The 53,497-nt window shown below is 61.6% G+C and carries 62 protein-coding genes, 1 tRNA gene and 2 pseudogenes (2 of these 65 running past the window's edge); 25 read left to right on the top strand and 40 right to left on the bottom strand.

Annotation, left to right across the window (positions count from 1 at the left end):
• From ACFOJ9_RS13140 to ACFOJ9_RS13105, 8 genes are all read left to right on the top strand, one after another.
• Positions 1-1,413, top strand: partial view of an undecaprenyl-phosphate glucose phosphotransferase gene (locus tag ACFOJ9_RS13140; RefSeq protein WP_378979264.1) — the 3' portion only. It extends 123 nt beyond the left edge of the window; the window shows 1,413 of its 1,536 coding nt (coding positions 124-1,536); its start codon lies off the left edge, out of view; its stop codon occupies positions 1,411-1,413.
• Complete coding sequence (locus ACFOJ9_RS13135; RefSeq protein WP_378979263.1) at positions 1,410-2,678, top strand: O-antigen ligase family protein; 1,269 nt, start codon at positions 1,410-1,412, stop codon at positions 2,676-2,678. The genes ACFOJ9_RS13140 and ACFOJ9_RS13135 overlap by 4 nt, the downstream gene beginning before the upstream one ends.
• A gap of 56 nt (positions 2,679-2,734) precedes the next feature.
• Positions 2,735-2,811: transfer RNA gene (locus tag ACFOJ9_RS13130), tRNA-Pro, on the top strand.
• A gap of 450 nt (positions 2,812-3,261) precedes the next feature.
• The gene (locus ACFOJ9_RS13125; RefSeq protein WP_378979262.1) at positions 3,262-4,029 is read left to right on the top strand and encodes a hypothetical protein; all 768 of its coding nucleotides are present in this window, start codon (positions 3,262-3,264) and stop codon (positions 4,027-4,029) included.
• 33 nt (positions 4,030-4,062) lie between these two features.
• Complete coding sequence (locus tag ACFOJ9_RS13120; protein WP_378979261.1) at positions 4,063-4,863, top strand: DUF2460 domain-containing protein; 801 nt, start codon at positions 4,063-4,065, stop codon at positions 4,861-4,863.
• Positions 4,847-5,359, top strand: a complete 513-nt coding sequence (locus ACFOJ9_RS13115) for a LamG domain-containing protein (protein ID WP_378979260.1) — start codon at positions 4,847-4,849, stop codon at positions 5,357-5,359. The genes ACFOJ9_RS13120 and ACFOJ9_RS13115 overlap by 17 nt, the downstream gene beginning before the upstream one ends.
• A gap of 292 nt (positions 5,360-5,651) precedes the next feature.
• Positions 5,652-5,873, top strand: a complete 222-nt coding sequence (locus ACFOJ9_RS13110) for a hypothetical protein (protein WP_378979259.1) — start codon at positions 5,652-5,654, stop codon at positions 5,871-5,873.
• Positions 5,874-5,919: 46 nt separating this feature from the next.
• Positions 5,920-6,084, top strand: coding sequence for a hypothetical protein (locus tag ACFOJ9_RS13105; RefSeq protein WP_378979258.1), 165 nt, complete (start codon positions 5,920-5,922; stop codon positions 6,082-6,084).
• A gap of 732 nt (positions 6,085-6,816) precedes the next feature.
• On the opposite strand, the gene ACFOJ9_RS13100 is transcribed toward ACFOJ9_RS13105, so the two are convergent.
• Entirely contained in the window at positions 6,817-7,119 is a 303-nt protein-coding gene (locus tag ACFOJ9_RS13100) for a DUF680 domain-containing protein (RefSeq protein ID WP_378979257.1), read from the bottom strand.
• A 704-nt stretch (positions 7,120-7,823) separates the two neighbouring features.
• Positions 7,824-7,951, bottom strand: a pseudogene (locus tag ACFOJ9_RS13095) (BA14K family protein); the annotation flags it as partial.
• Here ACFOJ9_RS13095 and ACFOJ9_RS13090 point away from each other — a divergent pair.
• Both ACFOJ9_RS13090 and ACFOJ9_RS13085 read left to right on the top strand, forming a co-directional pair.
• Complete coding sequence (locus tag ACFOJ9_RS13090; RefSeq protein WP_378979256.1) at positions 7,925-8,083, top strand: hypothetical protein; 159 nt, start codon at positions 7,925-7,927, stop codon at positions 8,081-8,083. The pseudogene ACFOJ9_RS13095 and the gene ACFOJ9_RS13090 sit on opposite strands and share 27 nt — an antisense overlap.
• Positions 8,084-8,513: 430 nt before the next feature.
• Entirely contained in the window at positions 8,514-9,359 is an 846-nt protein-coding gene (locus ACFOJ9_RS13085; protein WP_378979255.1) for a hypothetical protein, read from the top strand.
• Between the two features lie 1,075 nt (positions 9,360-10,434).
• On the opposite strand, the gene ACFOJ9_RS13080 is transcribed toward ACFOJ9_RS13085, so the two are convergent.
• Both ACFOJ9_RS13080 and ACFOJ9_RS13075 read right to left on the bottom strand, forming a co-directional pair.
• Complete coding sequence (locus ACFOJ9_RS13080; protein ID WP_378979254.1) at positions 10,435-10,896, bottom strand: YbaK/EbsC family protein; 462 nt, start codon at positions 10,894-10,896, stop codon at positions 10,435-10,437.
• 183 nt (positions 10,897-11,079) lie between these two features.
• Positions 11,080-11,499, bottom strand: coding sequence for a helix-turn-helix domain-containing protein (locus tag ACFOJ9_RS13075; RefSeq protein ID WP_378979253.1), 420 nt, complete (start codon positions 11,497-11,499; stop codon positions 11,080-11,082).
• 134 nt (positions 11,500-11,633) lie between these two features.
• Here ACFOJ9_RS13075 and ACFOJ9_RS13070 point away from each other — a divergent pair, with 134 nt between their 5' ends.
• Together ACFOJ9_RS13070 and ACFOJ9_RS13065 are read left to right on the top strand one after the other, a co-directional pair.
• A complete protein-coding gene (locus ACFOJ9_RS13070; protein ID WP_378979252.1) occupies positions 11,634-12,248 on the top strand; it encodes a hypothetical protein in 615 nt (204 codons plus the stop codon).
• A gap of 200 nt (positions 12,249-12,448) precedes the next feature.
• Positions 12,449-12,625, top strand: a complete 177-nt coding sequence (locus tag ACFOJ9_RS13065; RefSeq protein ID WP_378979251.1) for a hypothetical protein — start codon at positions 12,449-12,451, stop codon at positions 12,623-12,625.
• Positions 12,626-12,838: 213 nt separating this feature from the next.
• Here ACFOJ9_RS13065 and ACFOJ9_RS13060 read toward each other — a convergent pair whose 3' ends face one another.
• The 7 genes from ACFOJ9_RS13060 to ACFOJ9_RS13030 form a co-directional block, all read right to left on the bottom strand.
• Positions 12,839-13,141: a hypothetical protein gene (locus ACFOJ9_RS13060; RefSeq protein WP_378979250.1), complete on the bottom strand. Its 303-nt coding sequence runs from the start codon at positions 13,139-13,141 to the stop codon at positions 12,839-12,841.
• Between the two features lie 92 nt (positions 13,142-13,233).
• Positions 13,234-13,773: a MerR family transcriptional regulator gene (locus tag ACFOJ9_RS13055; RefSeq protein ID WP_027038390.1), complete on the bottom strand. Its 540-nt coding sequence runs from the start codon at positions 13,771-13,773 to the stop codon at positions 13,234-13,236.
• Positions 13,774-13,899: 126 nt separating this feature from the next.
• Positions 13,900-14,223 (bottom strand): integration host factor subunit alpha, encoded by a 324-nt coding sequence (locus tag ACFOJ9_RS13050; RefSeq protein ID WP_013532231.1) that lies wholly within the window; start codon positions 14,221-14,223, stop codon positions 13,900-13,902.
• A 103-nt stretch (positions 14,224-14,326) separates the two neighbouring features.
• Positions 14,327-15,298, bottom strand: coding sequence for a beta-ketoacyl-ACP synthase III (locus ACFOJ9_RS13045; RefSeq protein WP_378979249.1), 972 nt, complete (start codon positions 15,296-15,298; stop codon positions 14,327-14,329).
• Between the two features lie 9 nt (positions 15,299-15,307).
• A complete protein-coding gene (gene plsX / locus ACFOJ9_RS13040) occupies positions 15,308-16,378 on the bottom strand; it encodes a phosphate acyltransferase PlsX (RefSeq protein WP_378979248.1) in 1,071 nt (356 codons plus the stop codon).
• Between the two features lie 113 nt (positions 16,379-16,491).
• Entirely contained in the window at positions 16,492-17,040 is a 549-nt protein-coding gene (locus ACFOJ9_RS13035) for a YceD family protein (protein WP_378979247.1), read from the bottom strand.
• Positions 17,037-17,585, bottom strand: coding sequence for a ubiquinol-cytochrome C chaperone family protein (locus ACFOJ9_RS13030; RefSeq protein ID WP_378987754.1), 549 nt, complete (start codon positions 17,583-17,585; stop codon positions 17,037-17,039). The genes ACFOJ9_RS13035 and ACFOJ9_RS13030 overlap by 4 nt, the downstream gene beginning before the upstream one ends.
• Before the next feature lie 114 nt (positions 17,586-17,699).
• Here ACFOJ9_RS13030 and ACFOJ9_RS13025 point away from each other — a divergent pair, with 114 nt between their 5' ends.
• Complete coding sequence (locus ACFOJ9_RS13025) at positions 17,700-18,215, top strand: outer membrane protein assembly factor BamE (protein ID WP_378979246.1); 516 nt, start codon at positions 17,700-17,702, stop codon at positions 18,213-18,215.
• A gap of 246 nt (positions 18,216-18,461) precedes the next feature.
• Here the strand turns inward: ACFOJ9_RS13025 and ACFOJ9_RS13020 are convergent, their stop codons facing one another.
• From ACFOJ9_RS13020 to ACFOJ9_RS12925, 20 genes and pseudogenes are all read right to left on the bottom strand, one after another.
• Positions 18,462-20,603: a sodium-translocating pyrophosphatase gene (locus ACFOJ9_RS13020; RefSeq protein ID WP_378979245.1), complete on the bottom strand. Its 2,142-nt coding sequence runs from the start codon at positions 20,601-20,603 to the stop codon at positions 18,462-18,464.
• A gap of 238 nt (positions 20,604-20,841) precedes the next feature.
• Positions 20,842-21,591 (bottom strand): ABC transporter permease, encoded by a 750-nt coding sequence (locus ACFOJ9_RS13015; RefSeq protein ID WP_378979244.1) that lies wholly within the window; start codon positions 21,589-21,591, stop codon positions 20,842-20,844.
• Complete coding sequence (locus tag ACFOJ9_RS13010) at positions 21,588-22,526, bottom strand: ABC transporter ATP-binding protein (protein WP_378979243.1); 939 nt, start codon at positions 22,524-22,526, stop codon at positions 21,588-21,590. The genes ACFOJ9_RS13015 and ACFOJ9_RS13010 overlap by 4 nt, the downstream gene beginning before the upstream one ends.
• The gene (locus ACFOJ9_RS13005) at positions 22,523-23,686 is read right to left on the bottom strand and encodes an ABC transporter permease (RefSeq protein ID WP_378979242.1); all 1,164 of its coding nucleotides are present in this window, start codon (positions 23,684-23,686) and stop codon (positions 22,523-22,525) included. The genes ACFOJ9_RS13010 and ACFOJ9_RS13005 overlap by 4 nt, the downstream gene beginning before the upstream one ends.
• A 329-nt stretch (positions 23,687-24,015) precedes the next feature.
• A complete protein-coding gene (gene osmF / locus ACFOJ9_RS13000) occupies positions 24,016-24,927 on the bottom strand; it encodes a glycine betaine ABC transporter substrate-binding protein OsmF (protein WP_378979241.1) in 912 nt (303 codons plus the stop codon).
• Between the two features lie 178 nt (positions 24,928-25,105).
• The gene (locus ACFOJ9_RS12995; RefSeq protein WP_378979240.1) at positions 25,106-26,323 is read right to left on the bottom strand and encodes an MFS transporter; all 1,218 of its coding nucleotides are present in this window, start codon (positions 26,321-26,323) and stop codon (positions 25,106-25,108) included.
• Positions 26,320-26,820 (bottom strand): transcription antitermination factor NusB, encoded by a 501-nt coding sequence (gene nusB, locus ACFOJ9_RS12990; RefSeq protein WP_378979239.1) that lies wholly within the window; start codon positions 26,818-26,820, stop codon positions 26,320-26,322. Before nusB ends, ACFOJ9_RS12995 begins: the two co-directional genes overlap by 4 nt.
• The gene (gene ribH, locus ACFOJ9_RS12985) at positions 26,817-27,311 is read right to left on the bottom strand and encodes a 6,7-dimethyl-8-ribityllumazine synthase (protein ID WP_378979238.1); all 495 of its coding nucleotides are present in this window, start codon (positions 27,309-27,311) and stop codon (positions 26,817-26,819) included. Before ribH ends, nusB begins: the two co-directional genes overlap by 4 nt.
• Before the next feature lie 81 nt (positions 27,312-27,392).
• The gene (locus tag ACFOJ9_RS12980) at positions 27,393-27,668 is read right to left on the bottom strand and encodes a type II toxin-antitoxin system RelE/ParE family toxin (RefSeq protein ID WP_378979237.1); all 276 of its coding nucleotides are present in this window, start codon (positions 27,666-27,668) and stop codon (positions 27,393-27,395) included.
• Positions 27,668-27,928, bottom strand: a complete 261-nt coding sequence (locus ACFOJ9_RS12975; protein WP_128308812.1) for a CopG family ribbon-helix-helix protein — start codon at positions 27,926-27,928, stop codon at positions 27,668-27,670. The genes ACFOJ9_RS12980 and ACFOJ9_RS12975 overlap by 1 nt, the downstream gene beginning before the upstream one ends.
• Positions 27,929-27,998: 70 nt before the next feature.
• Positions 27,999-28,616, bottom strand: a complete 618-nt coding sequence (locus ACFOJ9_RS12970; protein ID WP_378979236.1) for a riboflavin synthase — start codon at positions 28,614-28,616, stop codon at positions 27,999-28,001.
• 11 nt (positions 28,617-28,627) lie between these two features.
• Positions 28,628-29,743: a bifunctional diaminohydroxyphosphoribosylaminopyrimidine deaminase/5-amino-6-(5-phosphoribosylamino)uracil reductase RibD gene (gene ribD / locus ACFOJ9_RS12965; RefSeq protein WP_378979235.1), complete on the bottom strand. Its 1,116-nt coding sequence runs from the start codon at positions 29,741-29,743 to the stop codon at positions 28,628-28,630.
• Between the two features lie 2 nt (positions 29,744-29,745).
• Positions 29,746-30,225, bottom strand: a complete 480-nt coding sequence (nrdR, locus tag ACFOJ9_RS12960) for a transcriptional regulator NrdR (protein ID WP_056594062.1) — start codon at positions 30,223-30,225, stop codon at positions 29,746-29,748.
• Positions 30,226-30,374: 149 nt separating this feature from the next.
• Positions 30,375-30,989: a hypothetical protein gene (locus ACFOJ9_RS12955; protein ID WP_378987751.1), complete on the bottom strand. Its 615-nt coding sequence runs from the start codon at positions 30,987-30,989 to the stop codon at positions 30,375-30,377.
• 81 nt (positions 30,990-31,070) lie between these two features.
• The gene (gene glyA, locus ACFOJ9_RS12950) at positions 31,071-32,384 is read right to left on the bottom strand and encodes a serine hydroxymethyltransferase (protein WP_378979234.1); all 1,314 of its coding nucleotides are present in this window, start codon (positions 32,382-32,384) and stop codon (positions 31,071-31,073) included.
• Positions 32,385-32,914: 530 nt separating this feature from the next.
• Positions 32,915-33,205 (bottom strand): annotated as a pseudogene (locus ACFOJ9_RS12945) (transposase domain-containing protein); the annotation flags it as partial.
• Positions 33,206-33,336: 131 nt separating this feature from the next.
• Positions 33,337-34,590: a L,D-transpeptidase family protein gene (locus tag ACFOJ9_RS12940; protein ID WP_378979233.1), complete on the bottom strand. Its 1,254-nt coding sequence runs from the start codon at positions 34,588-34,590 to the stop codon at positions 33,337-33,339.
• 441 nt (positions 34,591-35,031) lie between these two features.
• Positions 35,032-35,547, bottom strand: coding sequence for a transcriptional regulator LdtR (gene ldtR, locus ACFOJ9_RS12935; RefSeq protein ID WP_008875359.1), 516 nt, complete (start codon positions 35,545-35,547; stop codon positions 35,032-35,034).
• A gap of 238 nt (positions 35,548-35,785) precedes the next feature.
• A complete protein-coding gene (locus tag ACFOJ9_RS12930; protein ID WP_378979232.1) occupies positions 35,786-36,208 on the bottom strand; it encodes a DUF6163 family protein in 423 nt (140 codons plus the stop codon).
• Positions 36,205-37,248, bottom strand: coding sequence for an enoyl-CoA hydratase/isomerase family protein (locus ACFOJ9_RS12925; protein ID WP_378979231.1), 1,044 nt, complete (start codon positions 37,246-37,248; stop codon positions 36,205-36,207). The genes ACFOJ9_RS12930 and ACFOJ9_RS12925 overlap by 4 nt, the downstream gene beginning before the upstream one ends.
• Positions 37,249-37,466: 218 nt before the next feature.
• Between ACFOJ9_RS12925 and ACFOJ9_RS12920 the strand changes: the two genes are divergently transcribed.
• The 6 genes from ACFOJ9_RS12920 (at position 37,467) to ACFOJ9_RS12895 (ending at position 41,422) form a co-directional block, all read left to right on the top strand.
• Complete coding sequence (locus ACFOJ9_RS12920) at positions 37,467-37,958, top strand: pyridoxamine 5'-phosphate oxidase family protein (protein ID WP_378987748.1); 492 nt, start codon at positions 37,467-37,469, stop codon at positions 37,956-37,958.
• A gap of 3 nt (positions 37,959-37,961) precedes the next feature.
• Entirely contained in the window at positions 37,962-38,792 is an 831-nt protein-coding gene (locus ACFOJ9_RS12915) for a DUF2066 domain-containing protein (protein WP_378979230.1), read from the top strand.
• Between the two features lie 86 nt (positions 38,793-38,878).
• Entirely contained in the window at positions 38,879-39,916 is a 1,038-nt protein-coding gene (gene hemB, locus ACFOJ9_RS12910) for a porphobilinogen synthase (protein ID WP_378979229.1), read from the top strand.
• 40 nt (positions 39,917-39,956) lie between these two features.
• A complete protein-coding gene (locus ACFOJ9_RS12905) occupies positions 39,957-40,253 on the top strand; it encodes a nucleotidyltransferase family protein (RefSeq protein WP_378979228.1) in 297 nt (98 codons plus the stop codon).
• Positions 40,253-40,603, top strand: a complete 351-nt coding sequence (locus ACFOJ9_RS12900; RefSeq protein ID WP_378979227.1) for a HepT-like ribonuclease domain-containing protein — start codon at positions 40,253-40,255, stop codon at positions 40,601-40,603. The genes ACFOJ9_RS12905 and ACFOJ9_RS12900 overlap by 1 nt, the downstream gene beginning before the upstream one ends.
• 171 nt (positions 40,604-40,774) lie before the next feature.
• Positions 40,775-41,422 carry a dihydrofolate reductase family protein gene (locus ACFOJ9_RS12895; protein ID WP_378979226.1) on the top strand — a complete coding sequence of 216 codons (648 nt, stop codon included), beginning with the start codon at positions 40,775-40,777 and terminating at the stop codon, positions 41,420-41,422.
• A gap of 37 nt (positions 41,423-41,459) precedes the next feature.
• Here the strand turns inward: ACFOJ9_RS12895 and ppk2 are convergent, their stop codons facing one another.
• The gene (gene ppk2, locus ACFOJ9_RS12890) at positions 41,460-42,380 is read right to left on the bottom strand and encodes a polyphosphate kinase 2 (RefSeq protein WP_378979225.1); all 921 of its coding nucleotides are present in this window, start codon (positions 42,378-42,380) and stop codon (positions 41,460-41,462) included.
• Between the two features lie 283 nt (positions 42,381-42,663).
• On the opposite strand from ppk2, the gene ACFOJ9_RS12885 reads away from it, so the two are divergent.
• Entirely contained in the window at positions 42,664-43,707 is a 1,044-nt protein-coding gene (locus ACFOJ9_RS12885; RefSeq protein WP_378979224.1) for an aldo/keto reductase, read from the top strand.
• Positions 43,708-43,725: 18 nt separating this feature from the next.
• Here ACFOJ9_RS12885 and ACFOJ9_RS12880 read toward each other — a convergent pair whose 3' ends face one another.
• Positions 43,726-44,697, bottom strand: a complete 972-nt coding sequence (locus ACFOJ9_RS12880) for a glycosyl transferase family 90 (RefSeq protein WP_378979223.1) — start codon at positions 44,695-44,697, stop codon at positions 43,726-43,728.
• Positions 44,698-44,892: 195 nt separating this feature from the next.
• Here ACFOJ9_RS12880 and ACFOJ9_RS12875 point away from each other — a divergent pair, with 195 nt between their 5' ends.
• Positions 44,893-45,045, top strand: a complete 153-nt coding sequence (locus tag ACFOJ9_RS12875) for a hypothetical protein (RefSeq protein WP_095085720.1) — start codon at positions 44,893-44,895, stop codon at positions 45,043-45,045.
• Positions 45,046-45,112: 67 nt separating this feature from the next.
• Here ACFOJ9_RS12875 and ACFOJ9_RS12870 read toward each other — a convergent pair whose 3' ends face one another.
• Together ACFOJ9_RS12870 and ACFOJ9_RS12865 are read right to left on the bottom strand one after the other, a co-directional pair.
• Positions 45,113-45,307 carry a DUF982 domain-containing protein gene (locus tag ACFOJ9_RS12870; RefSeq protein ID WP_378979222.1) on the bottom strand — a complete coding sequence of 65 codons (195 nt, stop codon included), beginning with the start codon at positions 45,305-45,307 and terminating at the stop codon, positions 45,113-45,115.
• 167 nt (positions 45,308-45,474) lie between these two features.
• Positions 45,475-46,140, bottom strand: coding sequence for a GntR family transcriptional regulator (locus ACFOJ9_RS12865; RefSeq protein ID WP_378979221.1), 666 nt, complete (start codon positions 46,138-46,140; stop codon positions 45,475-45,477).
• Between the two features lie 182 nt (positions 46,141-46,322).
• Between ACFOJ9_RS12865 and ACFOJ9_RS12860 the strand changes: the two genes are divergently transcribed.
• Entirely contained in the window at positions 46,323-47,582 is a 1,260-nt protein-coding gene (locus tag ACFOJ9_RS12860; RefSeq protein ID WP_378979220.1) for a multidrug efflux MFS transporter, read from the top strand.
• A gap of 41 nt (positions 47,583-47,623) precedes the next feature.
• Positions 47,624-47,998 (top strand): DUF423 domain-containing protein, encoded by a 375-nt coding sequence (locus ACFOJ9_RS12855; RefSeq protein ID WP_378979219.1) that lies wholly within the window; start codon positions 47,624-47,626, stop codon positions 47,996-47,998.
• Between the two features lie 60 nt (positions 47,999-48,058).
• Here the strand turns inward: ACFOJ9_RS12855 and ACFOJ9_RS12850 are convergent, their stop codons facing one another.
• On the bottom strand, positions 48,059-48,208 hold the full coding sequence (locus ACFOJ9_RS12850) for a hypothetical protein (protein ID WP_378979218.1): 150 nt from the start codon (positions 48,206-48,208) through the stop codon (positions 48,059-48,061).
• 69 nt (positions 48,209-48,277) lie between these two features.
• Positions 48,278-48,421, bottom strand: coding sequence for a hypothetical protein (locus ACFOJ9_RS12845; RefSeq protein ID WP_378979217.1), 144 nt, complete (start codon positions 48,419-48,421; stop codon positions 48,278-48,280).
• 152 nt (positions 48,422-48,573) lie between these two features.
• On the opposite strand from ACFOJ9_RS12845, the gene ACFOJ9_RS12840 reads away from it, so the two are divergent.
• Complete coding sequence (locus tag ACFOJ9_RS12840) at positions 48,574-49,665, top strand: LacI family DNA-binding transcriptional regulator (RefSeq protein ID WP_378979216.1); 1,092 nt, start codon at positions 48,574-48,576, stop codon at positions 49,663-49,665.
• Between the two features lie 4 nt (positions 49,666-49,669).
• On the opposite strand, the gene ACFOJ9_RS12835 is transcribed toward ACFOJ9_RS12840, so the two are convergent.
• A complete protein-coding gene (locus tag ACFOJ9_RS12835; protein ID WP_378979215.1) occupies positions 49,670-50,914 on the bottom strand; it encodes an OpgC family protein in 1,245 nt (414 codons plus the stop codon).
• 203 nt (positions 50,915-51,117) lie between these two features.
• Between ACFOJ9_RS12835 and ACFOJ9_RS12830 the strand changes: the two genes are divergently transcribed.
• Positions 51,118-51,807 (top strand): alpha/beta hydrolase, encoded by a 690-nt coding sequence (locus tag ACFOJ9_RS12830; protein WP_378979214.1) that lies wholly within the window; start codon positions 51,118-51,120, stop codon positions 51,805-51,807.
• A 287-nt stretch (positions 51,808-52,094) separates the two neighbouring features.
• Here the strand turns inward: ACFOJ9_RS12830 and ACFOJ9_RS12825 are convergent, their stop codons facing one another.
• Together ACFOJ9_RS12825 and sthA are read right to left on the bottom strand one after the other, a co-directional pair.
• On the bottom strand, positions 52,095-52,451 hold the full coding sequence (locus ACFOJ9_RS12825) for a hypothetical protein (RefSeq protein ID WP_378979213.1): 357 nt from the start codon (positions 52,449-52,451) through the stop codon (positions 52,095-52,097).
• A gap of 69 nt (positions 52,452-52,520) precedes the next feature.
• A protein-coding gene (gene sthA / locus ACFOJ9_RS12820) for a Si-specific NAD(P)(+) transhydrogenase (protein WP_378979212.1) crosses the window boundary here: on the bottom strand, positions 52,521-53,497 show its 3' portion. Its footprint extends 412 nt past the window's final position; only the last 977 of its 1,389 coding nucleotides appear in the window; its start codon lies beyond the right edge, outside the window; the stop codon is at positions 52,521-52,523.

Here is a 53,497-nt window from a genome sequence, read left to right as displayed (position 1 = left end):
AGGCGCGATACCATGTCGCCGATCATGGTCAGCGGCGTCCTGCGCATGGTCGAATTCGGCTTGCTGTTCCTGTCCGGGCTCGCCGTCTATTTCCACTATGTCGGGTTCTTCAATTATCTCGCCTGGCAGTATCCGGTGACGATCGCCGCCGCATCGTTCCTTGCCGTGGTGCTGCTCGACGTTACCGACTGCTATCAGATCGTCGCCCTGATGCGGCCGATCGCCAATTTCGGCCGCGTCCTGCTGGTCTGGGCCGGCACTTTCGCCCTCATGGCGCTGACAGCGTTCGTCATGAAGATGTCGGAAGACTATTCACGCCTTTTGCTCGGCAGCTGGTTCGTCATCGGCTTCGTTCTCATCTTCGGCCTCAGGCTGGTGATGTCGAAGCTGATCCGGGCCTGGGCGCGCGATGGCCGCATGGAGCGGCGCGCCGTCATCGTCGGCGGCGGCAAGGCGGCGGAAATCCTGATCCGTTCGGTCGAAAAGCAGCCTTACAACGACATCCGCATCTGCGGCATCTTCGACGATCGCGGCGACAAGCGCTCGCCGCCGATCGTCGCCGGCTACCCCAAGCTCGGCACCATTTCGGAACTGATCGAGTTCGCCCGCATCGCCCGCATCGACATGCTGATCGTATCGCTGCCGCTGACCGCCGAATCGCGCGTGCTGCAGTTGCTGAAGAAATTGTGGGTGCTGCCGGTCGACATCCGGCTGTCGGCGCATTCCAACGCGCTGCAGTTTCGCCCGCGCGCCTATTCCTACATCGGCGCGGTGCCGATGCTCGACATCTTCGACAAGCCGATCAACGATTGGGATTCGGTCGCCAAGCGCGCTTTCGATATCATCTTCAGTCTCATCGGCATCGTCGTGTTCTCGCCGGTGATGCTGGCGACCGCCATCGCCATCAAGCTCGACAGCAACGGTCCGGTGCTGTTTCACCAGAAGCGGCACGGTTTTAACAACGAGATCATCGAGGTCTACAAGTTCCGTTCGATGTATACGGACAAGGCCGACCCGACCGCCAAGCAGACGGTGACCAAGAACGATCCGCGCGTCACCCGCGTCGGCCGCTTCATCCGCAAGACCTCGATCGACGAACTGCCGCAGTTCTTCAACTCGCTGTTGGGTTCGCTGTCGCTGGTCGGCCCGCGCCCGCATGCCATCGCCGCGCAGTCGCACAACCTGCTCTACAACGAAGTGGTCGACGGCTATTTCGCGCGCCACAAGGTCAAGCCCGGCGTCACCGGCTGGGCACAGATCAATGGCTGGCGCGGCGAGATGGACACCAACGAGAAGATCCGCATGCGGACGGAGTATGATCTCTACTACATCGAGAACTGGTCGCTGCTGTTCGACTTGCGGATCCTGTTCCTGACGCCGCTCCGGCTGCTCAACACGGAAAACGCCTATTGAGCGCGATCGCCCATGACGTGCCGCAGGCTGCGGTCAACGCCAAGCTGATCGCGCTGATTTCCTCGGGCGCGGTTTTCCTCGGCATTCTGCTGTCGGGCTTCGTCATCAGCGAGCCGGCGCCCTACGAGCTATACATGGCCGGGCTGATCGCCATCTGGGCGCTTTTCGGCTTGAGGATTTCCCGCGCGGCAACGCCGCTGCTGGTGCTGCTGGTGACGATGAACATTGGCGGCATGATCTCCATGACGCAGATGGCGGACCTCGCCAACACGCCGCTCTATCTCGCCGTGTCGCTGTTTCTCGCCTTCAGCGCGGTGTTCTTCGCATCGATCACCGCCGTACAGCCGAACCTCTACCGACTGATCTTCATTGGCTACGTGGTTTCTGCCGTGGCAACCGCGCTGCTTGGCATTGCAGGCTATTTCCACGCCTTTCCGGGCGCGGAGATGTTCACCAAGTATGACCGCGCCGCCGGCGCCTTCCAGGACCCGAACGTGTTCGGGCCTTTCCTGGTGCTGCCCGGCATCTATCTGCTCTATCTGCTCCTGACCGGACCGGTCACGCGCATGCCGCTGCTGGCGGTGCCGCTGCTGATCATCACCGCCGGCATCTTCTTTTCGTTCTCGCGCGGCGCCTGGGGCATGTTCGCCGTCTCGGCTGTCCTGCTCACCGGTTGCCTGTTCCTGCAAAGCGCCAGCGGCATGTTCCGGCTGCGCGTGGTGGTGATTGCGATTGCCGCGCTGGCGCTGCTGGTCGTCGCCATGATCGTCATCCTGCAACTGCCCGGCGTGTCGGAGATGTTTTCCAACCGCGCCCATCTCGAGCAGAGCTACGACACCGCTCGCCTCGGCCGCTTCGCCCGCTACGGGATCGGCTTCCAGATGGCGATGGAGCATCCGTTCGGCATCGGCCCGCTGGTCTTCGGCACGATCTTCGGGGAAGACACCCACGACATCTGGCTGAAGATGCTGATGGACTATGGCTGGCTCGGCTTCGTGTCGTTTCTCGCGCTCGTCTTATGGACGATGGCAGCCGGATTCCGCATCCTGCTGCGCGACCGGCCGTGGCAGCCGTATCTGTTGTGCGCCTATGTCGCCTTCATCGGCAATATCGGGCTCGGCACGTTCATCGACATCGACCACTGGCGCCATGTCTACCTGCTGCTCGGGCTGATCTGGGGCGCCATCGCGCTGGAATACCGCCATCAGCGGCTGTTGCGGCCTGCCTTGCAGCGCTCATCCGCACCCGCAATGGCAGCGGGATAAAAGTCGCGGAATTCGGTTGACCCGAGCGGGGTTATCACGATACATCGCGACCGGTCCGGAGTGTAGCGCAGCCCGGTAGCGCACTTGACTGGGGGTCAAGGGGTCGTCGGTTCGAATCCGGCCACTCCGACCATTAAATCCTTGAAATCCCTAGTTCTTATCAAAGGCGCCATCTGGCGCCTTTTCTCTATTTCGGAACGAAAGGCGTTCAAATCGCCCGTTTAGGAACCCGGAGTCCCGAAAAAGTCCCGAACTAACCGCGCGAATGTTCTCCATCCGTGCCGAGTGGTAATTCTGGAATTCGCCTACCAAATCCCCTCAAAGGAACCCGAAATGCGTATCCTTTCTATCGTGCCCGCCAGTGATCCTGGCGATGGGCGCTTTCCGTGCGTCGCCAAATTTGACGCAGAGATAACAGCAGACATCCGGATGTACGGGCTGCGGCTCCTAAGATCCCCTACTGGCAAACACCTCTCATACTCGCCGTCATCTGGCGGGAAGAGGTGCGCGACGTTCTCACCGAACCTCGCAGAAGCAATTACGGCTGCAGCGATTGCGGCCTTCCACGGAGGCCGTGCAGCCAATGACGCATCCTAATTCGCATAAAATGACGCCCTTTGAACTGCCGGCCAGCTTTGGTGATGAAGCCCAGCCTACTGCGGATTTCATTGAAGTTGATCCGCGAGAGCACGCCTTGGACTGTCTGACCGACTATGCCGACCTACTATACGGCGACATCGTTCTGGTGCCGGTTGCGAACGGCGAGCCGGATTGGAAGAATACCACTCGCGACACCATCGAAAAGTTTGCGGGCGATTGGACCGAATTGAAGCCAGAAGATGTTCCGCGGCTCGGCGTTCTGACAGACAGTTTTGCCCGCTTCCTAGGCCATGGCGATGATGTGTCAGTAGTCACGTTGTGGCGGGGTGGCACGCCGGATGTTCGTCAGATCGGCGGCGACGATTGCCTCACTGCCCTGTGCCTGATCACGGAAGCGCTTATCGATGACGAACCGCTGAAGGTTCTTGGAGCGATGAAGCCCAAGGCGTCGCCGAAGGCGAACCTAACTAAGGCCGACAACGACAACCAAGAAGTTTTCTTGATCAATCCGGCAGACTGGCACGGCAAGCCTGTGCCCCGGCGCGAGTGGTTTATCGAGGATATGATTCCGATGCGCCAGGTCACCATTTTTCAACGTCAGAGCATGTCCCGCAGATACCATTGCTTGTGGAATTCGGCATGGTCTTCCATCTGCTTGCTGGCTACACCCAACCAGCCACCAGTCCAGGTTCCAAATGCCCGCTCGCCGTCGATGCGCTTAAGGTTCTCTGGCAGCGTCCGAATAACATAGACCGGGTTTTGCCAGTCGCGCTCCCGCGCTTTCATGGCGCATCTCTTAGGGCGGCGCGGTTCATCCCGCCTTTTTCCGCTCCGCGATCCGCTCGACAACACGCTGACCGACGAGAACATCGGAACGGGCGATGGCGAAACAACGGAATTCCAGATCACCAAGACCTATGCCGATGCCGATCGCCCATACAGGCGACCGCTGGCAATCGTGTCCAATCTCGTCGTCAAAGTCGGCGGGGTTACACAGGTCGAAACCGTGGATTTCAACCACGAGGACGGCTGGATCGCTTTCCGGGATGATCAACCTCCTGCGGCAGGGCTGGCGATCACGGTCAGTTGCGATTTTCTGATCCCGGTCAGGTACGAAGCGGATTCAAATTCGATCACGCTGCCGATCGGGCCTGACACCGCAAACCCATTTGCTTCGGCTGGACCATTTGTTTTGGTGGAACGGCACGTCCCCAAGCCAGAGCTTCTTGGGCCTCCCAGCGTCCTGGCCATTTCCGGCACGCCTGTTCTGGAGGCGGTAGAGGATTTTGCCTACGATGGTTTCACGGTCTCGGCGGTCGGTGGCGTGCTTCCGTATACGTTCACCGTTCACAGCGGCTCGCTGCCGGCAGGGATAACGCTCAATTCTTCAACAGGCGTTGTTTCCGGAACACCGACGACGGTTGGAACATCGTCAGGGATCGTCATTCGGGTGACCGACGATGTTGGCTCAACCGACGATCTTGATGCCTTCAGCATCGAGGTAGTGGCCGCAGATCCGTACATCACAAGATACGGCGCAAAAGAAGTTCGGGACGGCCTCGCTGCTGTTGGATGGAACTGGTGATCGCCTGAAATTGGCCGACAGTCTCGATTGGCAGTTGGGCTCCACAAATAGCTCGCCCTGGACGATCGAGGTTTGGGTGAGATGGAACGTTCTCGACGCCAACAATCGCGGGATCATCGGTCAGAACGCCTCCGCCGGATGGTTCTTCACAGGATCGTCCACGATCGGTGAGCTGTCCTTCGGCTCCGGGAACTTTACAACCATCGCCACAAGCGGCGCCGGCATGACAACGGGAGTCTGGTACCACGTTGCGGTCGATCATGATTCCAGCGGCAAGATTCGCCTCTACGTCGATGGCGTTATGCGCGGTAGCGCGACGCCGGCAAACTCGGCCCTTAGCAACTATGCCGCAGACCTGGCGATCGGCGCGCAGGGTCACGCCGGTCAAGTCGACATGAACGGCCATCTGGACGAACTGCGCATCACCAAGGGCGTGGCGCGCTGTGGCTCGGACAGCGGCTTCACGGCACCGACAGCGGCTTACCCGCGTTCCTAGCCGGCTATTGCCATTCCAAGGCCGACGCCAAGGCCAATAGCAAGGCCCATGAGCAGCTTGCCGCGAGGATCCTATGGCGATGGCGCGGACAGGGCTCCACACGTCGAAGCGGTCAAAGGTCCTACATAAAACCATAGGAAAAAGCCCGCCACCTGCGGCAGTTCGTTAAGCGTTAGCTAATATAGATGAGCCCGCGTCATCCAATCGAGGGATGGCGCGACTTAACCCCTGGCTCCACCTAATGGCAAGGCAAGGGCGGCAACCCGGTTTTGCTGACTCTAAGGGGCTAACTATGAGCAAGACGACTCTCATACTTGCTATCCTCGCGATCAGCATCGGTGATGCCGATGCCAAGGACCGTAAAGTGAACGTGCCGGTTTGCACCGCGTCAAACTCACTCGCCGAAGTCCTGGGTGACAAGTGTTTTCTCGTCAAAGGTTCGAAGATCTATGGCGACATCGCCGATCTTTCCCAGATAATCACTTGGGCTGGTGGCGGAGCTGGTGGTCTGTGAGGGGCGCTCTTAGACGCCGCCGACAGGCACAGGCTATATTTTAGCGATGTCTGAAAAGCCGGTAACGACCTACGTGGTGAGCGTGTTCGAGAAACCGCACTGGCGCACCGTGCTGACGACCAAAGACAAGGAAAAGGCGCTCGCGATGGTCAAAGAGATCGGCGACAAGGTGCGGGTCCAAGAGATCACGCCGAAGCTGAAGAAGCGCTAGCGGAACAGCAGGAAGGCGCCCATGCGCTGCGCTTGCGCCGTCATATACGATAAGCCTAATGTAATTCATGATCTGGCCATTGAGCGGGTGCGGCGGCGCATTCGGGTTGGCGCTACCATCGCCGCGGCCTGCGCTTTCGGAACTCCTTTGGCATCGGCACATGATGACTGGTACGAAAAACAGTGCTGCCATGACCAGCATTGCGAGCCGTTGGCAGACAGTGCCGTCCGCGAAACAAGCAAGGGCTTCAAGGTGCCGTCAGGCGAATTACTGCCTTACGCGGACGGCAGGGTGCGTCAATCACACGATATGCGTTTTCATTGGTGCCATGCCCAGAAAGCAACGGAAGGCCGGCATCGTGAGATACCATCTGGCAACCCTGACATTACGATCTGCCTGTACGTGCCGCCTAAGTCATTCTGACATTACCAATTGCAAGGCCGGTAGCGAGCTTGCCGGTCAAGTCGAGGGCAATGGCGCCAAGAAGCGCGCGAACGTCCCTACGGGGCTGCGAGAGAGGGCTCTGGAGAGTTCGTTTCGAAGCGGGCGGGGATGGATTCCCCCGCCCCTTTTTCCTCAGGGCCTTACCGGTTTTTTTCCGGCAGATCCGATATGGTCGGTGTCTCGCAACTGTTGCAGATGGTTTCGCCCTGCATCACTTGATGTCCTGAGGTCGTGAATTTTGGTGTCTTACTACTTCCTTGTCCGGTTGTCGTAACGGAGTCGAACCAATTAGCGGCCCCAGATGCCGCGGCCGGATTCGGGCGCAGTGGACTGGGTCTGCACCGTCGTGCTGACAGCGCTTTGCTCAGATGTGAACAGCTCGCCGATCGACGCCGTAAACGTGTTGTCGACGTCGGCGGAAGTGGCGACCGGCTGGTTGGAGACGTTCGAGTCATAGTTGTCGCTGCCGGCAAAAGCGCTGCCCGTGGCAACGAGGATGGCGGTGGTGGTAATGGCGATCCTGGTCATTTCCGCAGGGGATGACGCGCGTGCAAGCGCGATAGCTTTTGTGATCGCAGTGAGCTTTTTCATTGGATATTCCTCCCTAGACGTAATACGCCCCGGGCCTTTTGGAACTATAAGACTCTTAGCGTGGGCGGTCTATTCACGATTCGATATATAATCGAACGATATATCCTTCGGCCGGCGCCCCGCCAGGGCTGCGGGCTTTCGCGCCCGAGGGGAAGAGATGACCGACAAGCTCGCCACAACCTATATCGTCAGCGTGTTCGAAAAGCCGCACTGGCGAACGGTGTTGACCACCAAGGACAAGGACAAGGCGCTGGCGAGGATATAGGCGACAAGGTGCGGGTCCAAGAGATCAAGCCCGCCGTAGTCGACTGCGCGGTGGCAGCGAGCTTTTCGAGTCATTTGATATCCCGAAGTGCGGCTTTTGTTCGCTCGTCTTGAAGTTGGGCGTAGGTCTGCCGGTACTCGACAAAGAACCAGACCTCCTTTGCCGCTAGATAGACCGTTGAAAGAACGATGCAGAAGGCAGCTGCATTGATCAGCTTATGACTATGCTTCCCTCCATAAAAGGCAGTATCTGAGGCTTGACGTCTGCCGTCAGCAAACTACCCGCCGGACTTCAGGGTGCGACAGAGGCGATTGCACCCGCTAAGTATTCCTTCGCCGTAGATCGTAGGCGATCGGCGTAGTCAAAATTTATAGCCACATTGTAGCCAGCAAAAGAAAAACCCCACCTAAGCGGGGTTTCAGTTGATGTGGTCAAAAGGTCAGTAGCGCGAATTGCACTGCCGACGGGGACCGTAGTTCGGCTGGTACGTGTTGTCTGACGCCCGGTAGGGGATCTGTAGCGGTCGTAGCACCACTGTACATGGGCGTCGCCACCTCGATAGACTCGGTGCTGGTTGTTGGTGAGGGCACCGGTGGTGAGTACCCCCGCAATGAACGCGCCAGCAGGAAGAAGAGCATCGGCGTCCCGACCTCTATCCTAAGTGACGAATTGCCGGATATCCTGACCGATGTCCGGTGATGGAGGGAGCCGGACTCCGCGTGACGGCCCATCAAGTAAGAAAAAGGGAGATGGCACCTAATTCTTATGGAGATGACACATAATCCTTATTAGGTACTTGGCGCAAACGGCAGGAACAATCTCAGTAAGCGCAAGTTTCCCTTGGTGGACCAACTCGCCCCAGAAGCACTGTTATGCTGAAATTTTATCGCTGCAGCGGCGCCTCATTATTGGACTGAGCACGGCCGCAATAGCGCGATCGAGTTTCCTGAGAAGACCGTACTAGCGAGGATCGCAGGCGGTGACGTACAGAGATGAATCATCGTCGGAGTTCCAAGGCAAAATGCGCCCGGCCTGGGTTCACTTTACCATGCGCCACTGGAGGTGGAGCTCCGTTCCCGTATGCATGTTCTTGCTGCTACTGATATCTCCGGCAGACAATGGCGCCGAAATGGAGCAGAAACTCGTTGAGGCGCACCGCGAATTAGCGGCGGCAAAAGCGGAGCTTGACTTCATGCTGCGCACCGCACGGGACGCCATCGCGCAGGCACATGCAGTGGCCGACACCGTGGCTGAGCAAGGGCGAGCCCTGGAAGAGCAGCGCCAAAAAAGAGCCGAAGCGCTCACGCTCGATCTGGAAGCGGCGCAGCGCGCCATAGAGGGCTTTAAAGCGAAAGACATTCTCGCGGATGAAGCGCGCCATTCCATGGAAGCTTCTCTGGCTGAGGCGAACCGAGCGCTTGATGATGAGCGGCACAAGATCGAGGTCTTCGAACAGGAACTCACCACGGTCCGCCAAACTAGCGACGCTAATAAGACAAGCGCAAATCTGGCTGCGGTCGAGCGGGCCACTGCCGTAAAGGACCGACAGGTGGCCGAGGCCGCTTTAAAGCGAGCAGGCGACGCATTCGAACTGGAACGCGAAAGGGCAGATTCAGCCGCGCTTGATCTCGACAGTGCTCGCCAGGAACGCGACGCTGCGAACCATGTCTCCATAGAGTTGAGCGCCGCGTTGGAGCAAGAGCGCGAAAAGACTGTCAGTATGGCCGGTTTCCTCAGCGCTGCGCGTAAGGCAATTGACCTCGTCAAGGCCCAGAGTGAGCGCGCTGCGCGGACGGAGCGAGCGCCGAAAGCGAGTGCCGCCGCAAGTCCGCTTGCGAGCTCGGGTGGCAAACATGCCCGTCAAACGGGGTTGCAACACAATTTGAAGGTCCAAAAATCGTCGCCGGACCTCGTGGCGACCATCACTCTTCCCGACGCATTGCTCCCGACGCCCAGGCCGCTTAACCCTCGCTAGCGAAGAAAGGGAGAGCGCTTACGGGGAGAGTATACGTATGACGGAGGTTCGTATGTATAAATACTTCGTAGCCGCCTTGATGATCGGGATCGCCATTGGGCCTGCCGTGGCTCTTGACGTAGGTGCTGGCGGTAAGGTCGGCGGTCTCGGGGTCAGTGCTGGAGCGAGCGCCAGTCAGCAAGGCGCGTCTGTAGGGGTTGGCGGTAAGGTCGGCGGTCTCGGGGTCGGTGCTGGAGTGAGCGCCAGTCAGCAAGGCGCATCTGTAGGGGTGGGTGCGAGCGCCGACGGTGTGGGCGGAGCAAGCATTGGAGGATCGGCAAGCACGGGCAACGGGTCGCTCGGGGTAGGCGTTGATGCTGGTGGCAACCTGGGTGGTGCAACCGGAGGCCTATCGACAGGTATCGGCGATCCGTCCGCCGATCCTGCGGGCGTAGGTAGCCCGGCCGCGGACAACACTGCCATCGCTTCACCCAAGAGTGCGAGACAAACCATCAACCTGCCACGCCCCCTCAGGCCATCCAACGCTGATGGCGGCGAACGCGGGCGGGCTTCGGAGGGCTATCCCTTAAAACCCTTGGCATCAATGAGAGCGAAACCCGGGACGCCGCCTTCAGTCGTGAGCGCCTGCCGCGCGGCGATCTTGTCTGCTGCAAAGCCCCTTGGCGCTGTGCGTGTATACGCGGTAAGTGCTGGTACGCCGCGCCAACGTCAAGCTGGACTGACGGCGCCTATCGAGGTGCGAATAGACTACGCAAGACAGGGCGACATCGAAGTGCGGCAAGCGAAAGTCGACTGTCGCCTCGATGCGGCCGGAAGGGTCACCGCAGTAATATGATAGGGGCTGTCATCTGCAGATTGCGGTGTGTTTAGCACTGGCGTAGCTGTCCTGCCACCCGCCTGCGTAGCGGCGCCCAAATATGAAGTCTCAGCGCGGGCCACTCCGACCCGTTCAAAGCAGGACTTGCCCCCAAAAGTCCACGTCTCCAGATGCCCCGATCACACCGGCCAAATCTCGGATCGGGACAAAATCTCGGAACGTGTCCTCTACCGGCTTACTTAAACCCCGGGTTGGGTCCTAGCCTTGGCAGACATCGACCCATTCGGCGCCGGCAAGCTCCACCACACGCTGTGGCGCAATCCGCACGGCGGCGTTGGTGGCGCCTGCGGCGGGGACGACTTCGTCGAATTCGCGCAGCGACACGTCGCAGTAGACCGGCAGCGGAGCCGGGAGGCCGAACGGGCAGACACCGCCCACCGGATGGCTCGTCGCGTCGACGACCTCCGCGGCGTCGAGCATGCGCGGCTTGCCGCCGAACTGGTCCTTGAACTTGCGGTTGTCCAGCCTGGCTATGCCGCTGGTCACCACCAGCATGGTGCGGTCGCCGACGCGCAGGCAGATCGTCTTGGCGATCTGCGCGGGCAGCACGCCATGCGCCTCGGCCGCCAAGGTCACCGTCGCCGAGCTCGCTTGCGTGACGATGACGTCGATGTCGGGCGCGTGGGTGGCGAAGAAGGCACGAACGGAGTCCAGGCTCATATCGAAAAACCCATGGTTCAAAACTTGGTGGACGGCAGATTACGGGCCAGCAGCCCGCCGCGCGTATAAGCACGTGCAACATATAAATCGGCAAGTCCCAGGCTGAAGCAGAACGCTGCGGCAGGTACAAAGAGCCCGCCAAGGAGGCCTTGGCGGGCTCTCTAGAATGCCTGTGGTCCTGATTTATGCCAGGGATCGACCCTGCGCCGCCGGCGTCGGCGCAGCCGGGGTGATCAGAGCCTCCTGGGAAAGTCGAAGCGCGGACACAATACGACGCAGCTTCGACGGATCCGTTATCCTGCCGTTCTCGATATCCTCAATCTCGTCGACCGCCAGACCGCATGTCAGGGACAGCTTCTCCACGCTGTAGCCGCGGGTCTCCCGCATCGCTCTGAGGGTGCTGTAATCTGGCCCGCTCTCGTTGGTTGCCGGTTCGGAGAGGGCTTCGCTTTTTGCATTATGGGGCATTGGCAACTCCATGACTGAAAGAGTTTGATCAAATGAGGAGTGTTGCCTGAGACGATCGGGAAGATGCCCGCTCGACGGCGATTTGCCAAGAGCCAAACTGACCGTCACGGGATCGTGAACCACGGGATCGCGCACACGTCGCGATCAAGTTGTTTTGAAGGCCCGATTGGGCTTTTGCCGGCAGTTTCGCCCCGCTCGTTCGTTATCCCTAAGTCGCTGGCGTGAAAACCATCCGGTTCCGGCCAGCCATTCCCGGAAGGATCTCTGCAATGAACTTGAAGACAGTCATGGTCGTGCTCGGCACGATCTCCAGCCTTTCCGTTGCCGGTGTGGGCGGCGCTCAAGCGGCGGACGCGCAGCGCGTGCGCGGCACCGTGGTCAGTTTCGAGCCATCGCTGCTGACCGTGAAAACCCGCCAGGGCGACACTTCAGCAATCAATCTCAATGCCGACTGGAAGATCTCAGGCGTCGCCAACGCATCCGTAAAGGACATCAAGCAGGGCGATTTCCTCGGCATCGCCTCCGTGTCGAAAGCCGATGGCGGCAGTGGTGCCCTGGAGGTGGTGGTTTTCCCGGCCGCTTTGAAAGGCACTGGCGAAGGTGACCGTCCCTGGGATCTGCAGCCAAATAGCCGGATGACCAACGGCACCGTCGCCGACGTCACCGATATAAGCGGGCGAGCGGTCACGCTGACCTACGACAATGGCCAGACAAAGAAGATTTCGATCCCTGACAACACGCCTGTCGTCACCTTCGCGCCGGCCACGCCGACCGACCTCAAGCCGGGTGCTACGGTCTTCGTTACCGCTCAGCGGGAGGCTGACGGCACGCTGAGCAGCAGTCGCGTGGTGGTGGGAAACAATGGCGTCGTCCCGCCGATGTAGGCAAAACGGGCGGCAAAGGCACGGCGTTTTCGGCCCGGGTGGTGAATGGTGGCGGGAGGCTGGACTGCGCAGAAACAGTCCAGAAACAAAATTCTACAATCGGGAAATACTGACGAAAAAATTCAGGAGCGTAATTCCATTCGCGGCGGCCGGGCTATCGCCCCGATTCATAGACGCCGGCGAAGAAAAGGAAACGATCCATGAAGAAGTCCCTCCTCTCGGCCCTCGGGCTTGCAGTTGCACTTGCTTTCACGGTGCCGGTGATCGGCGCGACGAGTGCGGATGCAGCCCCGATGGCAAAGCATCATCGTCATCACCACCATCATCGCCACCACGTCCGCCACCACCACCATCACCACCACGTGAAGAAGGCGTAAGCATAGCAGACTGCCAACGAGAAGACCGGCCTTGGCTTCTTGTTCAAGGCTGGTCTTCTCTTGGTAATATTCGCCACGATTTGGGGCGCGAATTTCGTTGAATAACAGCGTCAGGATTTAAACGCAAATCCCAAGATAGCCCGCGAAAGCTTTTCAGCTTCGCCACAAGGCCAAAGGTATCTCGCTGTTCGAAGGACCGTTCGGACCTATTCTTCAGCGCCGGCTGAACAGCAGACTGGCAACAAGACCGAGCACCACAAGGCCGACCGCTGCGGCCGCCGCCGGATGGTCGCGGGCCGACTTCTCGATCACCCTGCCCTGTTTGCGGATTGCCGGCATGGCATCGCGCAGACGCCCTGCAAGATCGGAATAGGTGTCGAGCGCGGCATCGCGACCATCTTCGTAGTAGGCGCCGCCTCGCCTGGCCATAGCCCTCTTCAAGCTGGCCAATTCCTTGCTGAGAGCCGCGACCTGTCTGTCGAGATCGATGTCCGAGAGGGTCGAAAATGATGCCATGATGCGTTTCCTTCACTTCCAGAAGGAAGCGTAACGCCTCACCGGAAGACGGGTTCCGGTTTTCGAACTATCGACGTTGCGTCGGACTGTGGTCAGCGCACCTGGTCAAGCAGCCGCTTGCATTCCAGGAGGTCGAACAGTGCCTCCTGCAGCAAGGCCCGATTGTCGCGCGATAGCTTCGACGCGTCCGGCTGCACCGGACCGTCTTCGTCGCTTTTGCCCAGACCGAAAAAGCGGCGGCTGGGTTTAACGCGGGGCTGACCAACCAGTTCGTCGTCCATGCCGCGCGGCTGGGCCGCAGGCGTCAGCGGCACCTGATCGGCCTGCTTTCGCTGCGAGATCGCCTCTACGGCGGCCATGTCGCCGTTGCCGATGGCGACCAGGAAATGATTGCCGTTCTCGCGCAACAGCTTTTGCACGCCCTTGATGGTGTAGCCCTGATCATAGAGCATGTGGCGGATGCCCTTGATCAGCTCGACATCCTGCGGCCGGTAGTAACGACGGCCGCCGCCGCGCTTCATCGGCTTGATCTGGTTGAAACGCGTTTCCCAGAAGCGCAGCACATGCTGCGGCAGATCGAGATCTTCGGCGACCTCGCTGATGGTACGAAAGGCGTCTGGGCTCTTGTCCATGGGCGAATCCTCACGCTGGACGATGATCCGGCTTACCCCGCCGAATCGGGTCTTATTTCAGCGGTTTATGAAGCAATATTCAAGCCCGGCGTCATGGCGGCGGCAGTTTTCAACCGCGCAATGGGACTACTTGCCGCTTTTGGCCTTACCACTTTGGTGGGAGCGCAGGATCCGGCTCTTCAGCACATTCGACGATTTGAAGGTCATCACCCGGCGCGGCAGGATCGGCACTTCTTCGCCGGTCTTGGGGTTGCGGCCGATGCGCTCGTTCTTGGAGCGGACGTGGAATGTCGCGAAGGACGACAGCTTCACCGTCTCGCCACGGACGATTGCTTCGCAGATTTCGTCCAGCACCGCTTCGACGAGTTCGGCCGATTCAGTGCGCGACAGGCCGACCTTCCGGTAAACTGCCTCGGCAAGGTCGGCGCGCGTAAGTGTCTTTCCCCCCATGCGACCGTCCCATCAGCTCAAAACATAAAATTCGGCACAACAACGGCAGAGCCTAAGTAATTGATCCGGCAAGGTCAAGGACCGAAACCGGACCGTTCGGCACTTACCAGCGAACCAGAACAGCGCCCCAGGTGAAGCCGCCACCCATCGCTTCCAGAAGGACGAGATCGCCCTTCTTGATGCGGCCGTCGGCGACGGCTACCGAAAGCGCCAGCGGCACGGAAGCAGCCGAGGTATTACCGTGCAAATCGACAGTGACCACCACCTTTTGCTCAGCTATCCCGAGCTTCTTGGCGGAAGCGTCAATAATGCGTTTATTGGCCTGGTGCGGCACGAACCAGTCGAGATCATCGGCTGATATACCGGCTTGCGAGAACGTCGCCTCGATGACGTCGGTGATCATTCCGACCGCATGCTTGAAGACTTCGCGGCCCTCCATCCGGAGGTGGCCGACCGTGCCCGTGGTCGACGGCCCGCCATCGACAAAAAGCTTGTCCTTGTGGGTTCCGTCGGAGCGCAGGCTGGCCGCCAGAACACCGCGGTCGGCGATCGTGCCCGCGCCCTCGCCTGCTTCCAGGACTACGGCACCGGCGCCGTCGCCGAACAGCACGCAGGTCGAGCGGTCGCTCCAGTCGAGGATGCGCGAGAATGTCTCCGAGCCGATCACCAGGACGCGCTTGGCCAGGCCGCCGCGGATGTAGAGATCGGCGGTGGTTACCCCGTAGACGAAGCCCGAGCAGACCGCCTGCATGTCGAAGGCAAAGCCGTGATGCATGCCGAGCCGGTTCTGGATCTCGACGGCGGTGGCGGGAAATGTGTTGTTGGGCGTCGAGGTCGCCAGCACGATCAGATCGATGTCGGCGGGCGTGAGACCGGCATTGGCAAGTGCGGCGCGCGCCGCCGCCTCCCCCAGCGAAGCCGTCGTCTCGTCATCACCGGCAATATGGCGCTGGCGAATACCGGTGCGCTGGGCGATCCACTCGTCGGAGGTTTCGACCATGCCTTCGAAATCGGCATTCTTCATGATTCTGCGGGGCAGCGCGGCGCCCGTGCCGCGCACGACTGATCTGATCAAAGTTCTTTCCTATTCCTTTGCGTCGGTAACGACGTCGGATTTCCTAGATGTCAGGGCATGCGGGTTGCGCGCATGGAACAGGTCCAGGTCGGCCTCGATGCGGTCGAGCAGATTGTTGCGTACCATGTCGTAGCCAAGCTCGATCGCCGCGGCGAAACCGTCCGAATCAGCTCCACCATGGCTCTTTACCACGATGCCGTTCAGCCCCAGGAAGACACCGCCATTGGAGCGGCCGACATCCATCTTTTCGCGCAGGCGATCGAATGCGCCCTTGGCGAAGATATAGCCTATCCTGGCCATCAGAGTCCGGCTCATTGCCGCGCGCAGATAGCCACCGATCTGGCGCACCGTGCCTTCCGCCGTCTTCAGCGCGATGTTGCCGGCAAAGCCTTCGGTGACGACAACGTCGACCACGCCCTTGCCAATGTCGTCGCCTTCGACGAAACCATGATAGTTCATCGACGCCATGTTGGCTTCGCGCAGCATGCGCCCGGCCTCCTTGACCTCTTCCTGGCCCTTGATCTCCTCGACCCCGACATTGAGCAGACCGACGCTGGGCCGGGCGATGCCGAAGACCGAGCGCGCCATGCCGGTGCCGAGAATGGCAAAGTCGATCAGCTGGTGCGCATCGGCGCCGATGGTGGCGCCGACGTCCAGCACCACGCTTTCGCCGCGCAATGTCGGCCACAGCGCCGCGATCGCGGGGCGATCGATGGTGGCCATGGTACGCAGGCAGAATTTCGACATCGCCATCAGCGCGCCGGTGTTGCCGGCGGAAATGCAGGCGTCCGCCGTGCCGGTCTTGACCGCTTCGACGGCCTTCCACATCGACGACTTCCAGCGGCCGTGGCGCAGCGCCTGGCTCGGCTTGTCGTCCATCCTGACCGCTATCTCGCAATGGAAGAACTCGCTGACTTCGGCGAGTTTCGGAAACTTGGCGAGCTCGGGACGCACGACCTCTTCACGCCCGTAGATGACGAAGCGGATGTCGGGTCGGCGGGTCGCGACCGTCATGAGTGCCGGAATAACCACGGCTGGTCCGTGATCGCCGCCCATGGCATCGATGGAAATCCTGATCACGCGGTACTTATCTCACGGTTAGGCGGCAGGTCGCTTTAGCGACCGCGAAGGTTCGGCGAAAATAACGGTTTTGGGCTGCCGCACAACCGACTTTTCCGTCGCGGGCGAGGTTTTCAGGATTTTCCCAGCAGGGATCGCAGTTTTTGCTGAAATTCATTCTCCGCCGGTTCGGTCTCGCTGCCGGCGTTCAGCGAGGCGCCCTGCTTGCGTGGGTAGGGGTCGATGGCCAGTCCGAAATACTGTTCGGCAAGTGCCCCGACATCGATCGTGTCACCGGAAAATGTTTCGGGACTGTCAGGGCCTTCCGCGTCGAGCAGGATCTCGCCGCCACCATCGAAACCCTGCCGTCCAAGCTTGGAATCCTCAGGCAGCAACAGCGCTTCGACCGGTTCGTCGATATGCGCTTCGACAGGCTCGAGCGTAACGATGCAGGCCTGGGTGATGTCGGCTTCGACGCGACCGCTGATCTTCACGCCGTTGCGCTTCCATGACGCCACCAGAAGCTCGGCGCGATAGGATTCGACCGAGATCAGCCCATGCTCCTCGGCCAGCACTGCACGCTGTGCGGCATCGGCCTCGATAGCCACCGGCAGACCCTTCTGCGGCAGGCGAGTGACGTTTGCGCGGAAGGATACCGGGCTTTGCGGGTCAATGTGCTTCATTGTTCATCTCCCTTGGCGACGGGAAAGGCCAGCGTGCCGGAGACAATCGACTCGGGTGTCTGCGCGGCCAGCTGGTTGCGGGCGTCGGTGACATAGTTGGCCAGCAGCGATGCTTCCGGCCAGGCGCCGGCGTCGGGCCGGACATTGCGGGCAAGGGCTGCGGTGAGCCCGTCGAGATCGTTTCTCTCCAGCGCATCATCATAAGCGGCGGTTCGGCCATAAAACATCTTTGCCAGCTTTTTCATGCGTTTGGGCACGCCAACATCGCCAATGCCCAATTCCCGCAGCGAATGATCGACGTCGAGGAAGAACTCGTCGATCAGCACCTGAGCGACCTCTTGCGCCACGCCGTTCTCACGACGCAACCGATGCTGGAACAGGAACATGTGCAGCGACAGCATCTCGAAACGGCCGAGCGGCGTGTCTGGCACATTCCAGTGGGAATAAAACACGCTCTGCCGCGCCGCCGCCACGATTTGTGCGTAAAGCGCCTCGGTGATAGCGCGGTTGGCGTGGCGTTCGCGGCCAAAAAAGCGCTGGAACATTGGGGATGGTCTCCTGGGGACCGTTTGTTGAAGTGGCCTTGTTGCATCGGCAAGCAAGCTGGTTTACCGGTTTCGCGGCCCAGCGCAAGTTGCGGCCAGCTAATGGAGTTGTTGTTGCGCGCGCTGAATTTCAAGTCGACCTTCTCGTCCAGGCCCGCCGGCGCTATCTCGCTGCTGGTAATCATTTCGGCGCTGTCCGCCTGCCACACCTCCAAGATGGTCGGCGACCTCAGCCCGAGTGAGACGCTGACGCAGGGATATGTCATCGACCAGCAGGCAATCGATTCGGTGCCCGTCGGCTCGAGCCGCGAGCAAGTGCTTCTGGCGCTCGGCACCCCGTCGACGACGGCGACCTTCGACAACGAGGCCTTCTATTACATTTCGCAGACGCGCAAGCGCTACGTCGCCTTCGACAAGCCGCGGCTCATCGACCAGAAGGTGCTGGCGGTCTATTTCGGCGCCGACGGCCGCGTCACCCAGATTGCCAATTACGGGCTGAAGGACGGCAAGATGTTCGACTTCATCTCACGCACCACACCGACCGGCGGCAAGGACCAGAACTTCCTCAGCCAGATCATCAACGGCGCCAGCAAGCTGGCGCCCGGCATTCCCGGCGGCGGCACTCCCTGACCTTTCAGACCTGCCTTCCCCTTAATTCTCCCGGAAAGCAGCAACATCTCAGGCGACCAAAAACCCGCGGGAGCGATCCTGCGGGTTTTTGTTATGGCCACGATCAAGGCAAGGCCATGCCTGCCAGCGTATCACCGCACGCACGGCGAACAGGCGAAGAAAAGTGTTGAAGCGTCGACTTCGGCTTCGCTCAACAAAAAACCCGCGGGATCGCTCCCGCGGGTTGTTTTCGAGCCGATGCCTTGATCAACCGTGCGCGAGCACGGCCAGCAGCAAGAGCGCGACGATGTTGGTTATCTTGATCGCCGGGTTGACGGCCGGACCGGCGGTGTCCTTGTAGGGATCGCCGACCGTGTCGCCGGTCACCGAAGCCTTGTGCGCCTCGGAACCCTTGAGGTGCTTGACGCCATCCTTGTCGACAAAGCCGTCTTCGAAGGACTTTTTGGCGTTGTCCCAGGCGCCGCCGCCCGAGGTCATCGAGATGGCGACGAACAGGCCGTTGACGATGACGCCAAGCAGCGAGGCGCCAAGGGCGGCAAAGGCGGAGGCTTTCGAGCCCGAGATCAGCAGCACGCCGAAATAGACGACGAGCGGTGCCAGCACCGGCAGCAGCGACGGGATGATCATCTCGCGGATCGCCGCCTTGGTCAGCAAGTCGACCGCGCGGGCGTAATTCGGCTTCGAGGTGCCGGCCATGATGCCCGGATCCTCGCGGAACTGCTTGCGCACTTCCTCGACGATGGCGCCCGCCGCACGGCCGACGGCCGTCATGGCGATGCCGCCGAACAGATACGGGATGAGGCCGCCGAAGATCAGGCCGGCGACGACGTAAGGGTTGGAGAGATCGAAGGAGATCTCGCCCATGCCCTGGAAGTAGGGATATTTGTCGCCATTGGCGGCAAAGAACTTCAAGTCGTTCGAGTAGGCGGCAAACAGCACCAGTGCGCCGAGACCGGCCGAACCGATGGCGTAGCCCTTGGTCACCGCCTTGGTGGTGTTGCCGACCGCGTCAAGCGCATCGGTGGACTGGCGCACTTCCTTGGGCAGGCCGGCCATTTCGGCAATGCCGCCGGCATTGTCGGTGACCGGGCCGAAGGCGTCGAGCGCAACGATCATGCCGGCAAGACCGAGCATCGTCGTGACCGCGATCGCCGTGCCGAAGAGGCCGGCGAGCTGATAGGTCGAGATGATGCCGCCGACGATGACGATCGCCGGCAGCGCCGTCGATTCCAGCGAGACCGCAAGGCCCTGGATGACGTTGGTGCCGTGACCGGTGACCGACGCCTGGGCGATGGAGTTGACCGGGCGCTTGTTGGTGCCGGTGTAGTATTCGGTGATCACCACGATGAGACCGGTCACCACGAGGCCGATCAGGCCGCAGATGAACAGGTTCTTGCCGGTGATGGCCATGCCGGAAACGGTGCCGATCTCGCCCCAGCCGAGGGTGACCGAGGTGGCGACGCCAAGGCCTACGATGGACAGCAGGCCGGTGACGATCAGGCCCTTGTAGAGTGCGCCCATGATCGAGCCGTTGGAACCGAGCTTGACGAAGAAGGTGCCGACGATCGAGGTCAGGATGCAGGCGCCGCAGATGGCGAGCGGATAAAGCATGGCCGCACCCAGAACGGCGGTACCGCCAAAGAAGATGGCAGCCAGAACCATGGTGGCGACGACCGTCACCGCATAGGTTTCGAACAGGTCGGCGGCCATGCCGGCGCAATCGCCGACATTGTCGCCGACATTGTCGGCGATGGTGGCCGGGTTGCGCGGATCGTCTTCGGGAATACCGGCTTCGACCTTGCCGACGAGATCGCCGCCGACATCCGCACCCTTGGTGAAGATACCGCCGCCGAGACGCGCGAAGATCGAGATCAGCGATGCGCCGAAGCCGAGCGAGACCAGCGAGTCGATGACGATGCGGTCATTGGGTTGAAGGCCCATGAAGTGGGTCAGGACAAGGTAGTAGATCGAGACGCCGAGCAAGGCCAGGCCAGCAACCAGCATGCCGGTGATGGCGCCCGATTTGAACGCGATGTCGAGGCCGGCAGCGAGGCTGTTTGATGCGGCCTGCGCCGTGCGAACGTTGGCGCGAACGGAGACATGCATGCCGATGAAGCCGGCGGCGCCCGAAAGGACGGCACCGATCAGGAAGCCGATCGCGGCGGTGATGGATAGCAACCACCAGGCGAGCACGAGGACGACGACGCCAACGATGGCGATGGTGGTGTATTGACGCGCCAGATAGGCTTGTGCGCCCTCGCGGATGGCCGCGGAGATTTCCTGCATGCGTGCATTGCCTTGATCGGCCGCAAGGACCGAACGTGTCGCCCAGATGGCGTAAAGGATTGAAAGCAGGCCGCAGGCGATGACGGCGGAAATAATTGTCATTGCCGGATTTTCCTCGATTGATGGCCCAAAAGAACCCCTCCCTGGGCCGTTGAGACAAAGACCGGATTCCGTGCACGGAATCCGCCTCTTCGCAGCGGTGTATGCGAAACAGGGCTGCGAACGTCAAGATATTGTTCGGTTTTTGCCCGGCTTTCGCCTAAATGGTTTGGGCCAAGCAACGACTACCGTCAGCCCTCTCCTATTAGATCGATTGAAATTGGCCCTGACGCAGACGCGGCTACTCGGCCTCCCGGCCCATGCGGCGCGCCGTGTAGCGCTCGATCGCCGAGAGACCGTCATAGATCAGCACGGCAAGGGCTGCCACGATGAGGCCGCCCTGCAGGATGAAGGCGAGGTTGTTGGACAACAGCCCGGCGATTATCACTTCGCCAAGCGTCTTGGCGGCCACAGTCGAACCGATGGTGGCGGTGGCAAGGCTGATCACCACCGACAGCCTGATGCCGCCCAGGATGATCGGCGCGCTCAGCGGCAGCTCAACCTTGGTGAGCCTTTGCCAACCGGTCATGCCGGCCCCGCGCGCCGCCTCGACGACATTGGCCGGCAGCGTCGTTAGGCCGGTCAGCGCATTCTCGAAGATCGGCAGCAGGCCATAGAGAAACAGCGCGATCAGCGTCGGCTTCTCGCCGAAGCCGACGGCCGGCACCGCAAGCGCCAGCACCGCCACCGGCGGAAAGGTCTGGCCGATGTTGACCAGGCTGCGCGACAGCGGCAGGAATTCAACACCGACCGGCCTGGTGACCAGGATGGCAAGCGCCACCGCGACGATGGTTGCGGCGACGGTGGCGATCAGAACGGTGCGCAAATGCAGCAATGTCAGCGTCAGCAGGCTGCCCTGGTTGTAGATCACCGGCGCATTGTTCTTGGTCAGCGGCTTCAGCAGCGGCTCGAACCAGCCGGGATTGGTGACGAAGGCGACCAGCAGCAGCACCACTGCAAGCCTGAGCAGCGATGGAAGCCAGGCCTTCATGCCGGCCTCGCCGCGCGTTTCACCAGACCATCGACCGTGACGCGGCCAAGCGGCTTGCCGTCGGCGCCTTTGACCGGCAGAGCCGGCCGGCCCGACCATAGCAGTTCGGCCAGAGCGTCACGCTGGCTGGCGTCGCCGGGGATCGCCTCGCCTTCGGCGGAGCCCTTCTCCACGGCATCGCGAACCCGGCCGAGCGACAGCAACCGGAACGGCCGCTCGCTGGCGCCGACCAGGGTCTCGACAAAGGCGCTTGCCGGCTTCGCCAGGATCTCGGCGGGCTTGGCGTATTGCACCAGCTTGCCGGCATCCATCACCGCGATCTTGTCGCCCATATGCACGGCCTCTTCCATGTCGTGGGTGACGAGGATGATGGTGGTGCCGAAGCGCTTCTGGATCGCCAACAGATCCTCCTGAGCCTTGGTGCGGATGATCGGGTCTAGCGCGCCGAACGGTTCGTCCATCAACAGCACGTTGGGCTCGGCGGCGAGCGCGCGGGCAACGCCAACGCGCTGCTGCTGGCCGCCGGACAGTTCGTGCGGATAGCGCGGCCCGAACGCTTCGGGATCAAGCTGATAGAGGGTCATCAACTCATCGACCCGGGCCTTGATGCGGGCCTTGTCCCAGCCGAGCAGCACCGGCACGGTGGCAATGTTCTGCGCCACCGTGCGGTGCGGAAACAGGCCGTGGCCCTGGATGGCGTAGCCGATGCTGCGGCGCAGTTCGTAACCGGGCAGCGAACGATTGTCGGCGCCGTCGAGCTTGATGATGCCCGAGGTCGGCTCGACCAGCCGGTTGATCATGCGCAGCAGTGTCGTCTTGCCGGAACCGGACGTGCCGACAATGACAGCGATGGTGCGCGGCTCGATGACCATCGAAACGTCATCGACCACCGTTGTCGCGTCATAGCGCTTGGTAATGCCTTCGATCTCGATCATGCCGTTTCAACCCTGCGCTTGGTGGCAGTCATTTCGATCACCGCATCGAGGATGATGGCGGCGGCGAAGGCGAGCGCGACCGTCGGCACCGCGCCGAGCAGCACAAGGTCCATCGCCGTCTGGCCGACGCCCTGGAAAACGAACACGCCGAACCCGCCACCGCCGATCAGCGCCGCAATGGTGGCGAGGCCGATGTTCTGCACCAGCACGATGCGTATGCCGGTGAGGATGACAGGAAAAGCCAGCGGAAACTCGACGCCGAACAGGCGCTGCCTTTCGGTCATGCCCATGCCGCGCGCGGCGTCGTTGGCGGCGCGCGGCACGCCGGCGAGACCGACCACCGTGTTGGCCACCACCGGCAGCAGCGAATAGAGAAACAGCGCGACGAAGGCGGGCGCGGTGCCGATGCCGCGAATGCCAAGGGCAGCCGCCCCCGGCACATGCGTGGCAACCCAGCCTAGCGGCGCGATCAACAGGCCGAACAGCGCGATCGAGGGAATGGTCTGGATGATGTTGAGCACGTTGAGCACGCCGGCGCGCAGCCTTTCGATGCGATGGCACAGGATGCCGAGCGGCAGGCCGACGACCACCGCGGCAAGCAGCGACCCTAGCGCCAGCGTCACGTGCTTGGAGCCTTCGGCCCAGAAACTGTCGGCACGGTTGGCATATTCCTTGAGGATGGAAAGGTCGTTCCAGCTGCCCGAAATCAGCAAAAGACCGATCGTCAAAGCCGCGACAACAAGCACGCCAACCCGTGCCAATGGCGACAGGTTCAGCCGTGTCAGCACGTCGGCGAGCAAAAGCGTGAAAGCAAAGATCAGAATCCAGAAACCGGAGGCTGGCGAAACTCTCGCAAAGGTGTTGCCCGCCGGCGTGAGAAATGTTCCGGCGACGCCGATCAGCAGCGCGAGCGCGGCAAGCGTCACCACGCTGGCGGCAAGGCGCAGCGCAAGCGGTGTCCTGAACAGCGCAATGAGCGCGGCGGCGACAATGATGGCGAGCAGCAGCGTCCCGGTCGCTGCCGGCAGCGCCTCGAGAATCGAGCGCGCCTGGCCAGGGACGATGCGGTTGGCGCGGAACGTGGCAAAGGGCGCGGCAAAAGCCGCATAGGCTGATATCGCGGCGATGACCACGCCAAGCTTGTCGAAGCGGAGGGTCATTGGGCGCCCTCGGCGAGGAAGACCGATAATCGAGCCGGCCGCACCCTTTCAGCAAACTTGGAAATTGGCGAAGGCCTACGCGATATCCAATCTCCCCCCTTGCGGGGGAGATGTCCGGCAGGACAGAGGGGGGTGTGAAGGAACGCCATCTTCTAAGTAAGCGCTCGTAGGAAGCCAACCGTACCAGATGATGTAGATAAAATCGACTGAAACGCCGGCGGGACAGCACCCCCCTCTGTCCTGCCGGACATCTCCCCCGCAAGGGGGGAGATCGGCAGTTCGACCGGCAGCACCTTCTCACCTCGCACTGGCGTTGCGATCTCTGAACGCTACTTCAAAAACCCGTTCTTTTTCAAAAAGTCCTCGGCGACGCCCTTGACCGGCTCGCCGCCGACCTGCACGCGACCGTTCAGTTCCTGCAGCGTGACGAGGTCGAGCTTGGCGAAGACCGGCTTCAGCAGCGTCTCGATCTCGGGATGTTCCTTCAGCACCGCTTCGCGGATGATCGGCGCCGGCTGGTAGACCGGCTGCACGCCCTTGTCGTCGTCGAGCACGACAAGCCCGGACGGCGCGATGCCGCCATCGGTGCCGTAGACCATCGCGGCGTTGGCACCGTTGGTCTGGTTGGCGGCGGCGGCGATGGTTGCCGCGGTGTCGCCACCCGAGAGCGTGATCAATTGCTCAGGCTTCAGCGTGAAGCCATAGGTGGTCTGGAAGGCCGGCAGGGCGGCGGCCGAATTGACGAACTCGGCGGAAGCCGCCAGCACCACCTGACCGCCACCCGCGACATATTTGCCGAAGTCGGTGAGCGTGGCGAGCTTGTTGGTTTCGGCGACTTCCTTGCGCAGCGCGATCGCCCATGTGTTGTTGGCGGGCGACGGCGACAGCCAGACGATCTTGTTGGCGTCGTAGTCGAGCTTCTTGGCCGTCTCATAGGCCTTGGCGGCATCCTTCCAGACCGGGTCGTCGGCCTTCTCGAAGAAGAAGGCGGCGTTGCCGGTGTATTCGGGATAGATGTCGATCTCACCGGCGGTAATCGCCTTGCGCACCACCGGGGTGCCACCGAGCTGGATGCGGTCTGATGTCTTGATGTTGTTGGCGTTGAGCACGAGCTGGATGATGTTGCCAAGCACGCCGCCCTCTGTATCGATCTTCGAGGAGACAACCACCTGGGCATTGGCGGAAGCCGCCGTGATGCCGAGCGCCAATGCCGCGCTGGCCAGAACCTTGGCTGAAAACATTGTGAAAACCCCTTGCTATGAACCGAAATGCGGTGGCCGCATATGAGCATGGCTCAAACGCTCCGTCGGGGCATACGGTTTCATAACAATAGGCACAGACGCAATAATTTTGTTCCGGTGCGGTAGATTCGGCCGGGATCGTGCTGACAGCGCCGTGTCAGGTGCAGCGGCGGAGGGATCAGGCGACGGCTTTGCGCAAGCCCGTCAACTTAAGCGCGCCGAGCGCCACGAAGCACAGGACGGTGACCGGAAAGACTATCCAGTTCAGCATCTCCCAACCCCAGGCGTTGTAGACCATGCCCGACATCAGCGAGGCGCAGGCGACGGAGCCGAACAGGACGAAGTCGTGGAAGCCTTGCACCTTGCCCTTTTCCGAAGACCGGTAGGTGGCGGCCACCATCGCGGTGGCGCCGATGAAGCCGAAGTTCCAGCCAAGGCCAAGCAGGATCAGCGACGTCCAGAATTGCCACAGCGCCAGGCCCGACAGAGCGACAATGGCGCAAGCGATGAGCAGGACCAGGCCCACGGCCACGATGCGCTCGGCGCCGAAGCGATGGATCAGGGAGCCTGTGAAGAAACTCGGCGCAAACATCGCCATGACGTGCCAGGAGATGCCGAGCGTCGCGTCATTCTCAGACAGCCCGCAGCCGACCATGGCCAGCGGGGCGCCGGTCATGACAAAGCTCATCAGCGCGTAGCTGCCGACCGCGCAGAAAAGCGCGGCGACAAAACGCGGCTGCGTGACGATTTCGGCCAATGGTCTGGCGTCGCTGTCGGCGATCTCCACCTTGCCGGATGTCTTCGCCGGCAACCGCAGGAACGACAGGATGATGGCGCCGACCGCGGCCAGCGGCAGGATGGAAACGAACGAACCGGCAAACATCACCGGCGCCAACAATTCGCGGGTGAAGATGACGATCTGCGGCCCGAGGATGGCGGTGACGACGCCGCCGGCCAGCACGAAGGAGATGGCGCGCGCCTTGAATTCCGGCGGCGCGTTGTCGGCGGCGGCGAAACGGAACTGCTGGACGAAGGCGCCGCCGACACCGATCGTGAGCAAGCCAAAAGCAAACAGCCAGAAACTGCCTTGAAAAAGCGCAAGCGTGGCGACGAGGCCGCCAAGCGCCGTGACGATCGTTCCGGTCATGAAGCCGCCGCGCTGGCCCATGCTGCGGATGATGGCCGCTGCGGGCAGCGCGCCGAGCGCCACGCCGATGTTGAAGCCGGTGATCGGCGCCGTCGCCAGCGATTTGTCTGGACCAAGCAGATATTGCCCGGCCAGCGCCCCCATCGAGATGGCAATCGGCGCCGCGGAGCCGATGATCGCCTGCGAGGCGGCGAGAATCAAAGCGGTGCGGCGCGCCTCCTTGCCGGCCTCGATGGCGATGGCCGTCATGATGCGTCCTTGCCGCGCCCCTCGCCACGCACCCGGCGTGACACACGGTCGAGCACGGCATTGACCAGCTTCGGCTCGTCTTCCTCGTAGAAAGCCTTGGCGATGTCGACATATTCGGAGACGATGACCGCGACGGGGACATCCTCGCGCTTCATCAGCTCGTAGACGCCGGCGCGCAGAATGGCGCGCAGCGTCGAGTCGAGCCTCGACAGCGGCCAGTCCTCGGTCAGCGCCTGGCGGATGATCGGATCGATGGTCTTCTGGTTCTCGACGACACCCGCCAGGATGGCGCGAAACCATTGCGCATCGGCCTCACGATAGAGCGCGCCGTCGACTTCCTTGCCGAGACGAAACGCCTCGTATTCGGCGGTGATCTCGAAGACGCCGCTGCCGGCGACATCCATCTGATAGAGCGCCTGCACAGCTGCCAGACGGGCAGCGCCGCGCTTGTTGGCGTGGCGCACCGGTGGCTGGCCGGTCGAGGGGGGCTCGCTCACGATAGCGCTCCGAGCTGCTGTTTCAGCGCGATCATGGTCAGCGCCGCACGCGCCGCGAAACCACCCTTGTCGCCTTCCGAGCGCTTGGCGCGCGTCCAGGCCTGGGCGTCATTCTCGGTGGTGAGGATGCCGTTGCCGATGCAGACCGAGTCCTGCACGCTCAGGTCCATGAGCGCGCGGCTTGATTCATTGGCGACAATGTCGAAATGATAGGTGTCGCCGCGGATGATGGTGCCGAGCGCAACAAAGCCGTCATAATTTGTGCCGCCTTCCGTCGCGCCGTCCAGCGCGAAGGTAATCACCGCCGGAATCTCGAGCGAACCTGGAACGGTGACGACGTCGTAAGTCGCGCCCGCTTCATCGAGCGCGCTTGTCGCGCCTTCGAGCAGAGCATCGGCAAGGTCGTCGTGAAAGCGCGCTTCGACAATGAGCAGATGCGCCTTCGTCTTCGGACGAATGAAGGCTTTGCCGTGTTGGGATGTACCAGCCATAAAAGTCTCCGGGGATCGCCGGTGACTTAGGCCGAAGCCGGGTTGACCGCAAGCAGAAGATTGGAGAAGGCCAAGCCTGCCCTATCGATCCTCTCGCGTGTGCCATAGGCGCAGCACAGAAATCGTGTCATTTCGTATTTCGTAGCGTATTTCGTAGTTGCCTATCAAAATGCGGCGCACTTCGAGTGGCTCGAACTCTTCCAGTCTTTCACCGATGCGCGGATACTCGACTAGCCGTGCGGGCGCAGCGGTGAGTGCCTGCACAGCACGTGCGGCTGCCTGGCTATTTGTTGACGCGAGAAAATCATGAAGCCTGACCAGGTCGGACAAAGCCTTGCTGGTCCACTTCAACTCCATCAACGTGGCACAGGCAGCGGCTTTTCAGTGCCAAGACTGTCAGCCCACGCCTGCACTGCCTGATGATCGATAACTCGGCCGGCATCCACATCGGCCAGCGCTTCGAGTGTCAGCCGCCGGCGCTCTTCCTCCAAGTCGACCCAGGCAGAAAGAGCTTGTTTGACAATCCAACCACGCGGACGCTCAAGGCGAGCAGCTAGCTGATCAACCTTTTCTGCAAGTGGGAGCGGAACATGAGCGGTGATCACCTTTGTGTCCATTTGAGCCTCACAATCGGATTTAATCATAGTGATTAAAGCTGATTAAGTCGAGTTTCGATTGGCCAATAGCTCAAAGCCCCTCTTTAGCCGCCTCCACCAGCCGCGCCGCGTAGCGGGCCATGGTGTCGATCTCGAGATTGACGCGGTCGCCGACCTTGCGCTCGCCCCAGGTGGTGACGGTCAGCGAATGGTGGATCAGCAGCACGTCGAAGCGCGTGCTTTCGACCTTGTTGACGGTGAGCGAGGTGCCGTCGAGCGCGACGGAGCCCTTGGGCGCAATGAACTTCGCCAGGTCGCGCGGCGCCTCCAGCGTGAAGCGCACCGCGTCGCCCTCATCCTTGCGTTCGATGATCTCGGCCATGCCGTCCACATGGCCCGAAACAATGTGGCCGCCGAGTTCGTCGCCGATCTTCAGTGCGCGCTCCAGATTGATCCGCGTGCCCGATTTCCAGCCCATCGCCGTCGTCAGCCTCAGCGCCTCCTCCCAGGCCTCGACCTCGAACCAGCGTGCGTTCGAGCCGCTGTCGGGCAAGGCCGTGACCGTCAGGCAAACACCGCCGCAGGAGATCGAGGCACCGATGGCGATGGTCCCGGGGTCATAAGCGGTGTCGATGCGCAAACCCACCCCTTCCCTGAGCGGCTTGACGGACGCGACAGTGCCGACATCGGTGATAATTCCGGTAAACATCGGTGTTGATCCTAAATGTCTCTTATCCACTCGGCGTAGCTGTCTTCGCCGAAACGCATCTCGCGCAGCTTGCGAAAACCTGCCGGGATGTGGTCAGCGTCGATCGGCGATGCAATGCCGTCATCGCCGATCGCTTCCGGCCCCTGGAACAGCACGATGCGGTCGACCAGCCCATCGGCCAGGAAGGCGCTCGCCACCTTGGCGCCGCCCTCGACCAGCACGCTTGCCATGCCGAGCGCGGCCAGGTCCTCGAGCAGTTCCGGCAACGCGACGCCGCCTTCATGCGTCTCGGTGCCGATGAAGCGCACGCCGGCGCGTTCGAGTGCCGCCCGCCGCAGCGGATCGGCCTCCAGGCAAGCGGCGACATAGAGTGGCACCCGGTCCACGCCCGAAACCAGTTTCGAGGCCTCCGGCAACCTGATCTGGCGGTCGAGCACGATGCGTGCCGGCGAACGGTTCTCCAGCCCCGGCAAGCGCACCGTCAGGGCCGGATCATCCTCAAGGGCTGTGCCGATACCAACCAGTATGCCGTCGGCCTCGGCCCGCATCAGATACACTTCGCGGCGCGCGATATCGCCGGTGATCGACACCTGTCCCCCGCCTTCCCGGCCGATCTTGTCGTCGCTGGAAAGCGCAAGCTTGAGAATCACTTCGGGCCGTTTTCTCAACGATCGGATCAAATAGCCGGCCATCTGCTCGGCGGCTTCCGCCGCCAGCACCTTCTCGACCACCTCGACACCGGCGGCACGCAGGATTGCGTAGCCGTTTCCGGACACGCGCGAATCGGGGTCGCTGGCCGCACCGACGACGCGCGCGACGCCGGCATTGACCAGCGCATTGGCGCAAGGTGGCGTGCGGCCGTGATGGGCGCAAGGCTCCAGCGTGACATAGGCGGTAGCACCACGCGCGAGTTCGCCGGCCTCGGCCAGGGCCTCGGTCTCGGCATGCGGGCGGCCGCCGACAGCGGTGACGCCGGTGCCGACGATCATCGGGCCATTGCCGTCATCGCGCACGATCAGCGTGCCGACAGACGGGTTGGTCGCGGTGCGCCCGGCATTTTTTCGCGACAGTCTGAGTGCCGCCGCCATGAAGCGGCGATCAAGGGCGGCCTGTTCGCTTGCAGTCATGCTCAGCTGGCGTCCTCTTCACCCTTGATTTCGTCGCCCTTGAGCTCGCCCAGCAATTCATGGAAATCCTTGGCCTCGCGAAAATTGCGGTAGACCGAGGCAAAGCGGACATAGGCGACATCGTCGAGCGACTTCAGCGCTTCCATGACCAGCCGGCCGACTTCTCCCGAAGCAACCTCCGTCTCGCCGGAACTTTCGAGCTGGCGCACGATGCCGGTCACAGCGCGGTCGATGCGCTCGGGATCGACGTTGCGCTTGCGCACGGCGATCTCGACCGAGCGCAACAGCTTGTCGCGGTCGAACGGCACTTTGCGGCCCGATTTCTTGACCACCACGAGGTCGCGCAACTGCACGCGCTCGAAGGTGGTGAAGCGGCCGCCGCAATCGGGGCAGACGCGCCGCCTGCGAATCGCAGCGCCATCCTCGGCGGGGCGCGAATCCTTCACCTGCGTATCTTCTGACTGGCAATAGGGACAGCGCATGGAGAAGCCTTTGGTTGGCGAATCTGGTGAAGCGAAAGGCTTAGAGGTTTTTGCAGCGATGGCAAAGTATCGCCACCAGCCCTCAGAGATAGCGAGGCGCAAGCTAGATTGCCAGCTTCGCCAAACAGCCGGACAGCGTGCCGATGCCGTCAGGGAGCGACGTCGGCGGTCGGGAACCCACACGATGCGCCGAGACTGCGATAGGCCTTGGTGAAGCCGTCCATGGATATGCTTCCAACAGGTGCGTCGCCAAAGGAGACATCAAGCGCCGATGCCCGGCGCATGACGCGCAGGAGCGCCAGGCTGGTCTTGGCCTGATTGTCCACCGTCCAGCTGAGCCGGCCGTTGACGGCACCATCGGAATGGAGCTTTGCGGCGACGCGGCCCTTGTCATCGCCGAAAGTGGCGGCGACCGACTTGCCGGTCGGCAAGGCCTTGTTGTCGACGGCGATGGTTATGGACGGGTAGGCATCCGGCGGCAGTGCATCGCCGTTCGTGATAATGAGCGTCAGAATGCCGCTCTCGCCGCCAGCACCGATAAAGGCGGTCGAGGCAGCGCAGGTCTTGCGGAGATCCTCACCGGTGTCGACCTCGTCGACCAGGGTCGACCACCTGCCGAAGGTTTCCAGCTTGGGTGCCGCCGGCGCCGGCGCCGCGGGTGCGGCCTGAGTGGGTGCGGTTTGCGCCAAGGTGTTGCCTGACAACGGCAACACAGTCAAAGCGGCCAGGGCGCCAGCGAAGGCAGCGAGACGAACAATTCGCATCATCAAGGCTCCTGTCGGACGCATCGGCCCTACCGCGACGGCGTTTGTCGTCGCGGCAAGGCGGTGAAACCTCCTACCGCGTCAGCCGAGATAGGGGTAGAGCGGGAAGCGGTCGGTCAGCGCCACCACCTTGGCCTTGACCGCTGCTTCGACAGCGGCATTGCCCTCGTCGGAATTGGCAACCTTCAGACCATCCAGCACTTCGGCGATCAGCTTGCCGATCTCGCGGAATTCGGCCTGGCCGAAGCCGCGCGTGGTGCCGGCCGGGGTGCCGAGACGCACGCCCGAGGTGACGAATGGCTTTTCCGGGTCGAACGGAATGCCGTTCTTGTTGCAAGTGATGTTGGCGCGGCCAAGGGCTGCCTCGGCGCGCTTGCCGGTGGCATTCTTGGGCCTGAGATCGACCAGCATCAGATGGTTGTCGGTGCCGCCGGAAACGATGTCGAGACCGGTTTCCTTGAGACTGGAGGCGAGCGCCTTGGCGTTGGCGGCGACGCTCTCGGCATAGACCTTGAAGCTCGGCTTCAGCGCTTCGCCGAAGGCGACCGCCTTGGCGGCGATGACATGCATCAGCGGGCCGCCCTGCAGGCCGGGGAACACCGCCGAGTTCATCTTCTTGGCGATGTCCTCGTCATTGCACAGGATCATGCCGCCGCGCGGGCCGCGCAGCGACTTGTGCGTCGTCGTCGTCACGACATGGGCGTGCGGCAGCGGCGACGGATGCACGCCGCCGGCGACCAGGCCAGCGATGTGCGCCATGTCGACCATCAGATAGGCGCCGACCGCGTCGGCGATCTCGCGAAAACGCTTCCAGTCCCAGACGCGCGAATAGGCGGTGCCGCCGGCCAGGATCAGCTTCGGCCTGGTCTCATGCGCGGTCTTCTCGATGGCGTCCATGTCGAGCAGATGGTCGTCCTGGCGCACGCCATAAGACACGACCTTGAACCATTTGCCGCTCATGTTGACCGGCGAACCGTGCGTCAGATGGCCGCCGGAATTGAGGTCGAGGCCCATGAAAGTGTCGCCGGGCTGCAAGAGCGCCAGGAACACCGCCTGGTTCATCTGGCTGCCGGAATTCGGCTGGACGTTGGCGAAGTTGCAGCCGAACAGCTTCTTGGCGCGCTCGATGGCCAACTCCTCGGCCACGTCGACGAACTGGCAGCCGCCATAGTAGCGCTTGCCCGGATAGCCCTCGGCATATTTGTTGGTCATGATCGAGCCCTGCGCTTCAAGCACGGCGCGGGAAACAATGTTTTCCGAGGCGATCAGCTCGATCTCGTGGCGCTGGCGACCGAGTTCGTTGCGGATGGCGCCGAAAATCTCCGGATCGGCATCGGCCAGCGTGGTTTCGAAGAAGGATTCGAATTTGTTCGACACTGCCGCTGCTGTTGCCATGGCTTGAAATCCTCGGGGTTCGGGGGCTGCGAAGGTTCGCCGCGCCATTAACACAGTTGTTTTCGCCCCGCCACGTTTGCGGCGCGAAATTTGCTGGCCGGATTGCGCCAGCGAAGCCGCAGGTCGCTATTTCCTCGCCTTGCGGCCTTTTAGCAAGGCTTCGGTGAGCGTGATCTCGGTAAACAGCGCCTGCGACGTATGGTCGTTGATCTCGCCCCGGCGAAACATGGCGCGCACGGCCTCGCGCTCGGCAAGCTCTTGGCATAGAGCATCTCATTCTTGCCGTAGATGCCAAACACCGCATCACGCACCAGGTGCGTGGCCAGCGCCGTCAGGGTCAAGAGCCGTAGCTGCGGATAACTTGCAACAACCCCGGATGCATAGGCTTGCGCTCCAAAATGCGCGCGGTTCTCCACGCTGTCGGCGACACGCAATGTGCTGCCATCCACGGCATAGCGCGCAAGACCCCGCCAAGCTCGCCCGGGTTGGTGGCGCGCATCCCAACACGTCGCGCTCATCGCAAACAACTGCGCCAGCGGCGCATCACCTAAGCGCTGTCGGGCCTGCGTCAAAGCGCTCTTGGCAATGTCCGGGTTGATCTCATCGGGCAACACCAGATCAAGATGGGCCACCACCTCGGGCATCGACTGGTGACGGTACAACGAAAGCGCAATCACCAGCCAGACGACCTGCTCGGCCGGTAACTTGCGCTTGCGGATACTCGCCTTGCCGCTGCTGGCAAGCGCTTGGGCGATCCAGTCCGGATCAATTGCACCCGAAAGAGCCGACAAATCGGCTGTATGTCCTATGCGACCTGGCATCTCAAAACACGAAGAGGATGGAAACGAATCTCCATCCTCTTCGATAAATCTTACCAGATCAGCTTTCAGTCCAACCTAAGTGAACTGCATTAGCCCTGACAGGCGGCCTTTTCTGTAAAAAAATCAGCTATTTAAAGCGAAGACGTGATCTGCAGCTCGTTGGCACCGTCGAGCGCATAGACGTCGTCACGGAACTGCACGACGCCTGGGGCCGTCGACCAGGCCGAGAGATAGAGGAAGTGGACCGGCACCGGGTTGGTAATCTGGATCGGCGTGTTTTCGCCGGTCTTGATCGCCGCCTCGAAATGCTGACGGTCCCAGCCCGGCGTGTCGCGCAGGATCCAGGTGACGAGGTCGCGCACATTCTGCACGCGCACGCAGCCCGAGGAATCGAAACGCATCATCTTGCCGAACAGGCTCTGCTGTGGGGTATCGTGCATGTAGACGCCGTCGGGGCTCGGGAAATTGATCTTAACCGACGCCATCGCATTGCCCGCGCCCGGATCCTGGCGGAAGCGATACTTGGCGGCGTCGTCGGTCGACCAGTCGACGGTGAGCGGATCGACTTCGCTGCCGTCCGGCGCGAACAGGCGGATATGGCTGTCCTTAAGATAATCGGGATTCGTCCGCATCAGCGGAATGATGTCCTTGCGGACGATCGAGACCGGCGCATTCCAGTACGGATTGACGATGATCTCGTTGATCTTGGAATTGACGATCGGCGTCTGGCGATCGATCTTGCCGACGATCGCGGTATGGCGAAGCACGACGCGGTCGTTCTCGACCGCTTCGATCTGTGCTGCGGGAATGTCGACCAGCACATAACGGCTGCCCAGCGTGCCGGCCTTTTCGCGTAGCCGCTGCAGATTGGTCTGCAACTGGCCAAGCCGGATCTGCGCCGAAACATTCATCGCCGCGTAGGTGTATTTGCCCAATGCGCCGTCGGCAGGCAGGCCGTGGCGCAACTGGAAGCGCTTGACCGCCGAGTCGACATAGGAATCGAAAGCCGTCGAAATGCCGGCGCTCTGCGACAGGTCGCCAGAAACCATCAGCCGCTTGCGCAACGGCACGACGTCAGGATCATCGACACCGAGCTGCAGTTTCTTGGTCGCGGGAACCTCTACCCAACCGCCCTGCCCGGCGATGTTCTGATATTGCGCGACCGCCTGTTCCGTGAAGGCGACGGTCTGCGGGCTGAAGATCGGCAGCGTCGAGGCCACCTTGCCGCCCTCGCTGGCGCGGGCGTCGAACTGGTCGTCCCAATTGCCGCGCGCCGAGGATTTCAGGATATCACCGATCACGTCCTGCGCATTGGCGCCGCCGGCGACCACCGCGGCAGCGAGCGCGGAGGCTCCGGAAAGGAAAAAACGGCGGCTGGTTTTCATGGACGTTCCAGACATTTGTAGCAGTTCGATCACTTGCTGCGTTGATCACCGGGCGATCTCGCCCGCACTCTAAAATTGGCAATCTTAACAATTAGCCAACCATGGTCCGTATCAGCTTGGTGTGACAACGCACAGGCGCGATACGGGCTGCGGGTGAACGCATGGTCTTCACCACAGCATCACTGCCACTCTCGGTTCCATTGGAATATGGCGGCAACGTGGCTTCCGGCCGAATTTGGCTCGGCTGGCGCGGCGAAGTGAAAAGACCCGTGCTTTTTTGGCACCGATCGCGATCGCTGGCCGCAACATGATGGTCAGCTAAAAGACATGATGGCCAGCCAAAATCCAAAGAAAAGGCCGATGCCTTTCGGCACCGGCCCTGACTGAAGGTCGATATTTCGGCCGCGCTTCTATGGCGCGGGCCGGATCTGATGCCGCGCCTTACATCCGGTAGGCGATGGTGTCGTTCCAGAAGCGGTCGAGCCGCTGCAAAGCGCGGTTCATCTGCTTGAACTCGTCGGTGTTGATGCCGCCCACCTGCTCGATCGAGCCGACATGACGTTCGTAGAGGCCGGCGACGACCTCCGCCACCTCATTGCCCTTCGGCGTCAGCGAGACGCGGACCGAACGGCGGTCGATGCGCGAGCGCTGATGGTTGATGAAGCCGAGATCGACCAGCTTCTTCAGATTGTAGGAGACGTTCGAGCCGAGATAGTAGCCGCGCGAGCGCAGTTCGCCGGCGGTCAGCTCGGAATTGCCGATGTTGAACAGCAGCAGCGCCTGGATGGCATTGATGTCGGAACGGCCGTTGCGGTCGAATTCGTCTTTGATCACATCAAGCAGGCGGCGGTGCAGCCGCTCAACAAGCTGCAGCGATTCCATGTACAGCGAACGGATAGCCTCGCGGCGGTCGTCGGATACGTTGGCGGTCTTCGCCGCCGGACGCGAATTGATCATTGTCTTTGCCTCTCGTTTGTCGCCCTGGTGATTTTTTGTTTTTCACCTTGATCGCGACACTATCGAATACTCATAAAATTCGACTTAAACGCTAGGGCTAACAAGAGCTTACCGGTAAGAGGTTTCGAAAGAGGCTTAACGAACGGTCATCCGAGCAAGGATAATTAACCTAAAGATTTCGGCAACAATTGGGGGGCCGAATTCAGGCAGCCGCCAGGCCGCCAATGTGCTCAAGGGCTTAGTGGCGAACCGGGCGCTTCTGCAGGTAGATGACGACGCGAAAGACAATGTAGAGCACCGCCACCGCGGCATGCGAGACGACAATCAGCAGACGGTGGCCGAAAAGCTCGGGAAAGCCGGCATACATGACTGTCTCGGTCGCCGCGCAAATGAACCAGATCACCGGCCCCCAGGACGCCAGCATCCACAGGCCGGCAGCGGCGAAGGGAAAGAACACGGCGAGCACCACCGCCGCCACCTGCCAGTGCACGGGCATCAGGTCGAAGCGCCACAGCGAGCCCGGATAGAAGCCGATCAGCCTGATCCAGTAGAGAATGCCGAACAGCAGGCAGTAGCCTGATATGACACGCTGGAACCAGGCGAAGATCACCTCCACCCCGGAGGGCTGCAGCACGACGCGTCTTGAGGTCACTTCGCTCATATCAAGAGCTCCCGTTCCCCGAGCGGAGCGAAATAGGCGTCGACATCGGCCTCGCTGACCGCATCGAGGCTCGCCGGGCGCCATTGCGGCTTCGAGCCCTTGTCGATGATCGCGGCGCGGATGCCTTCGTAGAAATCATGGCCGGCCAGCATCCGGTTGAGGATGCGGAACTCCATCTTCATGCACGCTTCCATCGACAGGGTCAGCCCGGCGCCGATCTGGCGCCAGGCGACGCGCAGGCTGGTCGGCGAACGGGTGCGGATCGTCGCCAGCGTCTTTGCCGCGAACTCGTCGGCGTCCGCCGCACGCTCCAGGCTGTCGATGACGCGTTTCAGGGATGGTTGCGAAAAATGGCGGACGATCGCCTCCAGCGTCGGCCTGTCGGTCTCTCGCCTTGCCTGAACGAAGAAGCCGCGCAGCACCGATTCCGGATCGCCGGTCAGCGTCAGCCGGTCGAGGAAGCCGCCCTGGTCCTCGGCCTTGATGGTGTGGGTGGCCAGACCCGACCACAGCGCATCGCCATAGCGGATGCGATTGCCGGTCAGCGCCAGATACATGCCGAACGAGCCACCGAGATCGGGCAGCAGGTGGCTGGCGCCGACATCCGGGAAAAAGCCGATGCCGACCTCCGGCATGGCAAACTGGGCATTCTCGGTCATCACCCGGTGCGAGCCGTGGAAGGAGATACCGACGCCACCGCCCATGACGATGCCGTCGATCAGGGCGACATAGGGTTTCCTAGAGCTGTTGATGCGGGCGTTGAGCCGGTATTCGTCGGCGAAGAACTCGACCGGCGGTTTTCCCGCCCGGCCGGTCTCATAGACATGCAGGATGTCGCCGCCGGCCGAAAAGGCCCTGCCCTCGGCCTTGACGACGATGACGTCGATGCCTTGGTCGGTCTCCCAGGCGGAAAGAGCAGCGTCGAGCGCCCTGATCATGCGGTGCGTCAAGGCATTGAGCGCCTGCGGCCGCGTCAACGTGACGACGCCGGCCCGGCCCACATGTTCGAAGCGAATTTCGTCGCCTCCGCCAAAATCCATCGTGAAAGAATCCCTCCCCCGGCCGCCGGGACTGAAGTGCTAAAGCGTGGCGCATGGGTGCGTCAATGGCGAGCCCGGCCGTCGTGCGCCTGTTTGGATCTCGGGAGTGGAAGAGGCCATCCTTTGCGTCGCGGCCAAATGGATGCAAATTATCCGTCTGTGAGGCAAGGGCGAACGTATGATCCTTGCAGCCAGAGCGTCGGGAGGACAATTTGGCGGTGCCGCGAGAATTCAACCCAGACGATGCTCTAAGTCGTCCACTGATGGCGAATTTGGCGACCGTTAGCCCGGACGGCGCACCACGCAACGCACCAGTATGGTTCATCTGGGAAGACGGTGCGATCTGGCTTCTCGGGTCATCGGATGGAAGCGCGGTAAAGCATCTTGAAAGAGACCCACGCTGCGCGGTGGAAATTGTTCACTTCGACAACAATGCGGGCATCTTGCTGCACGTCGGGCTGCGCGGCATCGCCACCATCGAACCAATGTCGCCAGACCGCTTCAAACGGCTCCTTCACAAATATCTCGGTCCCGAAGCAGGGTGGAACGCGTGGTTCATCGACAACGTGGCCCAGATCGAGCATCCGGATGGGCGTATGATCAGGCTTGCACCGGCCAGCATTTTCACCAACAACGTATCGTTCTTCAGAACCGGCCCTGACCTTGCGTGGCCGCCATATGTCGATGACGGCTTTCGCAACGGACGGTGAGCCATGCCGCAGTTTTTGCGCCTTGCCCTTGTTCTGGGTGGCCTGCTGGCCATCTGCACCCCCAATGGTCCGGCCAGAGCGACTGATATCGACGACCTCTACAAATCCCAGACCATCGTCAACGGCAAGTACGAGAAGAACCGCCAGGCCGGCTTCAAGCGCTGTCTCGACGCGGTTCTGGTCCGGGTTTCCGGCGATCAGCGCCTGCCGGCGAAACCGGAGATGGCGGCACTGCGCGACAAGGCCGGCAGCTTCGTTGCCAGCTTTAGTTACCGCGACCGCATGGAAGGCATTCCCAACCATGACGATCAGGGCACGTACGATCGGCCTCATAATCTTTACTGCCAGTACAAGCCTGCTGACATCGACCCGGTGCTGGCGTCGCTCGGCAGCAGGCCGTGGCTGACCGAGCGGCCACGGCTGGCGGTGTTTTTGGCAACCGAACGCGGCACCCAGCATTTCGCGCTCGAAGCCGATGACGAGCGCGGCGTGTTGATGCGCGAATCGTTCAGCAATGCCGCAGTACCGCTGGCCATGCAGGTGACTTTTCCCACGGCAGCGCAGTTGTCGCAGGCCGGATTGGCCGATCAGGCGCTTCGTAACGCCGAGATGACGAAGCTCGACACCCTCGCGAAAAAGGCCGGCGCCGATCAGGCACTTTCCGGCAGCCTCGTCTGGAGCGACAAGGAACTGGGCTGGATCGCCGACTGGCGGCTGGCCACGGCAAGCAAGACCTACATCTGGCAGGTGCGCGGTGTCAGCTTCGATGAGGCTTTCCGCGTTGCTATCAAGGGCGCGGCGCAGATCCTGTCGGGCAATGAGCAACCCGAATAGGCCTCGACCGGATTGCTGGCACAAACGTGTCGCATTGGTCAGCGGCAAGGGCTCGTGGTAAAAGTCGCCGATCCGGAGTTTTGGCGATGAACAAATTCACCCTGACGAAGCCAGCCGGCGCGCGCAGCGTCGACGACATCACCGGCAGCCGCCGCTTGCGCCGCATGCGCAAGGCCGACTGGTCGCGCCGTCTCGTGCAGGAGAACCGGCTCTCGGTCGACGACCTGATCTGGCCGATCTTCGTCGTCGACGGCAAGAATGTCCGCGAGCCGATCGCCGCCATGCCGGGGGTCTTCCGCCTGTCAATCGATCTCGCGGTCAAGGAGGCCGAGCGCGCGGCAAAGCTCGGCATTCCCGCGCTCGCCACCTTCCCCAATGTCGACATCTCGCTGCGTGACCAGACCGGCTCGTACATCCTCGACCCCGACAACGTCATCAACCGCGCCACCCGCGCGATCAAGGACGCAGTGCCGGAGATCGGCATCATCACCGACGCCGCGCTCGACCCGTTCACCAGCCACGGCCATGACGGCATCCTGCGCGACGGCATCATCGTCAACGATGAGACGGTGGAACAGGTGACCACCGCGGCCGTCATCCAGGCGGCGGCCGGCGCCGACATCATTGCCCCGTCCGACATGATGGACGGCCGCATCGGCGCCATCCGCGACGCGCTCGACGCCAACGGTTTTCAGGACGTGGCGATCATGTCCTATGCGACCAAGTTCGCCTCGGCCTTCTACGGCCCCTATCGCGAGGCGGTGGGCACGGCCGGCCTGCTCAAGGGCGACAAGAAGACCTATTACATCGACCACGCCAATTCCGACGAGGCGGTGCGCGAGGCCGAGCAGGATATCGCCGAAGGCGCCGACATGCTGGTTGTCAAGCCGGGCCTGCCCTATCTCGACATCATCCGAAGGCTGAAGGACGAATTCCAGATGCCGACCTTCGCCTACCAGGTGTCGGGCGAGTATTCGATGATCAAGGCCGCGGGCGCCAATGGCTGGATCGATGGCGAGAAAGCGATGCTGGAGAGCCTGCTTGCCTTCAAGCGCGCCGGCTGCGACGGCATTTTGACCTATTTCGCGCCCGAAGTGGCGGAACTGCTGAAGGAAGGCCGCTAGGTCGTTTTGGAATTTTAACGCAATCCGCTAGAATGAATTCATGAGCAGGAATGAGGTCATAGAGCGATTGCAGAGAAATGCAGATGCCATCAAAGGCATGGGCGCGACTTCGCTTTATCTCTTCGGATCGACTTTGGGGGGCGGCGCAGGGCCAGACAGCGATCTCGACCTCTTCATCGATTATGATCCTGCAAGACGCTTTTCGCTGATAGATCTTGTCAGCATTAAGCAATTTCTTGAAGAGAAAATGTCAGCGGAGATCGATATCACCACCCGCGACAGCCTCAATCCCATGTTGAAGGCCGACATCGAACGATCTGCCGTGCGCATATTCTGATGGCAGTGCGCCGGCTCGAACCGATTCTAGCCGAAATCATGGAGGCCTTGGACGGCATCGCTGCTGCCGCCGTGGGCAAGACGCTGGATGACTTCAATAGCGACTGGCTGCTCCGACATGGCATCGAGCGCGGGATCGAAATCATTTCCGAAGCTGCCCGGCACATTCCGGATGATTTGGCAGCCCTTGCCTCCGAGATTCCATGGAAACAAGTTCGTGGGATAGGCAACATTTTGCGTCACGAATATCACAAGACCTCCGGTGCGATAGTATGGGCGGTGGTGACCGACAGCCTGCCGCCACTACGTCGTGCTATCGAACGTATGCTCGAAGCATCGCAGCGCCAATAATTGTGGCTGGCAGACAGCCTGCGGCCGCATCCTGTTTCGCCGGCGCGGCTACCGGCTTGTCTTCAGAACCGACAGTCCGATCGTTGCCTCGAAAATACCACTTGCAAATCGCAATCAGTTTGCTATCAAAACACCGCTTGCAAAATACAACTGGTTATCGAGGAGGCTCTCATGTCCAAACTTCGTGTCAACGCTTTCAGCCTGTCGCTCGACGGCTATGGCGCCGGTCCCGATCAGGATCTGCAAAATCCGCTCGGCGTCGGTGGGGAATCCTTGCACAAGTGGTTTGTCGACACCCGCACCTTCCGTGAGATGGTGCTCGGACAGGATGGCGGCACCACCGATATCAACGAGGCGTTCGCGGCGCGCAGTTTCGAAAATGTCGGCGCCTGGATTCTCGGCCGCAACATGTTCGGGCCGATCCGCGGCGAATGGCCTGACGACAGCTGGAAAGGCTGGTGGGGCGACAACCCGCCGTACCATGTGCCGGTTTTCGTGCTGACGCACCACGAGCGCGAACCGATCGTCATGGAGGGCGGCACAACCTTTTACTTCATCACCGACGGCATCCATTCGGCGCTTGAACAGGCGAAAGCAGCGGCTGACGGCAAGGATGTGCGGGTCGGCGGCGGCGTCGACACAATCCGGCAATACCTCCAGGAGAAGCTGATCGACGAGATGCATCTGGCGATCGCGCCGGTGCTGCTCGGCAAGGGGGAGAACCTTTTTGCCGGCCTCGACATGCTCAAGCTCGGTTATCTCTGCAGCGAGCAGGTGGCGACGCCGCTCGCCACGCACGTCACCATCAAGCGGGCATAGTTCTTTACCCTCCCCGCGTCGGGGAGGGTAAAGACGCTCAGTATTTCTCCGGCACGTAGAGCTCGCGCGGCAGCGTCTGGCGCTCGTATTCGGGATTGAAAACGCGCTCCGGCAGCGTGATCTCCTCGTGCGGGACCTCTTCATAGGGCATCTGCTTGAGCAGGTGGTCGATGCAGTTCAGCCGCGCCCGCTTCTTGTCGTTGCCTTCGACGATGAACCACGGGGCTTCCGGGATGTTGGTGCGGACGAAGGTCTCTTCCTTGGCCTTGGTGTACTGCTCCCAGCGCACGCGCGACTGCAGGTCCATCGGTGACAATTTCCACTGCTTCATCGGATCGTGGATGCGCATCAGGAAGCGCATCTGCTGCTCCTCGTCGGTGATCGAGAACCAGTATTTGACCACGGTGATGCCCGAGCGGACCAGCATGCGCTCGAACTCAGGCACGTCGCGGAAGAATTCTTCCACCTGATCGGGCTGGGCGAAGCCCATCACCCGCTCGACGCCCGAGCGGTTGTACCAGGAGCGGTCGAACAGCACGATCTCGCCGCCAGCCGGCAGATGCGGGACATAGCGCTGGAAATACCATTGCGACTTCTCGCGCTCGGTCGGTGCCGGCAGTGCCACGACACGGCAGATGCGCGGATTGAGCCGCTGGGTGATGCGCTTGATGACGCCGCCCTTGCCGGCCGAGTCGCGCCCCTCGAAGATCACCACCAGCTTCTTCTTGTGGTAGGCGACCCAGGACTGCAGCTTGATCAATTCGGACTGCAAGGTGATCAGGTCGCGAAAATACTGCATGCGATCGATCGAAGGCGGATGCGCGTTCTTGTAGATCTTGGCGATCTCCATCGACAGCGCCGGCTCCGACATTTCGAGCTCATAGTCCTCGTCGAGCGTGTCGGCGAGATCGGCTTCAAGCCAGTCCTTGGCAGGAGAATTCTGTTTTAGCTCGGTCATGTCAGTTGCTCCGCTTGCAAGCTCTGTCGATCCACGTTCGGTGCCCCCAAACTCCCGGCTTGCGGTCCGGAACGACAACACCCTGAGCCGACTTCAATATAGGCCGGCAATGACGGTTTTATTGCAGCCCGGGCGTGATCCAGGCCGCTGCAAATCCCGCCAGGCACGATCGATCCGTCGTCCTGGCATGGAGACAAGCCGCCCAAATTGTCCTACAAATAGCGGCCACATTCGGCGCGCGCCCTCCCCCAGCCCCCTTCCCAACGCAATCGCGAGGACTGACATGGAATACCGCACCCTCGGCCGTTCCGGCCTGAAAGTTTCGACACTGACCATGGGCACCATGACTTTCGGCGGCGCCGGCGCGTTTTCGGCGGTCGGCAAGACCGACCTCGACGAAGCGCGCCGGATGATCGATCTCTGCATCGATGCCGGCATCAACGTCATCGACACCGCCAATGTCTATTCGAACGGCATTTCGGAAGAGATCATCGGCGAAGCGCTCGGCGGCAAGCGCAAAGGCGACGTGCTGATCGCCTCCAAGGCACGGATGCGGATCGGTAACGGTCCGAACGATGAAGGCCTGTCGCGCCATCACCTGATCCGCGAATGCGAGAAGAGCCTGAAGCGGCTCAAGACCGACGTCATCGACATCTACTTCCTGCACGAATGGGATGGCGCAACACCGCTGGAGGAGACCATCGCGGCGCTCGATACTTTGGTTGCGCAAGGCAAGATCCGCTATGTCGGCTGCTCCAACTATTCCGGCTGGCAGGTGATGAAGGCGCTCGGCATCAGCGACAGCCATCACCAGCCGCGCTTCGTCACCCAGCAGATCCACTACACGCTGGAAGCGCGCGAGGCGGAGTATGAATTGCTGCCGATTTCCGTCGACCAGGGGCTGGGCGTGCTGGTCTGGAGCCCGCTTGCCGGCGGATTGCTGTCCGGCAAATACCGCCGCGACAGCCCCACCGCTCGGCAGCTCGCCGGCTGGTCCGAACCGCCGATCCGCGACGAGGACCGGCTGTGGCGGATCGTCGACGTGCTTGTCGAGATCGGCACGCAGCGCGGTGTGTCGGCAGCGCAGGTGGCACTGGCTTGGCTGCTTGGCCGGCCGGCCGTCAGTTCGCTGGTGATCGGCGGCAGGACCGAAACGCAGTTCAGGGACAACATCGCAGCGGCAAGCCTGGTGCTTGCCGGCGACGAGCGCGGTCGCCTCGACGCGGTCAGCCGGCCGCCCTTGCTCTATCCCTACTGGCACCAGCAACTGACGGCAAAAGACCGCTTCGGCCCCGCCGACCTGGTTCTGGACCGAAGCGGCATCTGAGCCGAGGCCCGCGGCGCGCTAACCTTGGATAAACCGCCAGACCTCTGGATCGGGCTCGATCTGGCCGCTGAGCACAAAATATTTGTACAGCACGAGCAGGGAGATCGCCCGCTCGTCCTGCTCGTTGGAGAATTGGCGGCAATAGGCATTGGCGGCGGCGATGATGCGTTCCGCCTCGGCCGGGTGTCGTTCGAAATAGCGTACCTTGTCCGTGACATCGGTGAAATCCGGGTCGAGCGGCACATAGTGGACACCGGCCTCGAGTTGCTTTTCCGCAAACCATGTCTCGTATGTCGGCAACGGCATCAGGCAGAGCGAATTGGAATTCAGGATCCATTTGAGATTGGTCGCCACGTCGTTGCCTTCGAGCGAGACGATGTAGCGGCAACGCAGCTGTTGGCTGATGCTGAGAAAAGGTTTGCTGTATTCGGCTGGCGCATACGGCTTGTGTGAGCCGGCGTCGCAGAACGGCAGATCGCGCACGGCGTCGATAAATCTCGTCCGTTTCGGATTGTTGAGATCGCCGCGCCAGACCACCACCGGGCGCTTGTCGGCGAAGGCAATTGCGTCGGCCGGCATGTGGAAGTGCCGGAACTTGTTGAATTTCATGATCACCGCATTGCCGTCGTCGGCGCAGATCGGCCGATCCTTGACGAGCGTCGGCACCTTCGGCACCTCGATGACGTCGCCGAATTCGATGTCGACGAGCAATGCCGGATCGAAATAGCGGGCGAACTCCCTGAGGTCGTAATAATACATGGTCGGCGTAGGGGGCAGCTTGTCGAGACGCACGGCAGCTGGGCTGGGCGAAAACGTATTCTGCAGCTTGTTGTAGTAATTCAGCCGCCGCCACACCGCCTCATCCGAGAGCCGGGCCTGTTCGAGGCGGCCCGCCAACCGTCGGCGGAAGAGTGCCTGCGGTGCGATATCGCGCAAGACGTTTCGCGCATAGTAGAAAACCCTTGCCGTCGTTCGTTGTATCGTGGCCATAATTCACTTGATCAAAACAAACGGGGCAGATCGCAGCTTGTTGATGCCCCGGCTCTCCCTACATCATTGTACCGAGCACGTTGCAAGCCCCGACCATCCTCGATGCGAACGGCCACTATCGCTTCAGCTGTTGTGTTTGACGGCTAATGCTCCTAGGCAGGACCATAGCCGCGAGGCAGTGAAAAAGGAGCCGATATGGCGCGACCACCAAACTACGATCAGGAACGCAAGGAACGCGACCGCCAGAAGGCGGCCAAGAAGGCCGAGAAGCTGGCAGCCAAGGTTGCCGCGCGCGAACGTTCGAAGCCCGAGGACGAGACCGAAACCGAAACCGAAACGGCAAAGTGACGGCAAAAGGCCCGCAGATGCGGGCCATGCCTCAATCCAGATTGTCGCCCGGACTACCGCCCTTGTATCAGGCAGGCGCCTTGTCGCTGATAAAGACGTCCACTTCGCGTGCTGCCGCGATGAAGGCGCGCCTGGCGTTCATCGCCGGCTTGTCGCCGGCCAGCGCGTCATGGCAAGCCTGCAGGGCAGCGCGATGCTTGGGGCTGCGCTTGCCGGGCCAGCTGTTGAGCAGGTAGTCGGAAGCCTCACGCGCAGTACGCAAGAGCTGAGTGCTTCCCGCCGCGACTGACTTCACAGTCACAGGTGTTTCAAATCGGTTGTTTTCCATCGCCGCTCCTTACGCCATCGGCGTCGGTGAAGCGAGGCCGAAAGTGCGCATACGTCCAGAGGCCGCCTTTTGCGCGGCGCGTACCCTGCCTGCACGGCGCCTCAAGCGGCGACGACGGCAAAGCCTCTGGCGCGAAGACCGCGGCGATCGTTGGCGAGCGATGTCACCAGCCGGTCGCGGCTGCCGACGATGTGGCCCGAAAGCAGGCGCGCGGCTTCATCGGCATCGCCAAGGCGTGCCGCTGCCAGAATGGCGCGATGTTCGGCCCAGGCGCGAGCAAGGGCGGCTTCATCGCGAACCTCGAGCCATCGCGCCCGCGACAGGCGCGTCATGGCATCGCGGACCGCCCGGAACAGGAATTCGTTGCCCGACAGACGCGCCAGTTCGATGTGAAAATCCATGCCGACACGATGCCATTCCTCGCGCGACGTGTCGTTGTCGCAGGACTCGAGCATCGCCTCGATGACATCGACGGCGCTCCGGTCCGCCATGCCGCATGTCAGGCGAAGTGCCGCAACCTCGACCGCCTCCCTGTAGACTGCGATCTGCTCAAGCTCGGCCAGGTTGATAGGCGACACCGTCCAGCCACGCCCGTCCCTGCCGACCAGGCCCTCGGTCTCAAGCCGCAGAAGTGCTGCCCTGACCGGGGTTCGCGACGCGCCGAAACGGCTTTCGATCCAGCGCTCGGTCAGCTTCTCGCCGGGACCGATCTCAAGACCCAGGATCATCTGCCGAAGCTGTTTTTCGACGCTCTGCATCTGCGACATTGTCGTTTCCATTTTTTGGTCGTTTGCTGGCGATCGTCTTGCCGGCCGCCTTTTCCGATCACGTTTGAGACGGTCGCATTGACAGCGGCTAAGCTTGCGTCCATCAGGGGCACCATCTTGGTATCCCAAATTGGTATCCGCAGCAACCATCGATAAAGAGTTGCTGGGACAGGACATATGACATGCAGCAGAGCACGCCCCCGGCGACCGACAGCACCTACAACATCCACTGGCGGCGCAATCTGTTCGTGTGTTTTGCCGGTTCGTTTTCGACGCTTGTCGCCATGACGCTGCTTCTGCCGTTCCTGCCGCTCTATATCGAGCAGCTCGGCGCCGAGGGCCACGCGGCGATCGTGCAATGGTCGGGGATCGCCTATGGGGCGACCTTCTTCGCGGCGGCGCTGGTGGCGCCGCTCTGGGGACGTCTCGGCGACCGCTATGGCCGCAAGGTGATGCTGGTTCGCGCCAGCTTCGGCATGGCCATATGCATGTCGCTGACCGGCATGGTGCAGACCGTCTGGCAGCTGGTGCTGCTGCGGCTGCTGATCGGTTTTGCCGGCGGCTATTCCTCGGGATCGACCATCCTCGTCGCCATGCAGACGCCAAAGGAGCGTTCCGGCTGGGCGCTGGGCGTGCTGTCGGCCGGTATCACGGGTGGGGCTCTGGTCGGCCCCCTGATTGGCGGCGCCCTGCCGCCGCTGATCGGCATCCGCGCCACCTTCCTCTTGTCCGGCGGCGTCATCTTCCTGGCGTTCCTGGCGACCACCTTTCTGATCAAGGAGAATCCCCGGCCGAAAACTGCAGACGCCGCGTCGAAGCAGAAGCCGAAAGGCGGCTGGGCACAAATCCCCGACAAACGGCCTGTTGTCGCCATGCTGGCGACCGGCATGCTGTTGAGTTTCGCCACCATGTCGATCGAGCCGATCATCACCGTATATGTGCAGCAGCTCATCGAAGACCAGAGCCGCGTCACGCTGATATCAGGCGTCGCCATGTCGGCGGCGGCCCTTGGCGCCATCCTGTCGGCTTCGCGCCTCGGCAAGCTCGCCGATCGCATCGGCCATTGGAACGTCATCATCGGCGCGCTCGCCGTCTCGGCGCTGCTGCTGATCCCGCAGGCCTTCGTCACGCAGAGCTGGCAGCTCATCGGCCTGCGCTTCCTGATGGGCCTGGCGCTTGGCGGGCTCTTGCCCTGCATCACCAGCGTCATCCGCCACAATGTTCCCGATGGCGTCGGCGGCAATGTGCTTGGGCTGTCGATCTCCGCCCAGTATATCGGGCAGGTCGCCGGCCCCTTGCTTGGCGGCTTTGCCGGCGGCCATTTCGGCATGCGTTCGGTGTTTCTGGGCACATCCGTCTTGATGGCCGGGGGCGCGGTGTATAACTGGCTGGCACAGTCACGCCGCGAGCAGGACATGCTCGCCAACCCCGGCAAACCCTGACCGGGTTAGGCATATCCCTCTGATATCACGGAGCCCCAGACATGAGCACGGCCGAGCAATTTTCCGACACCAGCGGCCGTATCCTCGTGCTGGCCGGTGGCCTCTGTGGCGCCGCCGGCGTGGCGCTGTCGGCCGCGGCGGCGCATCTGGGTGGCGCCTTCGTCGGCACCGCCGCATCCTTCCTGCTGATGCACGCGCCGGTCTTCCTCGCCGCCGGATTGCTTGGCACGAACCGGATCCTGCGCATCGGCAGCCTGGTGCTGCTGGTTGGGCTTCTGCTGTTTTGCGGTGATTTGCTGGCCCGCGATTTCATCGGGTCGCGGCTGTTCCCGCTGTCGGCGCCGATCGGTGGCACCTTGCTCATCGCCGGCTGGCTGGTGATCGCGGCCTCGGCGCTGGTGCGCGCGCGTTCCTGACGCCGCCAGCACCCTGCCCGATAACAGACCTCCGCCTGTCAAACGTCGTTTGCAGTGCCGTTAGTCCTGCCGGCGCTCGGGCTGGATAAGCGATTCGCGATTGCGCCGCCGCAGCCTCGCCAACCGACGCCGCTCCGGCCGTTCGGAAGCCTGCGCGATGCCCCAGTAGTTGCGGTAGATGTCTTCGAACAGATAGCTCACGGGATGCATGATGTGCACTCCTTTCATTTTTTGGTACTTGAATCGATCCAATCAACGGGCGCGAAAAAGCGAACCCGATCAGCTCCGCTTGCGCTCCACAAGGAACCGCAGCTCGCGAACCCATGGACGGGCCTTGCCGCGGCGCTTCTGCGTCGCGGCATTCGACGAGATGCTCCAATCATTGCGGTAGATGTCTTCGAACAGAAAATTGACAGGATGCATGGCACAACTCCCTGACTATGTTGAATCGATCCAATCTTGAGGGCTGCTTCCCTTGGATCGATTCAAACATATGCCTCTTCGATGCTTGAATCAAGTCAAAATTTGAACCGATCCAACGAAAGTGTTAGATGGGGTGGATTCAGGAGACGAAGATGGCGCCGTTGACCTCTGGAAAGACAAGACCGGTCCGCCTGGCGGACATTGCAAAAGCGGCCGGCGTGTCGCACGGCACCGCGTCCAACGTGTTCGCCCGCCCGGAAATCGTGCGCGAGGAGGTTCGCGAGCGGGTCAAGGCAGCAGCCGAGGCGATGGGATATGGCGGCCCCGACCCCAAAGGTCGGCTGCTGCGCGCCGGCAAGGTCAATGCCATCGGTGTCGCGACGGCGGAACCGTTGTCCTACTTCTTCGACGACCCCTTTGCCCGAGTGATGATGGCCAGCATTTCGCAGGCTTGCGACGCGACCGGTGCCGGGATTTCGCTGGTCTCCGCCGTCAACGGCGAGCAGCTCGCGTGGAACATCCAGAGTGCGCTGGTCGACGGCTTCATCGTCTTTTGCGTCGATGGCGGCTCAAGGCTGGTCGAACTGGCGCGTGAACGCAAACTCCCCTTTGTCGCGCTCGATCTCGATTCGGACGACGACGACGCCGTCGCAGCAATCGGCGTCGACAACATTGCCGGGGCTGGCCTTGCGGCCCGCCACCTGACCGAGCTCGGGCATCGTCGCTTTGCCGTGCTTACCCTGCCCTGTGCGGACGCCGGCTTCGGCCCCACCACAAGGGAGCAGGTGGAAATGGCCCTCTACTCCGCCACGCGCGACCGCCTGCGTGGCTACTTCACCGAACTCTCCCGCGTCGACATCGACGTCTCGCGTGTGCCGGTCTACGAAACCGTCAATGACGAGGAGAGCGTGTGGGCCGGCCTCGACCATATTTTCGCCGGCGCCGAGACGCCGACCGCAATCCTGGCCATGTCGGACAGGATTGCGCTCCATGCACTGGACTGGCTGCGGCAGCGTGACATCACGGTGCCGGGCGACGTTTCGATCGTCGGCTTCGACGGTGTCCCGGAAGGGGCGGTTTCCAAGCCGCCACTGACCACAATCGTCCAGCCGATCGCCGAGATGGGCCGCCTGGCCGTCAAGGCGATCCTTGAAAATGACGGCTCGCCCACCAGCCGGCAATTGCTGCCGGTAGAGCTCTTGGTGCGGGCCTCATCCGGCCCCTCGCCCACCGGAAACGCCTGACGCCTCAACGCCCCATTCTGGTCGCCATCGACGACATGCCGAAGGACGCATGGACGGGCGGGGCCGGATTGTGAGCCGGCCTGCTTTTCCCGGACCGGCCGAGGCCTGAAAGCCATTCGAGATAGTAGGCGACCGCGAACTGCATGACGATGCCGGCCGATATCAACAGGCTATCATAGGCGAACCCGCCGGGGTTGATCAGCTTCAGCACCTGCGCCGCCATTGCGAGCACCGTGCCGGCAATGAAAACCGGCAATGATCGTTTGCCCAATATGGCAAGCGGATGATCGCGCCTGGTGCGGAACAGGTTCGAGATGGCCGGGAATGCCACGATCAGATAGCTCACCGCCAATATATGCAGCAGCCTCGGCAGTGACAGGAACGTCTTGTCGAAGCCGGTCAGCACCGGAGGCAGGCCCAACCAGGAGATCTGCCCCCAGAGCGGGCTGTGCACCCAGACCACCGCCATGGCGGTGTAGGCCAAGGCCGCGCCAACCAGCCAGCGATTGACCGGGATGGTACCGCCGCGACGCACATGCAGCGTGCCTGCCAGGCCGATGTTGAAAAGGAACTGCCACGACAGCGGGTTGAGAAACCAGAAACCGGGTTCGGGATAGTTGGGCGGAGCAATCTGGTAGATCCCCGCGACCAGCCACAGTGCGCCGGACGCGACCAGTGCCGGTAGTGGCCGATAGCTAACGAAGAGCAGGAAGACCGGCGCCAGCAAGAGCAGCACTGCATAGACTGGCAGGATGTTGTTGTAGCCGAGCTGGTGGCCGAGCGTCACGATGCCGATCAGCACTTGCGGCGTATTCTTGATCAACGGCTCGATGTTGATCATCGTCAAAAGCTCCGGTCGCCTGGCGAACACTGCCGCCGCGCAGAAGATGGACATCACCACCATGGTGGTGACGATGTGGGCGGCATAGAGCACACCAGCGCGGCGCCACATCTTCAACGTTGCCAGCAGCCGGTTTCCAGGCTGGAACTTCTTCCCGTAAGCGAGCGCGACCGAGATGCCGGAGATCAGCACGAAGACCTCTGCCGCATCTGAAAAGCCGAAATTCTTGTAGGTCAGATACTCGAAGGCGGTACCCGGTACGTGGTCGACATAGATGGTCAGCAGAGCAAGAGCGCGGAACACATCGATACGCGTGTCGCGATCGGCGATGCGCGTATCGCGGTCTGGGACACGCGCATCGCGGTCCGAGACACGCGAATCGCGGTCTGGGGAAATCTGGGTGGTCATCGACAAAAAGGCCTCAAAGCTGGTTGTTCATACCGGCAATGCGACCCCCGGCGCACCGCTTCGATTCCTCCCGAAGGAATGTTATCGGCGAAGAAACGGACTGTAATGCGCCTGGTTCAATCAACTTTCGCGGAGCTTGAAAATATTGCGTTTTGAAGCCGGCAAACTGATGGGAATCATCATGAAATCAAAAGGATGAGGTCATGACCGAAAGGACCTCACAAGATGGTGCGCTGCTGCGTGATCTCGCCTTCAGCTACCGCCTTTACAGCCCCGCGGATTCAACCGGCGAATGCCTCTTCCTGCTGCATGGGTCGGGTGTCGACGAGACCACATTGGTGCCGCTGGCACGAGAGATCGCGCCGCGTGCCGTGCTGATCGCCGTGCGCGGCCGCATCGTCCAGGAGGATGGTTTCCGCTGGTTCGCGCGCATCACGCCGACGCGCTTCGAACAGGCAAGCATCCGCACTGAAACCGAGGCCTTTGCCGGCTTTGTCACTGACGCGGCCACGCGTCACAGGCTCGATCTCTCCCGCACCACGTTCCTCGGCTATTCGAACGGCGCCAATCTGGTCTCGAGCCTGACGCTGCTGCATCCCGGCCTTGTCGAACGCGCCGCGCTGTTGCGACCGATGCCGGTGCTCGATGACGTGCCGGCGACGGATCTGTCAAAGGTGCGAGCGCTGATCGTCGCCGGCGCCGCGGATCTCACCTATGCACCCTTCGCGCCGGCGTTGGTGACATTGCTCAGCCAGCACGGCGCGGAGATCGACGCCAGGATTGTTGCATCGGGTCATGAATTCGGCAACGCCGACGCGGCGATCGTCAGGCAATGGCTGGTCGGATCGGCGACGGTGGCGCAGGCTGATCAACGACACCGAAACCCATCATAGCAGCGAGATCACGCAACATGGCCCCGCTCTGCCACAGCTCGGTCTGTTCCGACCATAACGATATAGAGATCGTTCAACGATTGCGTCCCATATTATCAAGGCACGCGAGATCAAGAGCACGGAATACTGCTTGAGCACTTAATTTCAATGCCCGAAAATCAACCCACAGTTCATAGTGCGACGACCTGGGTTCAATCGAACCACCTTTCCCGTCGGGAAAGCGAAATACGGTCGCGTTCGGATCGATCTCAGAAAACTCTTGAAGAAACTGGCAAAGCCGTTCGACATCATAATGATGATAGTGCGCTTTGAGGTCGAGCCGTAATCTGTCGATCAAGGGGGCCAGCGCATGCCCGTTTTTGACGCGTATCGATGCCCAATCTGAAATAGCCGTCTTCGAGGGCATGACGGCACATGAACAAAGCAGGATGAGCGTTGTCCCACTGAACGCCTTCGGACAGCGCACGGTCAACAAGGTGCATGGCGACTGCAGAGTAGCTGCGAGCGGCTTCTAGCCATTCTATTTGGGGAAATTGGCCGATCCCAACAAGAAGCAACCCGTGCGTCCAGTCGGCGTCGAGTTCGTCCGGTGGCTCTTGGAACACCGGCAGAAACTGATGGTGTTGTTTGATCTGTTCTGTCACGCTGCATTCTCTATTTGATTTTTCGGCCCCTTCAAGACGGATTCAGCGGACACGAACCTAGTCCGAAACCTAGCCCCTCCCCATCCTGTTCCAGGCATCCAGCCCGGCGATCTTGTAGGCTTCGGCGAGCGTCGGATAATTGAAGGTGTTGTTGACGAAGAAGTCGACAGTGCCGCCGAGATTGATCACCGCCTGGCCGATGTGAATGAGCTCGGTGGCGCCTTCGCCGATGATATGCGCACCGAGCAGCCGGCGCGTTTCGATCGAGAACAACAGTTTTAGGAAGCCGGTGTTGACACCCATGATGTGGCCGCGCGAGGTCTCGCGAAAACGCGCCACGCCGACCTCGTAGGCCGCACCACTCTCCCGCACCTGTTCCTCGGACTGGCCGACCGTCGAGATTTCCGGCACCGCGTAGATGCCGTAGGGAAAGGTTTCCGGTGGCGGCGGCAATGGCACGCCGAAGGCATGGCAGGCCGCCACCCTGCCCTGCTCCATCGAAGTCGAGGCCAGGCTCGGAAAGCCGATGACGTCGCCTGCGGCATAGATGTTGGGCACGCTGGTCTGGAAGGATTGCGGATCGACCTTGATGCGGCCTCTGGAGTCGGCGTCGATGCCGACGACATCCAGGCCCAGGCTGCCGACATTGCCGGTGCGGCCGGCGGCGTAGAGCACGACCTCGGAACGGATGGTACGGCCATCGGCCAGTTCCACCTCGGCAGCGTCCGGCTTGGAGCGGATTTCCTTCACCGCGCTGCCCAGCCGGATGGTCATGCCGCGATCGCGCATCTGGTGGATGAAATCGTCGACGATCTCACGGTCGACGAAATCGAGGATGGTGTTGCGCGGCTCGACCAAGGTTACCGGCACGTCGAGCGCGGAAAAGATCGTCGCATACTCGACACCGATGACGCCGGCGCCGATCACGGTCAGCGTGCGCGGCAAGCGGTCAAGCTCCAGCATCTCGTCGCTGTCGAAGACGCGGGTCTTGTCGAAAGGCACATCGCGCGGCCGGTGCGGCCTTGTGCCGACCGCGATAAGCGCGT

Origin of the sequence: Mesorhizobium cantuariense, from assembly GCF_042647205.1 — a bacterium.
Classification (GTDB): Bacteria; Pseudomonadota; Alphaproteobacteria; order Rhizobiales; family Rhizobiaceae; genus Mesorhizobium; species Mesorhizobium cantuariense.
Note: the sequence above shows the minus strand (reverse complement) of the source record. Positions and strands in the feature narration are given on the sequence as shown.

Excerpts from the sequence above, each read along its gene's own strand:
- ACFOJ9_RS13020 (WP_378979245.1), bottom strand. The coding sequence starts at position 20,603 with ATGACAATTATTTCCGCCGTCATCGCCTGCGGCCTGCTTTCAATCCTT.
- ACFOJ9_RS12840 (WP_378979216.1), top strand. The coding sequence starts at position 48,574 with ATGGCGCCGTTGACCTCTGGAAAGACAAGACCGGTCCGCCTGGCGGAC.
- ACFOJ9_RS12895 (WP_378979226.1), top strand. The coding sequence starts at position 40,775 with ATGTCCAAACTTCGTGTCAACGCTTTCAGCCTGTCGCTCGACGGCTAT.
- ACFOJ9_RS12905 (WP_378979228.1), top strand. The coding sequence starts at position 39,957 with ATGAGCAGGAATGAGGTCATAGAGCGATTGCAGAGAAATGCAGATGCC.
- ACFOJ9_RS12930 (WP_378979232.1), bottom strand. The coding sequence starts at position 36,208 with ATGAGCGAAGTGACCTCAAGACGCGTCGTGCTGCAGCCCTCCGGGGTG.
- ACFOJ9_RS12845 (WP_378979217.1), bottom strand. The coding sequence starts at position 48,421 with ATGCATCCTGTCAATTTTCTGTTCGAAGACATCTACCGCAATGATTGG.
- ACFOJ9_RS12830 (WP_378979214.1), top strand. The coding sequence starts at position 51,118 with ATGACCGAAAGGACCTCACAAGATGGTGCGCTGCTGCGTGATCTCGCC.
- ACFOJ9_RS13035 (WP_378979247.1), bottom strand. The coding sequence starts at position 17,040 with ATGAAGCACATTGACCCGCAAAGCCCGGTATCCTTCCGCGCAAACGTC.
- ppk2 (WP_378979225.1), bottom strand. The coding sequence starts at position 42,380 with ATGACCGAGCTAAAACAGAATTCTCCTGCCAAGGACTGGCTTGAAGCC.
- ACFOJ9_RS13125 (WP_378979262.1), top strand. The coding sequence starts at position 3,262 with ATGACGCATCCTAATTCGCATAAAATGACGCCCTTTGAACTGCCGGCC.
- ACFOJ9_RS12835 (WP_378979215.1), bottom strand. The coding sequence starts at position 50,914 with ATGACCACCCAGATTTCCCCAGACCGCGATTCGCGTGTCTCGGACCGC.
- ACFOJ9_RS12860 (WP_378979220.1), top strand. The coding sequence starts at position 46,323 with ATGCAGCAGAGCACGCCCCCGGCGACCGACAGCACCTACAACATCCAC.
- osmF (WP_378979241.1), bottom strand. The coding sequence starts at position 24,927 with ATGTTTTCAGCCAAGGTTCTGGCCAGCGCGGCATTGGCGCTCGGCATC.
- ACFOJ9_RS12975 (WP_128308812.1), bottom strand. The coding sequence starts at position 27,928 with ATGGACACAAAGGTGATCACCGCTCATGTTCCGCTCCCACTTGCAGAA.
- ACFOJ9_RS13070 (WP_378979252.1), top strand. The coding sequence starts at position 11,634 with ATGAACTTGAAGACAGTCATGGTCGTGCTCGGCACGATCTCCAGCCTT.
- ACFOJ9_RS13100 (WP_378979257.1), bottom strand. The coding sequence starts at position 7,119 with ATGAAAAAGCTCACTGCGATCACAAAAGCTATCGCGCTTGCACGCGCG.
- ACFOJ9_RS12865 (WP_378979221.1), bottom strand. The coding sequence starts at position 46,140 with ATGTCGCAGATGCAGAGCGTCGAAAAACAGCTTCGGCAGATGATCCTG.
- ACFOJ9_RS13005 (WP_378979242.1), bottom strand. The coding sequence starts at position 23,686 with ATGACCCTCCGCTTCGACAAGCTTGGCGTGGTCATCGCCGCGATATCA.
- ACFOJ9_RS13065 (WP_378979251.1), top strand. The coding sequence starts at position 12,449 with ATGAAGAAGTCCCTCCTCTCGGCCCTCGGGCTTGCAGTTGCACTTGCT.
- ACFOJ9_RS13050 (WP_013532231.1), bottom strand. The coding sequence starts at position 14,223 with ATGGGGGGAAAGACACTTACGCGCGCCGACCTTGCCGAGGCAGTTTAC.
- ldtR (WP_008875359.1), bottom strand. The coding sequence starts at position 35,547 with ATGATCAATTCGCGTCCGGCGGCGAAGACCGCCAACGTATCCGACGAC.
- ACFOJ9_RS13085 (WP_378979255.1), top strand. The coding sequence starts at position 8,514 with ATGGAGCAGAAACTCGTTGAGGCGCACCGCGAATTAGCGGCGGCAAAA.
- ACFOJ9_RS13090 (WP_378979256.1), top strand. The coding sequence starts at position 7,925 with ATGGGCGTCGCCACCTCGATAGACTCGGTGCTGGTTGTTGGTGAGGGC.
- ACFOJ9_RS12900 (WP_378979227.1), top strand. The coding sequence starts at position 40,253 with ATGGCAGTGCGCCGGCTCGAACCGATTCTAGCCGAAATCATGGAGGCC.
- ACFOJ9_RS13110 (WP_378979259.1), top strand. The coding sequence starts at position 5,652 with ATGAGCAAGACGACTCTCATACTTGCTATCCTCGCGATCAGCATCGGT.
- ribD (WP_378979235.1), bottom strand. The coding sequence starts at position 29,743 with ATGACTGCAAGCGAACAGGCCGCCCTTGATCGCCGCTTCATGGCGGCG.
- ACFOJ9_RS12915 (WP_378979230.1), top strand. The coding sequence starts at position 37,962 with ATGCCGCAGTTTTTGCGCCTTGCCCTTGTTCTGGGTGGCCTGCTGGCC.
- ACFOJ9_RS12995 (WP_378979240.1), bottom strand. The coding sequence starts at position 26,323 with ATGACGGCCATCGCCATCGAGGCCGGCAAGGAGGCGCGCCGCACCGCT.
- hemB (WP_378979229.1), top strand. The coding sequence starts at position 38,879 with ATGAACAAATTCACCCTGACGAAGCCAGCCGGCGCGCGCAGCGTCGAC.
- ACFOJ9_RS13015 (WP_378979244.1), bottom strand. The coding sequence starts at position 21,591 with ATGAAGGCCTGGCTTCCATCGCTGCTCAGGCTTGCAGTGGTGCTGCTG.
- ACFOJ9_RS13120 (WP_378979261.1), top strand. The coding sequence starts at position 4,063 with ATGGCGCATCTCTTAGGGCGGCGCGGTTCATCCCGCCTTTTTCCGCTC.
- ACFOJ9_RS12880 (WP_378979223.1), bottom strand. The coding sequence starts at position 44,697 with ATGGCCACGATACAACGAACGACGGCAAGGGTTTTCTACTATGCGCGA.
- nrdR (WP_056594062.1), bottom strand. The coding sequence starts at position 30,225 with ATGCGCTGTCCCTATTGCCAGTCAGAAGATACGCAGGTGAAGGATTCG.
- ACFOJ9_RS13010 (WP_378979243.1), bottom strand. The coding sequence starts at position 22,526 with ATGATCGAGATCGAAGGCATTACCAAGCGCTATGACGCGACAACGGTG.
- ACFOJ9_RS13105 (WP_378979258.1), top strand. The coding sequence starts at position 5,920 with ATGTCTGAAAAGCCGGTAACGACCTACGTGGTGAGCGTGTTCGAGAAA.
- ACFOJ9_RS12925 (WP_378979231.1), bottom strand. The coding sequence starts at position 37,248 with ATGGATTTTGGCGGAGGCGACGAAATTCGCTTCGAACATGTGGGCCGG.
- ACFOJ9_RS12980 (WP_378979237.1), bottom strand. The coding sequence starts at position 27,668 with ATGGAGTTGAAGTGGACCAGCAAGGCTTTGTCCGACCTGGTCAGGCTT.
- ACFOJ9_RS12850 (WP_378979218.1), bottom strand. The coding sequence starts at position 48,208 with ATGCATCCCGTGAGCTATCTGTTCGAAGACATCTACCGCAACTACTGG.
- ACFOJ9_RS12885 (WP_378979224.1), top strand. The coding sequence starts at position 42,664 with ATGGAATACCGCACCCTCGGCCGTTCCGGCCTGAAAGTTTCGACACTG.
- ACFOJ9_RS12875 (WP_095085720.1), top strand. The coding sequence starts at position 44,893 with ATGGCGCGACCACCAAACTACGATCAGGAACGCAAGGAACGCGACCGC.
- ACFOJ9_RS13030 (WP_378987754.1), bottom strand. The coding sequence starts at position 17,585 with ATGTTCCAGCGCTTTTTTGGCCGCGAACGCCACGCCAACCGCGCTATC.
- ACFOJ9_RS13080 (WP_378979254.1), bottom strand. The coding sequence starts at position 10,896 with ATGAGCCTGGACTCCGTTCGTGCCTTCTTCGCCACCCACGCGCCCGAC.
- ACFOJ9_RS13055 (WP_027038390.1), bottom strand. The coding sequence starts at position 13,773 with ATGGACAAGAGCCCAGACGCCTTTCGTACCATCAGCGAGGTCGCCGAA.
- ribH (WP_378979238.1), bottom strand. The coding sequence starts at position 27,311 with ATGGCTGGTACATCCCAACACGGCAAAGCCTTCATTCGTCCGAAGACG.
- ACFOJ9_RS12955 (WP_378987751.1), bottom strand. The coding sequence starts at position 30,989 with ATGCGAATTGTTCGTCTCGCTGCCTTCGCTGGCGCCCTGGCCGCTTTG.
- ACFOJ9_RS13060 (WP_378979250.1), bottom strand. The coding sequence starts at position 13,141 with ATGGCATCATTTTCGACCCTCTCGGACATCGATCTCGACAGACAGGTC.
- ACFOJ9_RS12855 (WP_378979219.1), top strand. The coding sequence starts at position 47,624 with ATGAGCACGGCCGAGCAATTTTCCGACACCAGCGGCCGTATCCTCGTG.
- glyA (WP_378979234.1), bottom strand. The coding sequence starts at position 32,384 with ATGGCAACAGCAGCGGCAGTGTCGAACAAATTCGAATCCTTCTTCGAA.
- ACFOJ9_RS12940 (WP_378979233.1), bottom strand. The coding sequence starts at position 34,590 with ATGAAAACCAGCCGCCGTTTTTTCCTTTCCGGAGCCTCCGCGCTCGCT.
- ACFOJ9_RS12970 (WP_378979236.1), bottom strand. The coding sequence starts at position 28,616 with ATGTTTACCGGAATTATCACCGATGTCGGCACTGTCGCGTCCGTCAAG.